This is a genomic window from Nostoc sp., assembly GCF_036917635.1.
Classification (GTDB): domain Bacteria; phylum Cyanobacteriota; class Cyanobacteriia; order Cyanobacteriales; family Nostocaceae; genus Nostoc.
Genome location: NZ_JBALCW010000094.1, coordinates 1 through 57,671 on the forward strand (window position 1 = coordinate 1; position 57,671 = coordinate 57,671).

Annotated in this window: 50 protein-coding genes and 1 other RNA gene (1 of these 51 running past the window's edge); 40 read left to right on the plus strand and 11 right to left on the minus strand. The window is 40.2% G+C overall.

All coding sequences use genetic code 11. The features are described from left to right. Together V7K32_RS21590 and V7K32_RS21595 are read left to right on the plus strand one after the other, a co-directional pair. On the plus strand, positions 1–2,658 hold a 2,658-nt coding region (locus V7K32_RS21590; protein WP_334995826.1), incomplete at its 5' end, for a pentapeptide repeat-containing protein. Positions 2,659–2,681: 23 nt separating this feature from the next. Beyond that, positions 2,682–2,873, plus strand: a complete 192-nt coding sequence (locus V7K32_RS21595) for a DUF2887 domain-containing protein (protein WP_334995827.1) — start codon at positions 2,682–2,684, stop codon at positions 2,871–2,873. Between the two features lie 62 nt (positions 2,874–2,935). Here V7K32_RS21595 and V7K32_RS21600 read toward each other — a convergent pair whose 3' ends face one another. Continuing rightward, positions 2,936–4,018 (minus strand): MraY family glycosyltransferase, encoded by a 1,083-nt coding sequence (locus V7K32_RS21600; protein ID WP_334995828.1) that lies wholly within the window; start codon positions 4,016–4,018, stop codon positions 2,936–2,938. 158 nt (positions 4,019–4,176) lie between these two features. Between V7K32_RS21600 and groL the strand changes: the two genes are divergently transcribed. From groL to rnpB, 4 genes are all read left to right on the plus strand, one after another. Next, positions 4,177–5,862, plus strand: a complete 1,686-nt coding sequence (gene groL / locus V7K32_RS21605; protein WP_334995829.1) for a chaperonin GroEL — start codon at positions 4,177–4,179, stop codon at positions 5,860–5,862. Positions 5,863–6,209: 347 nt separating this feature from the next. Next, positions 6,210–7,352 (plus strand): magnesium/cobalt transporter CorA, encoded by a 1,143-nt coding sequence (gene corA / locus V7K32_RS21610; RefSeq protein WP_334995830.1) that lies wholly within the window; start codon positions 6,210–6,212, stop codon positions 7,350–7,352. Between the two features lie 66 nt (positions 7,353–7,418). After that, complete coding sequence (locus V7K32_RS21615; protein ID WP_334995831.1) at positions 7,419–8,105, plus strand: hypothetical protein; 687 nt, start codon at positions 7,419–7,421, stop codon at positions 8,103–8,105. Positions 8,106–8,155: 50 nt separating this feature from the next. Then, positions 8,156–8,580: RNase P RNA component class A (gene rnpB, locus V7K32_RS21620), an RNA gene on the plus strand. A 102-nt stretch (positions 8,581–8,682) separates the two neighbouring features. Here rnpB and V7K32_RS21625 read toward each other — a convergent pair. Beyond that, positions 8,683–8,883, minus strand: coding sequence for a hypothetical protein (locus tag V7K32_RS21625; RefSeq protein WP_334995832.1), 201 nt, complete (start codon positions 8,881–8,883; stop codon positions 8,683–8,685). 274 nt (positions 8,884–9,157) lie between these two features. Here V7K32_RS21625 and rnc point away from each other — a divergent pair, with 274 nt between their 5' ends. Both rnc and V7K32_RS21635 read left to right on the plus strand, forming a co-directional pair. Beyond that, positions 9,158–9,877 carry a ribonuclease III gene (rnc, locus tag V7K32_RS21630; protein ID WP_334995833.1) on the plus strand — a complete coding sequence of 240 codons (720 nt, stop codon included), beginning with the start codon at positions 9,158–9,160 and terminating at the stop codon, positions 9,875–9,877. A gap of 96 nt (positions 9,878–9,973) precedes the next feature. Beyond that, complete coding sequence (locus V7K32_RS21635; protein WP_334995834.1) at positions 9,974–11,035, plus strand: Gfo/Idh/MocA family protein; 1,062 nt, start codon at positions 9,974–9,976, stop codon at positions 11,033–11,035. 275 nt (positions 11,036–11,310) lie between these two features. On the opposite strand, the gene V7K32_RS21640 is transcribed toward V7K32_RS21635, so the two are convergent. Then, positions 11,311–12,333, minus strand: coding sequence for a calcium-binding protein (locus tag V7K32_RS21640; protein WP_334995835.1), 1,023 nt, complete (start codon positions 12,331–12,333; stop codon positions 11,311–11,313). Positions 12,334–12,986: 653 nt separating this feature from the next. After that, positions 12,987–15,113: an ATP-binding protein gene (locus V7K32_RS21645; protein ID WP_334995836.1), complete on the minus strand. Its 2,127-nt coding sequence runs from the start codon at positions 15,111–15,113 to the stop codon at positions 12,987–12,989. 296 nt (positions 15,114–15,409) lie between these two features. On the opposite strand from V7K32_RS21645, the gene V7K32_RS21650 reads away from it, so the two are divergent. From V7K32_RS21650 to V7K32_RS21665, 4 genes are all read left to right on the plus strand, one after another. Next, positions 15,410–16,147 carry a RibD family protein gene (locus V7K32_RS21650; RefSeq protein ID WP_334995837.1) on the plus strand — a complete coding sequence of 246 codons (738 nt, stop codon included), beginning with the start codon at positions 15,410–15,412 and terminating at the stop codon, positions 16,145–16,147. Positions 16,148–16,243: 96 nt separating this feature from the next. Next, positions 16,244–17,422: a GNAT family N-acetyltransferase gene (locus V7K32_RS21655; RefSeq protein WP_334995838.1), complete on the plus strand. Its 1,179-nt coding sequence runs from the start codon at positions 16,244–16,246 to the stop codon at positions 17,420–17,422. A 600-nt stretch (positions 17,423–18,022) separates the two neighbouring features. Further along, entirely contained in the window at positions 18,023–18,433 is a 411-nt protein-coding gene (locus V7K32_RS21660) for a hypothetical protein (protein WP_334995839.1), read from the plus strand. Positions 18,434–18,822: 389 nt separating this feature from the next. Next, a complete protein-coding gene (locus V7K32_RS21665) occupies positions 18,823–19,206 on the plus strand; it encodes a DUF4346 domain-containing protein (protein WP_334995840.1) in 384 nt (127 codons plus the stop codon). 66 nt (positions 19,207–19,272) lie between these two features. Here the strand turns inward: V7K32_RS21665 and psb32 are convergent, their stop codons facing one another. Further along, entirely contained in the window at positions 19,273–20,010 is a 738-nt protein-coding gene (gene psb32 / locus V7K32_RS21670) for a photosystem II repair protein Psb32 (RefSeq protein ID WP_334995841.1), read from the minus strand. A 512-nt stretch (positions 20,011–20,522) separates the two neighbouring features. On the opposite strand from psb32, the gene surE reads away from it, so the two are divergent. From surE to V7K32_RS21720, 10 genes are all read left to right on the plus strand, one after another. Next, a complete protein-coding gene (gene surE, locus V7K32_RS21675) occupies positions 20,523–21,203 on the plus strand; it encodes a 5'/3'-nucleotidase SurE (RefSeq protein ID WP_334995842.1) in 681 nt (226 codons plus the stop codon). Between the two features lie 1,584 nt (positions 21,204–22,787). Continuing rightward, positions 22,788–23,630 carry a YaaW family protein gene (locus tag V7K32_RS21680; protein WP_334995843.1) on the plus strand — a complete coding sequence of 281 codons (843 nt, stop codon included), beginning with the start codon at positions 22,788–22,790 and terminating at the stop codon, positions 23,628–23,630. Then, positions 23,612–25,039: an O-antigen ligase family protein gene (locus V7K32_RS21685; RefSeq protein WP_334995844.1), complete on the plus strand. Its 1,428-nt coding sequence runs from the start codon at positions 23,612–23,614 to the stop codon at positions 25,037–25,039. Before V7K32_RS21680 ends, V7K32_RS21685 begins: the two co-directional genes overlap by 19 nt. Before the next feature lie 470 nt (positions 25,040–25,509). After that, positions 25,510–26,028, plus strand: a complete 519-nt coding sequence (locus V7K32_RS21690; RefSeq protein ID WP_334995845.1) for a hypothetical protein — start codon at positions 25,510–25,512, stop codon at positions 26,026–26,028. 415 nt (positions 26,029–26,443) lie between these two features. Next, positions 26,444–26,965 carry a Ycf51 family protein gene (locus V7K32_RS21695; protein ID WP_334995846.1) on the plus strand — a complete coding sequence of 174 codons (522 nt, stop codon included), beginning with the start codon at positions 26,444–26,446 and terminating at the stop codon, positions 26,963–26,965. Positions 26,966–27,360: 395 nt separating this feature from the next. Beyond that, complete coding sequence (locus V7K32_RS21700; RefSeq protein WP_334995847.1) at positions 27,361–27,558, plus strand: hypothetical protein; 198 nt, start codon at positions 27,361–27,363, stop codon at positions 27,556–27,558. Positions 27,559–27,594: 36 nt separating this feature from the next. Further along, a complete protein-coding gene (locus tag V7K32_RS21705; protein ID WP_334995848.1) occupies positions 27,595–28,788 on the plus strand; it encodes an iron-containing alcohol dehydrogenase family protein in 1,194 nt (397 codons plus the stop codon). Beyond that, complete coding sequence (locus tag V7K32_RS21710; protein ID WP_334995849.1) at positions 28,785–30,017, plus strand: aspartate aminotransferase; 1,233 nt, start codon at positions 28,785–28,787, stop codon at positions 30,015–30,017. The genes V7K32_RS21705 and V7K32_RS21710 overlap by 4 nt, the downstream gene beginning before the upstream one ends. A 361-nt stretch (positions 30,018–30,378) precedes the next feature. Continuing rightward, complete coding sequence (locus tag V7K32_RS21715; RefSeq protein WP_334995850.1) at positions 30,379–30,678, plus strand: hypothetical protein; 300 nt, start codon at positions 30,379–30,381, stop codon at positions 30,676–30,678. Beyond that, complete coding sequence (locus V7K32_RS21720; RefSeq protein ID WP_334995851.1) at positions 30,675–31,070, plus strand: type II toxin-antitoxin system VapC family toxin; 396 nt, start codon at positions 30,675–30,677, stop codon at positions 31,068–31,070. The genes V7K32_RS21715 and V7K32_RS21720 overlap by 4 nt, the downstream gene beginning before the upstream one ends. Before the next feature lie 46 nt (positions 31,071–31,116). On the opposite strand, the gene V7K32_RS21725 is transcribed toward V7K32_RS21720, so the two are convergent. From V7K32_RS21725 to V7K32_RS21735, 3 genes are all read right to left on the minus strand, one after another. After that, on the minus strand, positions 31,117–31,926 hold the full coding sequence (locus tag V7K32_RS21725) for a metallophosphoesterase family protein (RefSeq protein WP_334995852.1): 810 nt from the start codon (positions 31,924–31,926) through the stop codon (positions 31,117–31,119). A 154-nt stretch (positions 31,927–32,080) separates the two neighbouring features. Further along, positions 32,081–35,770 carry a PAS domain S-box protein gene (locus V7K32_RS21730; protein ID WP_334995853.1) on the minus strand — a complete coding sequence of 1,230 codons (3,690 nt, stop codon included), beginning with the start codon at positions 35,768–35,770 and terminating at the stop codon, positions 32,081–32,083. A gap of 1 nt (position 35,771) precedes the next feature. After that, positions 35,772–36,026 carry a helix-turn-helix domain-containing protein gene (locus V7K32_RS21735; RefSeq protein ID WP_334995854.1) on the minus strand — a complete coding sequence of 85 codons (255 nt, stop codon included), beginning with the start codon at positions 36,024–36,026 and terminating at the stop codon, positions 35,772–35,774. 755 nt (positions 36,027–36,781) lie between these two features. Between V7K32_RS21735 and V7K32_RS21740 the strand changes: the two genes are divergently transcribed. Continuing rightward, the gene (locus V7K32_RS21740) at positions 36,782–37,828 is read left to right on the plus strand and encodes a 1-acyl-sn-glycerol-3-phosphate acyltransferase (RefSeq protein WP_334995855.1); all 1,047 of its coding nucleotides are present in this window, start codon (positions 36,782–36,784) and stop codon (positions 37,826–37,828) included. A gap of 81 nt (positions 37,829–37,909) precedes the next feature. Here V7K32_RS21740 and V7K32_RS21745 read toward each other — a convergent pair whose 3' ends face one another. Next, positions 37,910–38,086, minus strand: coding sequence for a hypothetical protein (locus V7K32_RS21745; protein WP_442938788.1), 177 nt, complete (start codon positions 38,084–38,086; stop codon positions 37,910–37,912). Between the two features lie 128 nt (positions 38,087–38,214). Here V7K32_RS21745 and V7K32_RS21750 point away from each other — a divergent pair, with 128 nt between their 5' ends. From V7K32_RS21750 to V7K32_RS21820, 15 genes are all read left to right on the plus strand, one after another. Continuing rightward, a complete protein-coding gene (locus V7K32_RS21750) occupies positions 38,215–38,709 on the plus strand; it encodes a hypothetical protein (RefSeq protein ID WP_334995857.1) in 495 nt (164 codons plus the stop codon). A 223-nt stretch (positions 38,710–38,932) separates the two neighbouring features. Then, positions 38,933–39,259, plus strand: a complete 327-nt coding sequence (locus V7K32_RS21755) for a DUF6464 family protein (protein WP_334996240.1) — start codon at positions 38,933–38,935, stop codon at positions 39,257–39,259. A 701-nt stretch (positions 39,260–39,960) separates the two neighbouring features. Then, on the plus strand, positions 39,961–41,034 hold the full coding sequence (locus V7K32_RS21760) for a glycosyltransferase family 4 protein (RefSeq protein WP_334995858.1): 1,074 nt from the start codon (positions 39,961–39,963) through the stop codon (positions 41,032–41,034). A 13-nt stretch (positions 41,035–41,047) separates the two neighbouring features. Then, positions 41,048–41,857: a WecB/TagA/CpsF family glycosyltransferase gene (locus tag V7K32_RS21765; protein WP_334995859.1), complete on the plus strand. Its 810-nt coding sequence runs from the start codon at positions 41,048–41,050 to the stop codon at positions 41,855–41,857. A 771-nt stretch (positions 41,858–42,628) separates the two neighbouring features. After that, on the plus strand, positions 42,629–43,870 hold the full coding sequence (locus V7K32_RS21770) for an ABC transporter substrate-binding protein (RefSeq protein ID WP_334995860.1): 1,242 nt from the start codon (positions 42,629–42,631) through the stop codon (positions 43,868–43,870). Between the two features lie 7 nt (positions 43,871–43,877). Then, positions 43,878–44,828, plus strand: a complete 951-nt coding sequence (locus tag V7K32_RS21775) for a branched-chain amino acid ABC transporter permease (protein ID WP_334995861.1) — start codon at positions 43,878–43,880, stop codon at positions 44,826–44,828. A gap of 14 nt (positions 44,829–44,842) precedes the next feature. Next, on the plus strand, positions 44,843–44,992 hold the full coding sequence (locus tag V7K32_RS21780) for a hypothetical protein (RefSeq protein ID WP_334995862.1): 150 nt from the start codon (positions 44,843–44,845) through the stop codon (positions 44,990–44,992). A 49-nt stretch (positions 44,993–45,041) separates the two neighbouring features. Beyond that, positions 45,042–45,998: a branched-chain amino acid ABC transporter permease gene (locus tag V7K32_RS21785; RefSeq protein WP_334995863.1), complete on the plus strand. Its 957-nt coding sequence runs from the start codon at positions 45,042–45,044 to the stop codon at positions 45,996–45,998. Between the two features lie 54 nt (positions 45,999–46,052). Then, positions 46,053–46,844, plus strand: coding sequence for an ABC transporter ATP-binding protein (locus V7K32_RS21790; RefSeq protein WP_334995864.1), 792 nt, complete (start codon positions 46,053–46,055; stop codon positions 46,842–46,844). A 250-nt stretch (positions 46,845–47,094) separates the two neighbouring features. Beyond that, positions 47,095–47,826 carry an ABC transporter ATP-binding protein gene (locus V7K32_RS21795; protein WP_334995865.1) on the plus strand — a complete coding sequence of 244 codons (732 nt, stop codon included), beginning with the start codon at positions 47,095–47,097 and terminating at the stop codon, positions 47,824–47,826. A gap of 234 nt (positions 47,827–48,060) precedes the next feature. Beyond that, entirely contained in the window at positions 48,061–49,194 is a 1,134-nt protein-coding gene (locus V7K32_RS21800) for an endonuclease NucS domain-containing protein (RefSeq protein WP_334995866.1), read from the plus strand. 237 nt (positions 49,195–49,431) lie between these two features. Continuing rightward, the gene (locus V7K32_RS21805; RefSeq protein ID WP_334995867.1) at positions 49,432–50,079 is read left to right on the plus strand and encodes a histidine phosphatase family protein; all 648 of its coding nucleotides are present in this window, start codon (positions 49,432–49,434) and stop codon (positions 50,077–50,079) included. A gap of 85 nt (positions 50,080–50,164) precedes the next feature. Continuing rightward, positions 50,165–51,190 carry a glucokinase gene (locus tag V7K32_RS21810; RefSeq protein WP_334995868.1) on the plus strand — a complete coding sequence of 342 codons (1,026 nt, stop codon included), beginning with the start codon at positions 50,165–50,167 and terminating at the stop codon, positions 51,188–51,190. Between the two features lie 45 nt (positions 51,191–51,235). Then, complete coding sequence (locus tag V7K32_RS21815; protein ID WP_334995869.1) at positions 51,236–51,847, plus strand: hypothetical protein; 612 nt, start codon at positions 51,236–51,238, stop codon at positions 51,845–51,847. 643 nt (positions 51,848–52,490) lie between these two features. After that, complete coding sequence (locus tag V7K32_RS21820; RefSeq protein WP_334995870.1) at positions 52,491–52,739, plus strand: DUF1816 domain-containing protein; 249 nt, start codon at positions 52,491–52,493, stop codon at positions 52,737–52,739. Here the strand turns inward: V7K32_RS21820 and V7K32_RS21825 are convergent. Then, the gene (locus V7K32_RS21825; RefSeq protein WP_334995871.1) at positions 52,703–53,107 is read right to left on the minus strand and encodes a DUF3775 domain-containing protein; all 405 of its coding nucleotides are present in this window, start codon (positions 53,105–53,107) and stop codon (positions 52,703–52,705) included. The two genes, V7K32_RS21820 and V7K32_RS21825, sit on opposite strands and share 37 nt — an antisense overlap. Before the next feature lie 397 nt (positions 53,108–53,504). On the opposite strand from V7K32_RS21825, the gene V7K32_RS21830 reads away from it, so the two are divergent. Beyond that, positions 53,505–55,817, plus strand: coding sequence for an NACHT domain-containing protein (locus V7K32_RS21830; protein WP_334995872.1), 2,313 nt, complete (start codon positions 53,505–53,507; stop codon positions 55,815–55,817). Positions 55,818–56,562: 745 nt separating this feature from the next. Beyond that, positions 56,563–57,093: a response regulator gene (locus tag V7K32_RS21835; protein WP_334995873.1), complete on the plus strand. Its 531-nt coding sequence runs from the start codon at positions 56,563–56,565 to the stop codon at positions 57,091–57,093. Here V7K32_RS21835 and V7K32_RS21840 read toward each other — a convergent pair. Further along, a protein-coding gene (locus tag V7K32_RS21840; RefSeq protein WP_334995874.1) for an ABC transporter permease crosses the window boundary here: on the minus strand, positions 57,022–57,671 show its 3' portion. Its footprint extends 568 nt past the window's final position; the window shows 650 of its 1,218 coding nt (coding positions 569–1,218); its start codon lies beyond the right edge, outside the window; it ends in the stop codon at positions 57,022–57,024. The genes V7K32_RS21835 and V7K32_RS21840 overlap by 72 nt on opposite strands.

The following is a 57,671-nucleotide window of genomic DNA, read 5'->3' on the forward strand; positions in this document are numbered from 1 at the left end:
AACCTGAGTGGTGCTGATCTTACAAAAGCTAACCTGACAGGATCTAACCTCACTAATGCTAACCTGAGTGGTGCTGATCTTACAAAAGCTAACCTAAGTGATACTGACCTCACTAATGCTAAACTAATTAATAATAACCTAAGTGATGTTGACCTGACAGGAGCTAACCTTACTAATACTATTATAAACAGTGCCAGCAAGGCATTTGAAGAATTTCTGGAAGCTGATCAAAAAATAGTGCTGGCAACTTCAGAGCTTGATGGTTACGAAACTACCCTTGAGAATATATGTAAAAAAATTCAAGAAGAATTTAAATTTGACTTTATTAGTATATCGTTAGTTATGCCAGAACAAAATACTATTGAAGCTGTGTATGGAACTGGCATTGCTAAAAAATGGGTGGATCAAGTAAGGCATCATATTGACGAAGAAAAAAATTTAAGAGATATTCAGGCGGATATTGTTAAAACTTGTCAAACTGAAATTATTGTTGGATGGGATAAGCGATTTGATTTGGGTGTCTACGATAGATTTAAGCATGATAGTGTTAGCCGTATTTTTACTCCTATTTTCTTAGTTGATGACGAAAATAATAAGTTAATGGATGACTGGTTTAAAAAATATAATTGGGAGAATAACTTTATTCAAAAGCAAGAAGATGGACATAGAGTTTTTCATATGGATAAATTGCCTGATAATATTTCACTGGAAGTGATTGGTACGTTAGAAGCAGGGTATGAAAAAAAAGATAAATCAATTACAGATCAACAGGTAATCTTGCTAGCAAAACTACTTGCTGAGGAAGCGTTGAGTATACGTCGAATAAGGTTAAATTATGTTTTAGAAACTATTGCTGAGAGTGCTAGAAAACTTTTTCATGCTGATCTAACTACACTCCACTTTTTATGGAATCCGCAACAAGAAGGAGGAAAATATACATATGAAATTTTTTCGGGGAATCCAGGTCCCACACCAGTAAACAAATTTTATCCTCGCCAAAGGGGATTGGGATGGCAAGCTATTACTGAACAAAAAGTAAAAGTAATATATTCTTCTCAAGAAGATGGAACTTTAAATCCTGAGTTTAGTGAGAAAGCTAGGGAAAGAGGATCAAGAGCTTATACTGCTATTCCATTATTAATTAATAGCGAAGATAAAGTTATACTACGTAGTATATCCACTATTAATGAAAAAGATAACGCTCAAAAAAACGAACAATTAAAGCCTCTTTTAGTAGGAGTGTTGTACGTGCATTATTGGGAAGAATCCCAATTTTCTAAAGAGCTAGTAGAACAACTACGAAAGTATTTTATTAATAAAGCTGTTGTTGCTATAAGAAATGTTATAAAATATCAAAAATTGCGTGAAAAAACTCGTCAGCTATCAGCTTTGCAATCTATTACACAATCTTTTAATGAGATAGGTAGTAAATTAGTAAGTTATATTGCCTGGAATACATTGAATGCTTTGGCAGCAGATGTTGTTGTTATTTATGAATATATCCAAGCAGAAAACAAGTTTCCATTTGCACCAACTTTTGCAGGTAAGTTTCTGGAAAATAAAAATATGGATACAGAAACTATTGATGATAATGCAGTACCCTGGTCACTAATCAAGGGTGAAAAAGACATTTATGCTTCTAAAATTTCTGATGAACCTATTCTAGAAAACTCATCATTTGTTAATCGAGAAAAAATTAAATCTGCTGCTGGTATATTGTTGAAAGCAAATAATGACCTGCTCGGAGTCATGTTTATTAACTATCGACGAATTCACAACTTTGTGGATGAAGAAAAGGAAATTATTAACTCTTTAGCATCTTCCGCTGCTACTGCCATTCACAATCAACGATGGTCAGAAACACGAGATAGTATTGAGCTAGGAATCATAACAAATCAGGAGGACATAAAACTAATTGTACAAAAAGCCGTACAAATCACAGGAGCCGATGTAGGAGAAATTACTATTTTTGATAAGAATAATAAAAAAATTATTACACAAGAGAATTATGCTAGTGATAACCAATTTGAAGTTTCTTATAGACACGAAAAAATAACTGAGAATGATGCTGCTTGGGTAAAAATGTATGAAAAACCACGATGTATTAGTGATGTGAATGATGTTGAAACTAAACTAAAGTATCAAGCATATTTTAATAATATTAATTCAGAACTAGGTGTATCTGTTTGGGATCAAAATAAAAGTCAACGCGGTCTACTAATTGTTGCAAGTCATCAAAAAGAAAAGTTTAATGAATCAGACAGACGAAAACTGGAAGATATTTCTAGTTTAGCATATATTGCTGTTCACTATGCAGAAACAGACAAAACTATTAGGGAGCAGACAATAGCTACTGTTGGTGATTTATGCAGGAAGTTATTAAGTCGGATTAATAATGATAAAGATACAACAAAAGTAGTTTTAAGTATATTAAAAGAACTTATTAGTCAGTTACATGAAAATAATGTAGAAGAAGAAAATCTAACTAGTTTAGAACATATTTTATTATCAAAGGAGCCTCCTGTAAAACAAATCATTAATGATTTGAATGAATCTAATGTAGAAGATAGTAAACAAAGAGGAAATATTTCCTTAGAACTAATTAGTAAAGAAGTTGATAAAACTTCCATTATGTTTTCACAATTATCTAGCTACTAGGAAAATTTTTATTAGTAAATAATATGCGTTTGCCCTGTCTTACTATTACTGATACTAGCAGTCAAACGATTTATTTTGTGGAGATTCAATTTCAAAAAGATAACGGATTTTACGCTCGTTTATTTTCAGAAATATTTCTCTATTTACGACTTGACGCACCTACCAAAGAAGGAGATTTAGTTGCTTGGTTGCAAGATAATTTAACTCAAGCTTGAATTTTTGATGGAGTGAATAAAACATCGTAGGGTTAGCATCGCAATGCCCACCCTACAAACAACTAAGGATGTTGACGTATCCTTTGCCAGATAGTAAAGCCCAAAAGAATGATAATACTACTAGCGGTAGCTGTGATCACAGCCCAACTCATACCTTGTATTCTCATCGCCAGCAGGTTGAAAACTAAGGTAATTGACCAAAGTGTAAATGCAGCATTGCGCTGGGAGAGTCCCCAAGCAAGTAAGCGATGGTGCAAGTGGTCTTTCCCAGGAGTACTCAGAGGGTTATTACCTGCTAGTAGCCGCCGTACAAATACTTGAGTGGTGTCTAGCACTGGTAACAACAAAAATAAAACCGTAGGAATTAGCGCATAAAGTGTGTTTTGTTGCAGTTTTCCTAAAATACTAGTTGCTGCCAGCACATAGCCAAAAAAGTATGCTCCAGCATCACCCATAATAATCCGTGACGGATGGAAGTTATGACGCAAAAAGCCTAGTGCTGCACCCCCCAAAGCTGCGAGTACCAAAATTGCCGCCGCCCGATTGTTAAATTGGGCTGCAACGCCCAACAAACTCATGGCGGTAATAAAGCTGATCCCTCCTGCCAACCCATCCATCCCATCCATTAAGTTGATGGCGTTGGTAATCCCTACTACCCATATTACTGTTAGCAAGATCGACAGCAGCGAGTCGATGGGGGTGCCAAACAACACTTTGACGCTGATACCATTAGCTACTAGCAATAGGGCTGTGATGATTTGCGCCCACAATCGAACGGAGGGCGGTAAACCGAACTGATCGTCGATAAAGCCCACAAGGACTAATATCGAACCCCCCAACAGAATAGTAAGCACCTGAGCCAATACATTTTGCAGTTCAATCGGTCGTAAAAGGCTAGCTAATACCAGCGCGGCAATTACACCCGCGTAGATAGCCAGCCCCCCTGCATTGGGTAAAGGTTCTCGGTTGAGCCTCCGGGCATTGGGTTGGTCAGCCCAACCTACCCGCAAGGCGAATTTGCGTACTGTCGGAATTAAACGCCACGTTACAATGCAAGCCAAGAGGAATGTAAATACTACCGCCAACCAGCCGGTGCCGCTAGGGTCGGCAATACCAAGGGACTTAAGGGAGTTGTCTAGATTCATCTCCCAATTCAAGCATTAGTGCCTGTATCTAATATGAGCATCACCTGTATATTAATCAATTTTTTTTATTTCCATTTGTAATTTGAGCCAATTGGGAGATTAGCACTCTTGGCTTGTGAGTGCTAAATTGTCTAATGGAAGCGCTGGAGAAATAAAACATGGCGAAAATTATTGCATTTGACGAGGAATCTCGGCGAGCTCTAGAAAGGGGTGTTAACGCCCTTGCCGATGCCGTAAAAATCACCTTGGGGCCTAAAGGTCGCAATGTCCTTTTAGAGAAAAAATTTGGCGCACCTCAAATTGTCAACGATGGTATCACTGTTGCCAAAGAAATTGAATTAGAAGATCCTTTGGAAAATACTGGTGCAAGACTCATCCAAGAAGTAGCCTCAAAAACTAAAGATGTTGCTGGGGATGGGACAACCACTGCCACAGTTTTGGCACAAGCCTTGATTCGGGAAGGTTTGAAGAACGTGGCGGCGGGTAGTAATCCAGTTAGCTTAAGACGCGGGATCGACAAAACTATTGAGGCACTGGTACTAGAAATTGCCAAAATAGCCAAGCCAGTAGAAGGTAGTGCGATCGCTCAAGTTGCAACTGTGTCTGCTGGTAATGATGAAGAAGTTGGCAATATGCTAGCCGAAGCAATGGAAAAAGTCACCAAAGATGGTGTAATAACTGTTGAAGAATCTAAATCTCTAACCACTGAACTAGAAGTAGTTGAGGGGATGCAGGTTGATAGGGGTTATATTTCTCCCTACTTTGTCACCAACAATGAGCGACAAATCGTCGAATTTGAAAACGCCCGAATCTTGGTGACTGATAAAAAAATCAGCAGCATCCAAGATTTAGTGCCGATTTTGGAAAAAGTCGCCCGTTCTGGTCAGCCTTTGCTGATCATCGCTGAAGATGTTGAAGGTGATGCTTTGGCAACTCTGGTGGTGAACAAAGCGCGGGGTGTACTAGCTGTAGCTGCAATTAAAGCACCTGGATTTGGCGATCGCCGCAAAGCTTTGTTAGAAGATATTGCTATTCTCACCGATGGACAGTTGATTTCCGAAGAAATCGGCTTAAGTCTAGATACCGCTGCTCTAGAAGCGTTGGGAACTGCCCGCAAAATCACCATTGACAAAGAAAGCACTACAATTGTCGCTGGCAGTACCACTAAGCCAGAAGTACAAAAACGGATTGCTCAAATTCGCAGACAGTTGGAAGAAACTGATTCCGACTACGATCAAGAAAAACTCCAAGAACGCATCGCCAAGCTTGCTGGCGGTGTGGCAGTGATTAAAGTGGGTGCGGCAACCGAAACCGAACTCAAAGACCGGAAACTGCGAATTGAAGACGCCCTCAACGCTACTAAAGCTGCTGTGGAAGAAGGTATTGTTCCTGGTGGTGGAACGACCCTAATTCACTTAGCTAAGAACATTGAAGCGATTAAAAAGACCTTACAAAATGACGAAGAAAGAATTGGGGCTGATATTGTCCAACGAGCGCTAGAAGCCCCCTTGCGCCAAATAGCAGACAACGCTGGTGCTGAAGGTTCTGTAATCGTCTCGAAAGTCCGCGATAGCGACATCAACATTGGCTACAACGCCGCTACTGGCGAATTTGAAGACTTGATCGCTGCTGGGATTATTGACCCTGCCAAAGTCGTGCGTTCAGCTTTGCAAAATGCTGGTTCCATTGCTGGTTTGGTCTTAACTACTGAAGCGATCGTTGTTGAAAAACCAGAGAAGAAATCTGCTGCTGCTGCCCCTGATATGGGCGGCATGGGTGGCATGGGTGGCATGGGTGGCATGGGCGGCATGGGCGGCATGGGTGGCATGGGCGGCATGTTCTAACTTCTGCTAACCCAGATAAGTATTTTTTAAACAGTTTGTCTTGCCAAGGCAAACTGTTTTTTATATCGAGTTATGATTCCCACAGTCATTGCACCCCACACGCCAGCCGCTCCACTTGGGGAAACCCCATCGGCTTTGCCGTCTCCCCTTGGGAGAAGACCGCGCAGGCTCCCCTTAATCCCCTCCCCGCTTGCGGGGAGGGGAGACAAAGCGCAGCTTTGGCGGGGTGGGGTTCTTCGGGTTTAATGCGTTTTAAGATTAATTTTTGTAAAATAATGTATAAATTATCCTTATATCCTTTGTTATTTCCAAATGACAAATGACCAATGACTATTAGGTAGTATTACATGGCACGAAAACTGCGCCGCGTTCCCAAAATCGTCACTAGGCTATATGAAGATGAGTTCCATCACGAACCAGGGACTTTACCAGGAACTATTATTATTGATGCAGATGCTCCGCCACCGATAATTTTCTTGATTGACTATAACCAAACCAATTTTATCCGCGAAGAAATAGCAACTCCAGAGGAGTGTGTTCCATATCTGGAGATGGAATCGATTTCTTGGGTAGACGTCCAAGGTTTGGGCAGTCAAGATATATTACAACGATTGGGTAACGTTTTTAAATTACATGCTTTAGTTTTAGAAGATGTAGTTAATGTACCGGAGCGTCCCAAAACAGAGGATTACGAAGACCAATTGTTATTCATTTCCAGGATGGTAGTACCAAAGGAAAGAACATGTGGTTTTTATAGCGAACAAGTAAGTTTAATATTGGGGAAACATTACTTACTCACAGTCCAAGAAGAACCACAACATGATTGCTTTGAAGGCGTGCGATCGCGGATTGAAAAAAATAAAGGTATCATCCGTAAACAGGGAGCGGATTATTTAGCTTACACTCTGTTAGATGCAATTATTGATGGTTTTTTCCCAGTCCTAGAGCTTTATGGGGAGCGAATCGAAGAGTTGGAAGAGGAGGTAATAGGCAGACCTACCCCACAAACACTCCAAAACATTTATCAAATTCGGCGAGAATTACTCCAATTACGTCGTGCTATCTGGCCACAGAGGGATGCAATTAATTCTTTGATTCGTGATGGCAGTGATTTAATTAGTGAAGAAGTGCGAATCTATCTACGAGATTGTTATGACCATACGGTACAAGTGATGGATATGGTGGAAACTTATCGAGAATTAGCATCGGGATTAATGGATGTCTACCTTTCGGCAGTCAGCAACAAAATGAATGAAATCATGAAGGTACTAACTGTGGTTTCGACAATCTTTATCCCCCTAACTTTTGTGGCCGGAATATATGGAATGAATTTTAATCCTGACAAATCGCCATATAATATGCCTGAGTTGAATTGGTATTGGGGCTACCCAGCTTGCTTGGCTCTGATGGGGGCGATCGCATTTGGTTTGCTATTCTTTTTCTGGCGCCGAGGCTGGCTGCAAAATTCTGTAACAATCAAGCGAAATTAAAAATTATACATGGATCATAGACTCAAGTATACATTACATTAGCACCGGGAGTTAATATTTTAAGTTATGAGGAGTAGCGACCAGAATTTAGTAGTTTTAACGATTTATATTATCGGTGTTTCCTATGTTTTTAACCGGATGGTTGAATCCATCGACGATCAAATTAAGTTTGAGTTTAAAAAAGGAATCGTTGATGAGCAACTCAAAGAACACAATCTCGACGATAAAGTTGGCATTTCCTTTAAACTTAAATCCTCATACCCAATTGACGAGTTGAAAGATTTATCGATTAGCATTGAAAACAAATCTGATAATATTGCTGTATATGTTGACTGGGACAACAGTTCTTTAGTCGTTGAACATAGCAAGCAATCGCGCCGGGTAATTAGAAAATCACCAGACTTAACCCGCGACTTAGCAGTACCCCAAAGTCCAAGCCTGATTGCCCCGAATAAAACACTTTCGGAAACGGTGACAGCAGAAGATGTTTTCCAACGCGATCAAGTAGCTGGAACCTATTCAGCAAAAAAACCACTAATTGATATCAACGGGCTGCAAAAAAAATTGTACAACGACTTTATTAACAGAAGAAAGGAGTTGGACTTTTCTCTGCAACTGGTGTTAAGGATATCTGAGGTCCGTTTAGGTCTAGCTCCAGGTCGTGATTTTCCTCCCATTAGCATTATCAATTGTCCTTTCACAGTCAGGAAACTACCTTGGACTTACGCTCTACCTTGGAATAAAAAAAAGTAATGCCATGTCAACATACTACGTCAACCAAAGATTACACTGGATCTAAGGAGAGAGTAGGCGCAGGCAGTTGCAGATCAGTCATAGTTACTGGTTTGAGGAAAGTCCGGACTCCCGAAAGACCAAACTTGCTGGATAACGTCCAGTGCGAGCGATCGTGAGGATAGTGCCACAGAAAGATACCGCCAAAACAGTTAGGAGTTAGAAGTTAGGAGTTAGGAATTATTAACTTTTAACTCATCACTCATAACTCTTAACTCAATTTGGTAAGGGTGCAAAGGTGCGGTAAGAGCGCACCAGCAGTATCGAGAGGTGCTGGCTCGGTAAACCCCGGTTGGGAGCAAGGCGATAGGAACTACGGTTGGTTTTTTACCAGTTCCGCTCAATGAGAGCCGCTAGAGGCGTTTGGTAACAAGCGTCCCAGATAGATAACTGCCCTCGCAAGAGAACAGAACCCGGCTTATGTCCTGCTCTCTCCCCCCTTTTTTAGTGGTGAACCATTCGATTTTAGATTTTGGATTTTGGATTGAATCTAAAATCCAAAATCCAAAATTGGCAGAGTCAAAAGTTATTTCATCATTTAGAGCATTCCCAATATCTCTAATGCTGTATCCAGATGCCATTTAACCAGATATAGTCCAAACAACTTCTCTTGACTGTACCGTGCTGGGTATTCTAGCTTCCTTCCCTCCATCGTCACCTTCAGCAATGCTGACTGCTGTGGTGTCGGTGTTCCCATAGCTTCTAGCGTTGCTTCTGGCGCTTGTACTTGAGAGAACATAGGAGATTTTAATCCTTAAGGGTAAACCTGAAAACTTTGGAAATCAACCAAGTAAGGAATTAACCGAACAATTGAATTTTCGTGTCACCAAAATAATGAAGGAAGAAGTGAAAGCTAAAGACGATCCTCCTGAGTTTTGCCGTCAAGCTATTCAAGAGAAGCTAGATAGAGAGAAGTAGCGAAAAGTTGTTAGAGTAATAGTCCAAGAACTTTAGAGGTATAAGATAGATAGCTAGCTAGTTGCCTCCCCCTGCCCCTTTGCCCTTGTCATGTAATGCCCCTTGCTTATCCACGCCGTCAACGGCAACTCGAAAGTTTAGTCCAAAAATTAGGTTTGTCGCTAGAAGCACCGATAAAGTGGGAACTGCTGGATTTAGCCCTAACTCATCCCACTGTCTCTGATTCGGCAAATTATGAACAGCTAGAGTTTGTTGGCGATGCAGTGGTACGCCTGGTGTCGGCTGTTGTGTTATGGGAAAATTATCCCGATTGTCCAGTAGGGGATTTTGCGGCAATTCGTTCGGTGTTGGTGAGCGATCGCATTCTCGCCCAATTGGCTAGAGTTTATGGTTTAGAGTTATACTTACTAGTCGCTGGTAGTGCTACAGCTGATAAAGTTGGTCAAGAGTCACGATTGGCAGATGCTTTTGAAGCAGTTCTCGGTGCGCTTTATTTAAGTACTCAAAATCTGGAACTGATCCGCTCTTGGCTAGATCCCCACTTCCAAGAACTAACGACAGAAATTCGCCTCGATCCTGCCAGACTTAATTACAAAGCTGCTCTCCAAGAATGGACTCAGGCACAATTTAAAGTTTTACCAGAATATCGGGTTGTGGAAGTCACTCAACCGCACCGAAATCAAGAACGTTTCGTAGCCCAAGTGTGGCTACACGGAAATAAGCTAGGAGAAGGTAAAGGGCGATCAATCAAAACTGCTGAACAAGCCGCAGCTAAAGTAGCCTTTTTAGCAATTCCTCAACCAGAAATACCCTAAACCAAAAATAGTGCTGATAAACTGATAACTCAATTGGTTGTCAGTGGTCATTTATCCCTAGTCCCTTGCATACTAATGACAAATGACAAATGACAAATGACAAACCAAATTAAAATTGCTGTTATCGGAGTTGGGCGTTGGGGAGTCCATTTGCTACGGAATTTCTTAGCAAATCCCCAAGTAGATGTAGTTGCTGTAGTAGACCCCCATCCAGAAAGATTAGCGGCGGTAAAGCATCAGTTTAATTTAGATGAAGATGTAGTATTAACAACGCAGTGGGAAGATTTAAAGAAAGTGCCAGGGTTGACAGGGGTGGCGATCGCAACTCCAGCTACCACCCACTATGCTTTAATTAAAGACGCTCTCCAACAGGGATATCATGTTTTAGCTGAAAAACCCTTAACTCTCGACCCAGCAGAATGCCGGGAACTTTGCCAGTTAGCAGAGCAGCATCATTTAATACTCATGGTTGACCACACTTATTTATTTCACCCAGCAGTTGAGCAAGGAAAAACTGTAGTACAAGGGGGTAAATTAGGTGATTTACGCTATGGCTACGCGACGCGCACCCATTTGGGGCCTGTCCGGCAAGATGTTGATGCACTATGGGACTTAGCGATTCACGATATTGCTATCTTTAACGCTTGGCTAGGTAAGATTCCTGTGAAAGTACAGGCAACGGGTACGGTATGGCTACAGGGATGCGGAGAGCAGGGATTAGCTGATCTAGTATGGATAACACTGACATACCCAGATGGCTTTCAAGCTTATATTCACTTGTGCTGGCTGAATCCTGATAAGCAGCGACGGCTGGGGATTGTCGGTAGCCTTGGTAGTTTGATTTTTGATGAAATGTTGCAATTATCACCTCTAACGCTGCTACATGGAGAGTTTGAACAGGAGGGTAATCAATTTATTCCGGTAAATCAAAGGCAGGTAGTGCTGGAATTAGAGCCAGGGGAACCATTGGGGCGAGTTTGCTCCACGTTTGTTGTCTCTGTTCTCAGCAATACTCCTTCAGAGGTATCGTCTGGTTGGGTAGGCACACAGTTAGTAGAAATTCTTGCTGCACTAACAGTATCTCTTCAGCAAGGCGGCAAGCCTGTTTTTCTTGCAACCTATCCCTCTTCTGTCACTCTCCGGGAAGGCGATTGCTAGAAGCCTCATGAGGCAATCAATGCAAGCTATACTATTAGAAAAAAATGTGTCTTGTATTTGTTATTAGAAAAGAATCGCGCGTAGGCGTAGCCCGTCGTAGACATCGCTTGCTATACAAAAGCTCTAGAATTCAGAAATGGTAAATGTTTTCCGAAAGTGACAGAAGAGGGATAGTGGTCTATCGCATTGATTTTGAGGGGCTGCGAGATCCCCGACTTCTTTAAGAAGTCGGGGATCTGACCACCACCATCTATCAAAACTTTTGGGACAGACTACTAGTTTTGCAGTACAAAATCTGATGCTGTGAGAGTTGGCGCACCAACCAAAGTCGCAAATAGACCCCCACTGCCAAAACCTGCGGCGCTGCCATTTTGGTTGTAGAACAATTGTCCACTCACAGCGTTGTAGACAATTTTCGCTGTGCTGCCTTGGACTAAATTAGTGACTTGAAAATCACTGGTATTACTAAAACCTGTCCCTACAGCAGAACCGATGGCACTAAAGGTAGTTTTATCCAGTACAATCTTGTCACCTTGGAAACTCTTAAAGTCACTAATGGTATCACTACCAATGGCAGAACTGACAAAAACAGCATCAGTATTGTAAAGAAATCTGTCAGCACCCGCACCGCCGACGAGAATATCATTGCCAGCACCACCGATGAGAGTATCATTACCAGTGCCACCCCTTAGCAGGTCATTGCCACCCTTACCATCGATTTTGTCATTACCATTGCTACCTACTAGACTATCGCTACCAGAAGTACCGTTTAGCACTTGGCCTTTGTTGCCGTTTTTACTGAGTTTCACATTATCTAGAAGCAACCCAATATTATCGTTTCCAGCATGATCAAAAACAAGTTTTCCACTTCCTGGTGAACTAATGATAAAGCTACGAGTAAACTCAGTAAATGGCTGAGAACTATTTAGAGTAAAAGTTTCTGTAAAGATACTCCCTAGCGATACAGTAACTGAGTTAATATCTCCTCTTTGGGAGCCTGCTAAAGAAAACTTCAATGTAACTTTGTCGCCAGCATTAAAGTTAAACGTTGTTTTAGATTCTAGTTTACCCGCACTAAAAGTACTACCGTCTAAATCCAGATATAGACCATTACTTGGCAGAAAATCATAAGAACCATTCCCAAGTAAATCTACACTACCCCTAGCAACATTCCAATTAGCAAGATTGAAATAATTTAAAACTCCTACTCCATTGTTTTCCGTATTAAAATTATCACTCAGTAAGAGACTAGAATCATTATCCAAAATAGTTACAACAGCAGATTTAATGGGTGTCATGTGGGCTAACTTTCCTTTGCTAATTTAAACGGGGGAGTAGAAGGTAAAGACGATTGTTAAAAACTCAAACATCTAGAGAGCCAAGGTAGAGATACTTGATAGCGATCGCATACAGCACTTCCGGCAGCTATGAGGTACATCCTCAAATCTGAAAGCTTTGATAGGAGAGGGCAAGGAGAAAAACTGTATTGCATAATAGCCGGAAGCGCTGTATCTCTAGAGACAAAACACGCAAAATGCAGACCATACTAGGGAATGGTCATAATAAATGTATTTTTATTCGGTAAAATCTTTAAAGATTTGACAATCTGACAGTACCAGCAATTTCAAATTAAAGCTAGTAATTATATGTAAAAGTTTCTTAATCTTGAAAGATACAATTTATGTCTTTATAGAGTGTGCCAGTTACTTTTATGATGTATTATTTAAGTTATGTTTATTGCTTTATATTAGCTATTTGCATCGCTATAAAAGCGAATTAGTGGGCGTAAATCAACTGTAAAATTGCTTTATTTGGGGCAATATTAACTTTTATTCTTAATCGAAAATAAGAAACAATTACTTGTTAGAGACGTAGCAGTGCTACGTCTCTAGAGCGGTTCTGGGTAACGCATATTAAATTTCTGGAGATGTCTATTGGAGCGCAGCGACGATTACCTCTCAAAAGCCCCATTCGCATAAACTTTTGTTTTAGGAAGACTTATCAAGAGAGTTTGCTGCGGCGAAAGACTAATCTCGTAAGTCTCGTTCCCAAGTAACACCTGGAACTTCGAGGACTTCTCTTTGTCTACATCTGCTTTTACAGATTTGTTAAGACTCAAGGAAGGACTTCTCCCAGACTCTTGTAGGCTAGGGTAGTGACTTGCTTTTACCGCATCATTCACAGAGGAAAATCCAAGATCGCCAACATTTTCTTCTTTCTTGGCAACAGGTAACAGCGAGATATCAATCAAAGGTAAGGTAATTTTCAGCGTCGTACCTTGATGAAGTCCCGCACTCTCAATAGTAATGCTGCCTCCCATGAGTTCGATTAAGTTTCGTGAAATTGCTAATCCTAGTCCAGTACCTTCAAACTGGCGGCTGGTTGTGCCATTCACCATCACAAAGGGGCGAAATAGTTTGTGCTGTTGAGTGGGATCAATTCCTATACCTGTATCTTTAACTATTACCACCACTTGAGATTTACCATTACTATATTGAATTTCTGTAGCAATGGTGATGCTTCCTGCGTCGGTGAATTTAGTGGCGTTGCCGATAACATTAATCAGCACTTGCTTCAATTTTGCGGCATCTGCCTTAATTGGTATAGCTTGAGGATCTAACTCGCATTTCAATTGCAAGCCCTTTTGTTGAACATTAACTGATTGTAAATTAATTACCTCTAGCAATATTTGTCGGAGGTCAAGAGGTGTAGTGACTACAGAAAGCTTACCTGCTTCGATTTTAGAAATGTCGAGTAAATCATTAATAATATTTAGCAAATGAATCGTTGTTTCATCGGCACGTTTAAGAAACTCCATTTCTTCTTCTCGGCTATCACATAAGCCATCTTCAACCAGGCGAATACAGTTAATAATAGTATGTAATGGGTTTCTCAATTCATGAGAAGTCGTAGCCAAAAACTGGCTTTTAATCTGGTTAGCGCTTTTTGCTTCTTTCCAAGCTATTTCCAGTTCTTCTGAGCCAGCTTTGAGCCGTTCTACCATTTGGTCTAATGCTTGGGCTAGTTGATTGAATTCTCTGATTTGAAAATTGTGCGGAACTGGTTGGGCGGCGTGGTGAGAGTGAATATTTAGAGCGTAGTCTCGCAATTCTTCTACAGGACGTGCCAAGTAAGGAGCTAGATATAAAGATGCTACCAAACTTGCACCAATCAGACCAACTGTCAAAACGATGAGAATTAGTTTGATTTCCTCTAAACCAAAAAGCGCATTATCAACACTAGTAACAGCTAAGACTATCCATTTTTGCTGCTGCTGTTGGGTAAGTGGATTTGCAATAGCCGTATAACCAGCGACTAATTCGTTTCCCTGTGTAAAAGACAAATTTATCGAATTATTTTGCCCCGCAATTGCATTTTTAATTATGCTCTTGAGTTGGGAAGCATTTGGGTGCTGATTAATATTAGTTCCCACCCAGTCTGTGAATGGGTGTGCCAAAATTGTGCCATCTTCAGCAATCACTACCATAGCGCCTGTGAGCGATCCCGGTGCATTTCTGGTTTGTTGGGACAATGCAGACTGAATATTTAAGCTGTATAAATTTTTTCGCCTATCAGAGACTGGTGCAGATAACACTACTTGCAATTGATTTTGTGCGTTTCTTTTTCCAGTTATTCCTGACTTTGGGGGGAAGATTGCCTTGACATCAATTCCATCACTAGGTAAAGGTAATTTCAATTCTCCTATTGCTTGATCCCCACAGCTACTAGCAACTATTTTCTGGCTTAACAGATTCGTTAATTGGATGCACTCAATACTGGGTGGAAGTTGTTGCTTTAGCTGCGTGAGAATTTCTTGCTCTTGTATAGGCGAATTTGACGGAATCAGCGTTGTTTTACTTACACTCAGCAAAGTAGCTCTTAAGATAGCGATCGCATCTCCAATTCTCTCCCCTTTACTGATAGCACTTTCTGTTAAATTTTGACGGGCAGTTCCCAATATGCTAGAGCGTGCCTTATTCAAGGCAACAATCTCGCCTATAAGTAAAACTGGAACGAACAGAAGCAGTATTCTCGTTACTAAAATTCGACGAAAAGAAGACTGGCGGTAATTAGTCATCGAGTGTCTCACTTTGCATCTGCAAACCACAACAGCAAAGATATGTAATTAGATGAGCTAGATGAGACATTTTATTAAAGTATCAGAATTTTATTTTCAATGTTTAAAATTAACAAATTGCTATGATTTAAAAAGAAACGTGGTATACCAAAACTAATATATGCTAGATTGAAAAGCAGTTTGTATTGGATATAAATACAGTGGTGAAGTCGTAAAATAGTAGGTTGCAGGCATCGATTTTTTTTTGATAATCTACACACTAGCAAAAAAAATATTCAAACTATCAAATCAATTTAATGTTGCAACATCGTCCTCACACTACAGTTGTTTTAGCAATGAGTGCAGATGGTAAGATAGCAGATTTTAGGCGATCGCCTGCTCGGTTTGGCTCAAAGGTGGATAAAGCACACTTAGAAAAACAAATCGCTGCTTCTGATGCGGTTTTATTCGGTGCTGGTACTCTTTGGGCTTACGGAACAACACTTACTATATCAGATCCAACTCTAGTGCAACTTCGGGCGCAAGAAGGGAAACCTCCGCAGCCAGTTTATATAGTGACTACACACTCTGCAAATCTCAATCCGGAAATTAAATTTTTTAAGCAACCAGTTAGACGCTGGCTAATCACGACAACAGCAGGAGAACTTTCATGGAAAGGACGTTTAAGGACGCTTCCCTCAATAGGAACTAAAGCACAAGAATCTCCTCCAGAATTTGAGCAAATTCTGGTTTTTGAAACACCAACGCGAGAAATAGACATTTGTGCAGCTTTAAAGCATCTAGCCACTCTACATATAACACGCTTGGCGGTTTTGGGTGGAGGTGAATTAGTCGCTTCCTTGCTGGGACTAGATTTAATTGATGAATTATGGCTGACTATCTGTCCGTTGATTTTAGGTGGTAATACCGCACCCACACCCGTGGATGGGAAAGGATTTTTACCCGATTTAGCTCCTAAGCTGCAACTGCTAGAAGTTCATGCAGTTGAGCAGGAAGTCTTTTTGCACTATCGCCTGCAACAACCAGCAGATTAGATTACGCTAAATAAGGGATTGGGGACTGGGGATTGGGTATTCATCCTTATCCTCCTACTCCCTAGTCCCTAGTCCCTAGTCCCCAGTCCCTAAAAAGTGGAACAACTTAAGCCTCGCTATTCTGTCGTTTGGACGAACAAAATTGCTGAAGTACCCCAAAATGCCTGGAATGCTTTGGCAATGCCACTCAAAACACCGTTTTTAGAATGGGAGTGGCTGAACAATATCGAAACCTCCCATAGTGCTACGGCTAAAGCTGGTTGGTTGCCGAATCACTTGACATTGTGGCGAGATAGAACGCTGATTGCTGCTGCGCCACTTTATCTCAAAGGACATAGTTCTGGTGAATTTATTTTCGATCATCAATGGGCAGAGTTAGCCTCCCGCATCGGAGTTCAATATTACCCAAAATTGCTGGGAATGACGCCATTTACTCCTGCCGAAGGCTATCGCTTCTTAATTGCCCCAGGAGAAGATGAAGACGAAATCACAGCGATGATGGTGCATGAAATTGACACTTTTTGCGCTAAAAATCGAATTTCTGGGTGTCATTTTCTCTACGTCGATCCCCAATGGCGGCCGATGCTGGAACGGCATGGTTTTACAACTTGGCTACACCACAGCTACGTCTGGGAAAATGCTGGCTTTAAAACTTTTGATGACTACTTGAAAGTTTTCAACGCCAATCAGCGCCGCAATATCAAGCGGGAACGCAAAGCTGTGGAAAAAGCAGGTTTGCGATTGCAACCCCTGACTGGTGATGAAATTCCTCAGTCTTTATTTCCCTTGATGCACCAATTTTATGCTGACACCTGTGATAAGTTTGGCTGGTGGGGTAGCAAGTATCTCACACGGAGGTTTTTTGAGCAGTTACACACCGATTATCGCCATCGAGTCTTGTTTTTTGCTGCATATAGCGAGCAAGATAGCTCTCATCCTTTAGGAATGTCCTTTTGTTTATTTAAAGATGACAAACTCTATGGACGCTATTGGGGGAGTTTTGAAGAAATAGATTGCTTACATTTTGATGCTTGCTATTATGCGCCGATTGAGTGGGCGATCGCTAACAATATCCAACTTTTTGATCCTGGCGCGGGCGGGCGTCACAAAAAACGGCGCGGTTTCCCCGCTATGCCCAATCATAGTTTGCACCGCTTTTACAATAATCGTTTAGCACAAATTTTACGTCCTTATATTAAGGAAGTGAATCAACTCGAACAGCAGGAGATTGAGGCAATTAATGCAGAGTTGCCGTTTAGTGAGAAAAATGATTGAGGAAAATGAACTACTTTTATAGCAGAGTTTGCCAAATAATTCAGTTTTACTCGGCAAACAAATGTTTACTTTCCTTTGATATAGAAAAGCTTAATTTCCGGGTGAATTTCTGCAAAATTATAGCCGCTTAAAACTTAACCGATAAGTATTGTTAAGTCAAGTGTCCCGCTTTACCTTGGTAGCCTAAATAACGATATTATGAACGTGATACTGAGTTCCGCCGTAAGGCTGTTTTTGAAAGAAAAGCTATGATGCCACCATTGATTCGGTTGTTTGCAATAGCATTGCACGAACTAAGTAGATCGGCGTTAAAAAATCAAGCTATGTGACGAAATGTAAAATCAGCGAACATCTGAGAAATTGATCATTATACAGTTTTTACAAAACTAAACATAAATGGGTTTTATCTGCCGACTTCCTTACAGCAGAATTCAGAAGTAAAACAGCCTTTATGCCTGAGTTTGAGACTTAGGATGTGTACTTCACGAAGTTAAAATACGCTGTAGGTCTATAAATGGCATATTCATGGTTGAATTTTCAACAAACACACAAAGGAGTTTCAGAATGAACAAATTGATATTTAGGGATGTAAAAATTTAGATGAAAACTATACGCTTTGTATCTATTCTTCTAACTGGAGCAACAGTTCTTAGCTTTGCAACTCCTGCCTCTGCTGATTCAATGTGTGATTTAATTGGAAAAATTGAAGCAGCCAACAACTTCACAGTGACCTTCGATAAAGTAGGTGGCAAGTTTAACGATTCGGGTAGTACAGACCCGCTGGCGCTGGGGACATTAAAAGCTGGGGAGACTTACCAAGTTCAATATTTTGGTGGCCAGTATATAACTCGTGGCTTTAACAAGGGAACAAACACTGTGATTAGTTTTTCTTATAGCAACGCAAGCCCCAACGAAGGACTAATTTCACTATGGGGTCGTCTATTTGCCTTCGATACAAGGGGAAATGTTTATGATCCTCAATATGGCATTGTGGGAACTCTGCACTTCTAGACTGCTCTCTCTTCGGGGGTAAGATATTCTATTAACTTCTACAGGACTTACGCAAAATAATGAAAAAACGAACCGCAAAGGACGCAAAGGACGCAAAGGAATAAGAGTTTCAGAGAGTTATTGCGTAAGTCCTATTCTAGTAGGTAATCGCGTGCGAACAGCAATTCTAAATTTAAGAATTTATCAGAGGTTGAGTTTAACTCAACCTCTTTCGGTTTGTGAGACTTAACGCTAAAATTCAGGTACTGATTCCTTGAATGTTAGCTATTCACAAGGTGATAATCTGCTCTCTGGTGGCGATGGCAATGATTATCTCTTTGCTTCTTGCTCTTACTGTAAGCCCTCTGCTAAGAGCTTACTCACTTTATTTAAAGGTTACTCTAATGCTTATGGATTTAATAGTTGAAAATTTAGCCGCAATTGATGATAAACTTTCACAGCGTCATATTGATCTTGATCCCGGTGGATATTTCATTATTTACTTGGATCGAGATGCCGGGTTAATTTATACCAAGCATTTTACAAATGTGATTGACGATCGCGGTTTAGCTGTCGATCCCGAAACGGGAAAGGTAATTCCGGCCCGACAAAAGGTAGAACGAACCCACACAACCGTTTTTAGTGCGAGGACAGCGAAAGAACTTTGCGTGAAGATTTTTGAAGAAACTCAACCCCCTCCTGTAACTCAATTAGATCATGCAGCTTATTTGGGTCGAGAATTTGTCAGGGCTGAGGTAGCTTTAGTTACAGGGCAAGAGTATGTTCAAGATTAAAGTTAAAAGTGAGGAGTTAAGAGTTAAAAACTCCTAACTCCTAACTCCTAACTCCTAACTCTCCCATTACCCATTAGATGATGGCTGATTTATCTGATAGATGTAATAAGTCGCCATTGGGATAACAGTGGCGGCAATTAACAATCCTACTACCCAAGCAGTAGCGTTACCTTGGTCAGTTTCGCCTGCTTTCTTGAAGGTGCCTTCTACCTGTACATTTTCAGTGATTTTTGGTGGGCCTGGATCGGCTTTGCCAGAGAGGACAGCGACAAGGCGATCGCTGGCATCTAGAAATGCCTGATTGTATTTGTTACCATTGCGTAACGGCACACTTACTGTTTCAGTAGCTATACTATCGGCAATAGAGTCAGTAAGCATTGGCTTGACTTCATCCCCAGTAATAATGGCAGTACCATTAGTAACCGTATCAATAACCAATAAGGTTTCATTAGCTTGGGCTTGTTTTGTGGGAAACCATTTTTTAAACAGTTCTTTGGTGAAGCTTTCTGGTGTTTCACCGTAATCGAGGCGGCGAACAGTAACAATTCTAACTTCCTTACCTGTTTGCTTTGCCAAATCCTCGAAAGCGCTGTTAATCTTACCTTCATTCAGACGGCTGATAACCTCACCTTGATCTAAAACCCAGTTGTTATTCCCTGCTGTGAGGTTGGGTATTTGATTCACACCTGTAGCAAAAACAGGTGCGGCAAACAGCGAGGCTGCTAAAATAACCGTCACCAAAGGGAGAATTAGCCGGATGAGGTGTTTTTGACTGTTAAATACTTGTTTGAGAAGCTGTTTCATCGTGTGATCCCTAAGACAGACTTGCACCAAAAATACTACAGAATCACTGCAAAAATCACCTCGTTCCCGATTTTCTTCAGTATAAAGTTTCTGTTACTGCCAGCAGATATATATTTTAGGGACTTCCAAGAAATAAATTATTCCAATAAACGAACCACTCCAGACACAGAGAACGCAGAGAGAAGAAATAGAGAGAGTTTTTGCGTCAGTTTTGGAACATTTTTTTATTTGTCAGTCCCTTACGGAATTTTTTGATTGCACAAACTTGTTCTGAGGGCGGTTGCAAGCATTAAATTGACAAGAAATACCGCCCATTTTGGGGATTAATCCAAAAACTTAGGGCGGTATTTGCAAACCATCTAGAAAGGAAGGATATCGTATAATCAATATTTTTGGCAGAATTAAGCATATTTTTTCATATCTGCAAGTAGCTTTTCCTGGTATACCCATTGATGGGTGATATCTGCATTTTTCGGACATTTTAGCTAAATTTATATCAATATAATATATACATGACCATAATTTTAACTAACGACGACGGCATTGATGCCCCCGGTATCCGAGCGCTGGTGAAAGCTGTAAACGGAAAAAATGCTATTATCGCGGCTCCTTGCGATCATCAGTCTGGCTGTGGACATCAAGTTACCACCACTCGTGCCATCAACCTTCAGCGACGTTCTCAGACTGAGTATGCGATCGCAGGCACTCCCGCAGATTGTGTGAGAATTGCAATAACACAAATTAGCGCAGATGTCAAATTTGTGCTTTCAGGGATCAACGCTGGGGGCAACTTAGGAGTCGATGTCTACATTTCTGGCACAGTGGCTGCGGTGCGGGAAGCTGCAATGCACGGTATTCCTGGAATTGCCATTTCTCAATATCGCAAAGCCAAGCAGAATTTTGATTGGGATATGGCTGCTAAATTCACAGTTGAAGTTTTAGCGGAGTTACTCAAGCGTCCCCTAGAACCGGGAAGCTTTTGGAATGTGAACTTGCCGCATCTGCAACCAGGAGAACCAGATCCGAATATGGTATTTTGTCAACCCTGTAACAGACCAATGCCAGTAAATTATCGAATTGAAGGCGATAATTTTTATTATGTAGGCGAATATGGCAAACGCGATCGCACTCCTGGGAGCGATGTAGATGTATGTTTTTCCGGCAATATTGCGGTAACTCAGTTAAGAGTTTGATGATTGAATCCAAAATCCAAAATTGCTATTAGTCATCTAACGCTTCAATTAAGCATATATTTCAAAACTTTGAAATCTGGTAAAGTTTCAGTAGCACTGAACACGTCGGCTGGAGGAGTTGATATTTCACTTGCTTGACACAAACCTAAGTATTCAGAACTACTGACAGTATAACTCTGACAGTTTTCTTAATCGAGCCATAACTCCAAACCGAGTTTTTCTTGGTACAATTACTTACATAAATTTATATCAAGGGTATAATTGAAGGTAATTTGCGGGTCGATTTGCGGATGAATAGACATAAATAGATTTGAGTATATACTCTAACGACATCTAGCGATCGCATAAGTGAAAATTGATTGATGTTAGAAACCTGTTACTACTCCAGATGCACTTAATGCCTCTGGAGTTTTTTTGGAAAAAGCGATGTCTACGACGGGCTGTTCGGTGTCGCAATTTTCTAAATCATCCAGATATGCCAAAACACGGCTGAATAGGGATGCATACTGAATTATTTATATCTAAACATGGGGCATCAGTTATTGATGTACCCCTCCTGCCAAATAACTCTTGCAAAACAGCCTCAGACGAACTGAGGCTGTTTTGCGTTATCTTCCCACAGAAAAGTTATTATAAGTGACGCATTGACAAAAAATGCCATTTATGTAGATTGCAGAAGCACAGTGGTTTATCCTCATAGACTTTTATCTATATTTGAGTGTATACCCTGATGACGTAGGATTCTCTGACGGTGAAAATTTGGTATAGGTAAATGCGTATCTTTCCTGGCTCCAGATTTGTCACAAAAATTTCTGGAGTTTTTTCATTATTTGGAGTTTAAAATTACCCATCTAATCTAAACTCCAGTGGATATTTTACTTTTATAGCAAAACGCTTTCAATCTTTCCTACTACCGATTGCTGTGTTAAATTGACTACCGTTTTCATGAAGTTAACCTCTTCAGTAGGACTTACGCATCAGGTACGAAATGTAGGGGCAATTCATGAATTGCCCCTACGGTAAATCAAGGCTTTCACTGCCTTGAAAGCGTAAGTCCTGTTCAGGTAGCAACCCCCATGAAGCGGCGTGTAGCCAGCCTTCCCCCCAAACCACCGGATTCCACCACTAGCAGCAAATATCCAGCTTGACTTAACTGCTGGACGCAGACTAAGGGACTTCCAACTAAAAAAATATCCCATCGCTTTGGTAAGCAGGGGGAGCAGGGGGAGCAGGGGGAGCAGGGGGGGGAGCAGGGGGAGCAGGGGAGGAAGAATCTAATGATCATCTTTGCTCCAAAATTGAATAATTTAATTTCTGGAAGTCCCTAAACCGACTATTCCGGCACCAATGACTGCAATATCAGTCATGAGTCAATAGTCCGTAGTCATTGGCTATTAGTAATTGGTTACTTATATTGAGCGACTTGTGCCAAGCATCTCGAAAAAGCGGACATGGAACCGAAGGCGAGGTAAGCCGAAGTATTAGTTATTCGTTATTATCAAAGGACAAAATTACTACTAATGACTGCTGAAAGCTAATAGTAGAATAAGGTACACAAAGCTGCATAGAAGGGAGGAAGGGACATTGGATGAAATGAGGGCGGCGCTAGAGTTAGCGACCGAAGAAGAATTGCAAGATTTAACCGCAATTCTATTTAGTCGTAAGTTCAATCCCTTAGACTATGTACACACACCCGAACCCATCAAAGTACAAAGCCAAGACCGCAAAGCTTGGCTAGATGCACTAGAGGGTCGCTTTCGCTTTTTGGCGGCAGACGGGATGACAGTATTGCGGGGACGGACAAGCCAGGTTACTTACCGAGAAGCGTTAGTTCACGTATGTAAATACCTAAAAATTACCTATTCTAATCGGCTGGCAACCATTGATTTAGAAGCAGAAGTATTTTTACATTTGCTAGGACAGGTGTGGAAAAAATTACCTGAACAGGAAAAGCAAAAATTGACTCTACAAGTGCAGCGTCAGCTTGTCAAATCAGAACTAAAAGAACCCCTACCACTTTTATTGCAACGTGACCCCTTGGGGTTACTTTTCAAAGGTGGTAGTGCGATCGCTGTTAGTTCCATGCTCCAGCCATTTGTACTTAAGCAGATTGCCCGTCAATTTGCCATCCACTTTGCTACTTATGAAGTGGCCAAACAAGCGGCTATTACAGGCTCAGAAGCAGCTGGAACGCAATTTCAAAGCTATGTAGCCATGCAAATGGCGCAACGGGGTATGACTGTGAATGCAGCTCGTTATGGGGCAGCCCGCACTATGTTTGCTGTAATTGGGCCGATAATGTGGACTTGGTTTTTTGCAGATTTAGGGTGGAGAGCGATCGCCACTAACTATGGTCGGATTATCCCGACTATTTTCACCTTAGCTCAAATTCGCCTCACTCGTGAGGAATGTTGGGAGCCAGCTTGAACAAGGTTTTTGACTATTTTAAGTCTCGTTGGCAATCTGCTTGGAACTACTCTCTATGGGCTTTGTTAATCTTCCCATTGAGTCCTCTAGTGGGGGCTGTGACTATCGGTTTTGTATCATTAATAACTTGGTTGAAACAATCCCGCAAAATTAGTCGCCGCCCTCTCAACTGGGGATTTGCCCTTTTGAGTGTCTTGCTGCTGGTGAGTGCTGGATTTGCCGATGGCAAGACATTAGCTTTCCTCGGCTTATTTAATTTCTTACCCTTCTTTTTACTTTTCGTTGCCCATAGTACCCTGATTCAAACATTTACCCAATTGCGGCAAATGGCTTGGATTTTGGTGATCGGTTCTATGCCCCTGCTAATTATCGGCTTGGGGCAGTTATTTTTAGGCTGGAGTTTAAATTTAGAGATTTTATGGGTTGTGTTCAATTGGATAATCGTACCAGGAGGAAATCCACCAGGTCGCATAGCCTCACTCTTCTTGCACGCTAACACCTTCGCAGCTTATCTAGTGATAATTTTCATTCTTGGTTTAGGGTTGTGGCTAGAAAACTATCAGCAATTAAGAGTCAAAAATAAACAGTCATTCCCCCCTTATCCCCCCACTCCCCACTACTTCGGCAACTCTTCGAGACTCTACGCGAACGCTCAGTACAAGTCCCTACTCCTCCTCCTGTTCCTAACCGTGGCAATGATTACAAATTTCATTGCCTTGATTTTTACCAACTCGCGCAATGGGTGGGCGATCGCTATTTTTGCCTGTTTAGCTTATGCACTCTACCAAGGTTGGCGCATTCTTGTGGGGGGCGTCACTGCGATCGTTTCTAGTGTGCTTTTGGCAGCTTTTGCCCCCTCGCCCGTCGCTCAATTTTTTCGTCACTACGTTCCTGCCTTCTTTTGGGCAAGGTTAAATGATGACATGTATCCCGATAGACCAGTCGCTTTAATGCGAAAAACTCAGTGGCAGTTTGCCTGGTCTTTAGCTCAGGAACATCCTTGGACTGGCTGGGGGTTACATAGTTTTAGTACATTCTACAAAGCCCAGATGCATACTCGGTTGGGTCATCCCCATAATTTGTTTTTGATGTTATCTGCTGAAACTGGTTTTCCCAGTACTCTGTTATTTTTTGGCTTACTCGCTTGGATTCTGATTACAGGTGTCCAATTACTCCGAAAGTCCAAATATATAAATAAAGAAGACAGATTGATATTTTTCAGTTATCTTCTGGCTTTTGCTGCGTGGGTTCTATTGAACACAGTAGATGTAACCATATTCGATTTTCGTTTGAATGCCTTTTCATGGTTAATTTTGGCTGCTATTTGTGGAGTAATATATCGTTACAACCCACATGATAGGCTTGCATCTCATCCAAATCAGTCAGGAAATGACAAACAGCAACTTTAAATATCCATCATTTCTTTTTCAGTGTATGCACTGGGGACATTTATAGTTTCAAGTTAATAAGATTACTATATTCACGTCTGTGAGTGTAGCTAATACATAATTAGTTACTGTTGCTGATTGTTGGGAAGGTGTAGGGACAACCCTTTGGGGTTTTCCTGCATGACGGGCATCTCTTGTAGATGCCCTTTTGTATATTTATTATTTTTCTTGAGTTAAGCCCACATTCCGCACTTCAAAATGTATTATCTATCTTTTCAATAAAAATTCCTAATAATGTTCAAATTATTAAGTATTAATATTGAATACCATTGGCGATTTATGTTGTTGATTTAACCATTTTTTTCCACCTATGGGAAATCTACGCATATTACACGATGAAGTGCGGAAAGTCGGTTAAACACAAGTTTAAAAAATATTGAATTTGCCGAAATATCAAAAAAATTTTTATCTATCATAAAGGAATGTAAAACATGGTTACTGAAATTAAGCTAGGTCTTTGTAACCCGCCAGAACCTATATATTTGTATGTAAAAAAAGGAGAATTAAGCGGAGAGTCCTACCTATGGTATAATTACGATATTAATAATAAAATAACTATTCCTGTACAAAAAACAGGGCTAACTGGGTATATATCCGAACTTAAATTAACGACAAAAGAATTTAGAGAAAAGGACAACATTAAGTTAGACATCGTTGTTAGAGCCGATGAAATTTATATTGTTAGGACTGGAATAGAAACGAATTTTGCTAAAAGTTTTCTTTTAGCAGTATCCCTAGTCCACGACTTTTCCAAGCCTTTGATTATCGCTGCAACTGCTGGAGAAGAGAATGTAGTTTTTTGTAACCTCTACGACGCAGCGACTAAAACCCGCATTGACTCCAAATGGAACCGAGATGCTGATTGGGTAGCAATCATTGATAGTGTTCAAACTAAGTTGCAGACATCTCAAAATTCCCATATCGTCTCTGGTGAGCCAATACTATTCTAGAAAAATTGGGGAGGCTGGGGAAGTTGGTTAAGCAATTTCTTTCCCAGCTTTATTCGCTACAACTTAACAAAATCGAACAAGTAAGTGGGCGCAAATAATCATCACTGGCTCGTAGTTGCGCTAAAGCGCAAGAGGGCGCAACTACGAGCCAAATACAGAGTTATCTGTTCGCTCATCGAAGGTAACTTGCTAAACGTTTCAATTGTTCTGAGGTTGGCTCCATTTCACCGCTCAACTTAGGCTAAACCCAAGTTTAAACTTTGTTATGACTGCGATATCTGACGACAAGCCGAGGAAGCGTCTACGCACCCAATATTCTGATTGGCATTAAAGACTGCAATAACCAGTATGGTGTAAGCTCTCGGTAAAATGGGTGTGTCGGTAACGAAACAAAGACGCATCCATAACCAACCTTATGCTCACAACAGCTAACTTTTTTCAGTACACCCAATGGTCAGGTATCGCTACCTTGCTATTTGCTGCCTTAACATTTTTGGCTTTTATTCTCAAATGGGGCATCCGCTTTCGGCTGGTGGGTACGACTGGCTTTATGCTGGTGCTGACGGCTGGTTTCTTTGCACTCTCGATAGTCCCCTTGAGTCGGACTGTGATTCCAGGAGCAGCCCGGTACACTCTAGTTTATGACAATGGGTCAACACAAGCGGTGATTGCCACATCACCCAAAATTACACCCACACAATTAGATGCAACTTTACGTCAAGCAGTTAGTAATCTGTTTTCTTCTGGTCGCTCAGGTACACGCCAAGAGGACAAGTTGACAGTTCGCGCTCGTACCATTATCCACCCGGAATCAGGGACTTCTGTACCAGTTTACTTGGGTGAAGCCAAGCGATCGCTCGTCTCTCGAGAAAATTCTGCGATCGCAATCGAAATTTACACAGAAAAATTCGCCCAATTGTCAAAACCTACCGCTTAAGAGGCAGTTCTTCCTGGGGGCAGGGAGAATTTTTTTTACAAGTTTCTCCTTATCCCCTGTCTCATGCAAAAGGACAAAAATAATTTACCTGTTATCAGGATGACATAGTTTATTTTGTATTTACCGATACATTAATAGTTATTTTTATATTAAGATATTTACATTTTTATTGGTTACACTTTGGAAAAAGTTAATTAACGTACAGGTAATGGGTACTGACAGTTGTAATTTGTCAGCTTTTAGCCTAATTACCACTGTTGACATTTTTACAAGTCTTTGCAGCAAATGAATTAGCTGTCGGGGAATAGAGATAAATGTTCGCTCCTACGCACCTATCCATAGCTGGAATGACCATCGACAGATTATTCTCCTTTCTTGAGAATCTGAGAATGGTAATGTTAATTTATTATACAGTTATTCAAAACTTTGATAGTTCGGAATTTCAAGCTAATGGGCATTATAGATTCAAGCAACTTCGTGAAACTACTTTGTCTAGTTTATTGCTTGGCTCAGATCCAAATGAGTCGGGTGTAAGGTTGGAGCCATCCAAAAACCATTTTGGCAACAAGCATCCCTGGCTGCAAGTCTATTAGATTAAGAAATATCAAGGTTTTGGCAAACTAGATTATATGTCTAATCAAATTTCTACTCAACCTTCTTTGTCTACTCAAACCTCTAGTTCATTATTGACGCTCACAGTTGCCCCAGCAAAAGTAATCCGTGGTTCTGGGGTGTTGCAAGCAAAAGCAGCAGAGATCGCCTGTTTGGGAAGTCGTCCTTTAATTGTGGCAGGTGATTCTACTCTCGCCATCAGCCGAAAAAATTTGCTCCCAGTTTTAGAAACGCATTCCTTACATACTGCTCAAGCTTCATACAGTGCAGATTGCTGTGAAGCTAGCCTGAAATCTTTACAGAAGAAAGCAAAAGAACATAAAGCTGATGTAATTATCGGTGTTGGTGGTGGCAAAGCCTTAGATACAGCGAAATTAGTCGCGCATCAGTTACAGTTACCAGTGGTGACAATTCCGACATCAGCTTCTACTTGTGCAGCTTGGAGTGCCTTGTCGAATGTTTATTCGGAAAATGGGGCGTTTCTTTACGATGTGGGGTTGTCTCGTTGTCCCGATTTATTGATCCTTGATTATGACTTGATTAAAACTGCACCACAACGGACTTTAGTCGCTGGAATTGGTGATGCGATCGCTAAGTGGTATGAAGCCTCAGTTAGCAGTGGGCATTTGCAAGACACTTTAATTATTGCGGCGGTGCAACAAGCGCGAGTTTTGCGAGATATCTTGTTGCAAAAGTCAGCCGCCGCCCTGAAAGAACCAGGTAGTGAGGTTTGGCGAGAAGTCGTAGACGCAACTGTTTTATTAGCTGGGGTAGTTGGAGGACTTGGAGGAGCGCAATGTCGCACAGTTGCGGCCCATGCCGTGCATAATGGTTTAACGCACATTTCAGGACATGGTAGTATTCATGGCGAAAAAGTTGCTTTTGGAATTTTGGTACAACTGCGTTTAGAAGAAATGCTACAAGGCAATCAACTAGCAGCATCGGCACGGCAACAGTTGTTAAAGTTCTACACAGAAATTGGACTCCCCCAAAAATTAAGCGATTTGGGATTGGGCAATATTACATTAGGCGAGTTGCAAACAGCCGCCGAAATTGCCCTAGTTCTTAATTCTGACATCCATCGACTACCGTTTAAAGTCGCGCCAGAACAGTTGATGGCAGCAATGGTTTCTACTACTGCACCTATAGATAGTAAAGATACGATGAATCGAGTTTCGCCCAAGGGAATCAGTGACGAGGTTGAAGCATGAGTTTAAATTGGATTGTCCCAGCAGAACGGATACAAAAACTACCGCCCTATGTATTTGCCCGTTTAGATGAACTGAAAGCTAAAGCACGGGAACAAGGGTTAGATTTAATTGATTTGGGTATGGGAAACCCGGATGGTGCAACACCAGCACCAGTTGTAGAAGCTGCGATCGCTGCCTTGAAAGATCCCGCCAATCACGGTTATCCTCCGTTTGAGGGAACTGCTAGTTTCCGCCAAGCGATCACTAACTGGTATCATCGCCGTTATGGTGTGGTTCTCGATCCTGATAGTGAAGCTTTACCGCTACTTGGTTCTAAAGAAGGTTTAACCCATTTAGCACTTGCCTACGTTAACCCTGGTGATTTAGTTCTAGTTCCTTCCCCAGCTTATCCCGCCCATTTTCGGGGGCCTGCGATCGCAGGCGGAAAAATTCACAGCTTGATCCTCAAACCAGAAAATGACTGGTTAATTGATTTAGCTGCAATTCCTGATGAGGTTGCTAAACAAGCTAAAATTCTCTATTTCAACTATCCCAGTAATCCGACTGCTGCGACCGCCCCCCGCGAATTTTTTGAAGAAATCGTTGCCTTCGCCCGCAAATATGAAATTTTGCTGGTGCATGATTTGTGTTATGCCGAGTTAGCTTTTGATGGTTATCAACCCACTAGCTTGCTAGAAATTCCCGGCGCGAAAGAAATTGGTGTGGAATTTCACACCTTATCTAAAACCTATAATATGGCTGGTTGGCGCGTAGGGTTTGTGGTGGGTAATCGCCATGTAATTCAAGGTTTACGAACACTGAAAACTAACTTGGATTACGGTATTTTTGCCGCATTACAAACAGCAGCCGAAACTGCTTTACAACTGCCAGATGTGTATTTGCATGAAGTACAACAACGCTACCGTACCCGCCGTGATTTCCTCATTCAAGGGTTAGGAGAGTTGGGTTGGGATATCCCCAAAACCAAGGCGACTATGTATCTTTGGGTGAAGTGTCCTGTGGGTATGGGTTCCACGGATTTTGCTCTGAATGTGTTGCAGCAAACTGGCGTTGTTCTTACGCCAGGTAATGCCTTTGGAGTTGCAGGTGAGGGTTATGTCAGAATCAGTTTGATTGCCGATTGCGATCGCTTGGGTGAAGCTTTACATCGCTTTAAGCAAGCTGGCATCCGCTATCAACCTGAAAACGTAGTTTCTACTTCAGAAGCGATCGCCGATCTCGTCAGTTGATTAGAGGAAGGAATCCTAACATTACATGACTAAAATGATTGGCGATCGTGTTTGGTATAATGTAAAAAAATAGAAAAAGTAAAACTAAATGAACAAATTCTTCCCTAAATTTATTTAAAGTTTATCGGTTCCCTCAACTTTGCCTTGCAACCATGTTTCAATCACATCCCTTTGGGGTAGCTGCGGATATATTCAATATCGTGATGAGAACGCTTCTATCAACCTTGAAAATGCAGCTATAGATAAAGTACGGTTGGCTTGACCGAAACTAAACGCCCCTAGACAAGAAGATGCCGAGATCCTTGCTGGAAGGGGGAAGAAATCACTATTCAAAACTATTAAGTAAGTTTAGGTAAGTATTTTGGAGCAGTTAACAATGATTGGTACTAATATTTACATCAGTCAAGAAACTCAAGAATCTCTAATAAAAGCTGCGGCTTTAAAAAAAATGTCTGTTGAAGAACTAGCTTCTTCTATTTTGAATCAAAGTATCCAAGAAAATTTGGGACAAATCAGGTATTCTTTGGAAAATAAAAGCAAATTTGCCGTTAATCCTCTTGGAGAAATGCAACCCTATGCTTATTTGGCAGATCCTAATGAACCCGTTATTTCTGATGATGATTGGGAAATGAATCAAAATTATGAAGTGAACGATTTGTGATCATTCTTGATACTCATATTTGGGTTTGGTGGAATCACAATGATTCAAAGTTGACTCCTCCCCACCGTGAAGCAATAAATAGGGAAAGACCTCATGGTTTAGGTGTTTGCTCCATAAGTTTGTTAGAGATTAGCAGACTTGTTACCCAAAATAAGTTAATTCTTCCATGTTCGATTCAAGAATGGTTCGATATTGCTTTGGCACAAGAGGGAGTAATTATTCTATCAATCACTCCCCAAATTGCCATTGATTCATACTCCCTTCCAGGAAATTTTCATAAAGATCCAGCCGATAAAATTATCGTTTCAACAGCAAGAATGTATGATGTTCCTTTGGTGAGTGTAGATGAAAAAATACTTGCCTATTCTGATGTAAAAAAAATTCTGCCTTGATGTTAACTGCGATCGCCCAATTTTATATCTTAATAGGGACTTGATATTATTTCTTCGCCTGAAATACAATAATACGGCTATCTGCTTTAATGACTTGGATACCATTTTCTAAAGTAATCATCGGAATTTTCCAATAAGAATGGCCACAGATAACTAACAAATTATTAGTTAGATTGATTTTCTCTAACTCCTTGCGGATAGATTCTTTTCCAACCAAATTCCCTTGTGGGTAATCTGGGCCTTCATGTAAAATTAAAATATCTGGTGACTGCTTTATAAGTTCCCGAATTGTTCTAATAAATTCTTTCTCAGTCCGTCTGAAGGGTTTGATTTTTTTGCCAATAATACCAGAAATACCGGCAAGATTAAGCTCACCATTTCTTCTGATATCACCATCAAGATAGTAAATACTCCGATTTTGTTTAAAAATCTGAATTTCTTCTTGTGTATTACCCAAACTATCGTGATTTCCAGCAACACCAGCCACCCAACAAAATCGTCGGTTAAAAGCTTGCCAAATTTCTCGGATATCGCCCACTACTCCACTACGCCTATTGACCTCTGCATATAAATCACCTGCTAAAATAATGCCTGTATTTTTTAGTGAGGCAATTTTTCCGATCTCTGACAATTTTTCTAATTCTTCTATGACAAGATGACCGAGAAGTTGTTGATTTTTAGGGTCAATTCCTTGTAAATCACTAGTAACAGTAATTGCCTCTAAATTATTAGGTAAATAATCAACTTCTCCTAATAAAACTGGTAAATATTTCTCAATAACACCAATACCACCAGAAGCTGCTGTTAGATACTGTATCTGATGAATGGGTAAATTAGAGATTGATATAATGTGCATCTTAGTAAAAAATAGTCTTGTTCAACCGCGATCGCACCTAAGCTATAGTTTTTAGTTCACAATAGAGATAGTATATCCTTGTATGAATTGGTATCAAAATTTTGATAAAATTTGTGGTATACAGCTCCTCGACTTTGTAAAAGTTGTTGGGGATCTAACGCAGATTGTTAGAATTACAAATTACCTTAGCGATCGCTCGAACTAATTTACCTGGCTCCACAGGCTTAGTGATATGCTGCCCAAATCCGGCGGCGATCGCCTGTTGAGAATCAGCCTCAGATGCATAAGCTGTAAGGGCGATCGCTGGAATTGTCCCTCCTTGTTCTGCTGACATAGCTCTGATTTGACGCATCAGCATATAGCCGTCTAATTCTGGCATTCCAATGTCGCTTAACAGCAGATTTGGCTGAAACTCAGGCATAATTCGTAGTGCTTCCATAGCAGATGCGGCCTGAGTTACTACCGCGCCAGACTGCTCTAAAATGAAAGCAATTAACTCTCGCGTATCATGTTCATCATCAACAAGGAGAACTTTCACCCCATTTAGATCGGGGAAATCATCAAGTTGTTTATCAATTTGATGGCTATTGAGATGAGTCTTTATCAGAGGTAGCATGACTGTAAAAGTTGCTCCCTGTTCTTCGCCAAAACTTTCAGCTTTAACTGTGCCGCCATGTAGCTCTACAATGTGACGAACAATAGCTAATCCTAATCCCAATCCTCCGAATTTTCTGGTAGTTGCACCATCAGCTTGTCGGAAGTATTCAAATACAAATGGTAAAAAATCTGGGTTAATTCCCTTACCTGTATCACTGACTCGAAGTTGAGCCTGAGAACCAACAGACTGTAAACTGATTTCTACCTGTCCACCTTGGGGTGTAAACTTAATAGCATTGGAAAGTAGATTCCAGATAACTTGCTGCAAGCGACTTGAATCACCAGTTACTAGAAATTTTGGATTGAATCTTTCGGGTGCTGAAAGCGCAACTTGGATTTGGGGTTTTAGATTCTCAGGTTGGTTGTTAAAATCGATATCTAAATTTTTGTGAGAATTTTCTAATCCCAAATCTAAAATAGTAAATCGCAAATTGATAGATTTGGCTTGGGCGGCTAGACGAACAGTTTCTATTGCAGATGCGATCGCAGTTTCCAGATTTACAGAAGCAATATTCAGACTGAGCTTACCTTGCAAAATGCGAGATACATCCAACAAATCTTCAATTAGTTGCGTCTGAAGCTTGGCATTGCGCTCAATGGTTTCGAGAGCGCGAGTGGTGGTTGCTTCATCATACTTTTTAGTTTGCAATAACTTCGACCATCCCAAAATCGGGTTTAGCGGTGTGCGAAGTTCGTGGGAAAGAACCGCCAAAAATTCATCTTTGATTCGGTTAGCTTGGACTAATTGCTCTTTTTGCTGCTGTAACGAATCCATCAACTGAGCGCGTTCCAGAGCAACCGCCACCTGATCGGAGGTTGCTTGTAATAGGGCCATTTCCCCAGAAGTGAAGCGGGTACGGGTGCGACTGGCAAAGGAAAGGACACCAAGCACCTTTCCCTGAGCAATTAATGGTTGACCTGCATAAGCTGTGATTCCCAAATCTCTGAGAATGTCGGCATTTGGATGAGTAGAGTGCAGCACATCATTGACGACAATTTGATGGCGTTCTTGCAGCACTAGTCCGCACATTCCTTGATTAAATTCTAGGTATTCAATTGCTTGAAAGACTTCATCAGTAATGCCGTTCCAAGCCACTAACCGAAGTTTCTGCTTATTTTCGTGCGTCTCAATTAAATAGTGGAAGTAAAAATGCAAATCCATCTGCGCCGATAGTTTGCTAAACAAGCTATTCATTAGATCCAAGGGGCGCTCTGTTGAAAGCAAATCGCTGGTTGTTTCTGAAAGCAGTTTGAGTAGTTCACTGCGCTCTTGCAAGGCAACTTCAGCAAGCTGGCGTTCCCGAAGGGCGCGTTCGCGTTCGGTAATGTCAACTGCAACCCCTCCTACCAGGCGTTGCCCAGATGCATCGGCAATGGGAAACTTATATACCAAAAATTCCCCCAGAGTGCCATCTGTGCGTGGGGCAGACTCGATCGCTTCAAAAACTTGGTTCGTCTGGGCAACCATTCTAATGTTATCGAGGAAGGGTTGAGCGATTTCGGTTGGGTATAGGTCAAAAATGTTTTTATTAATCGCCTTATTTGTTCCGACATCAAATGTACTCAGATAAGTGGGGCTTAGATAAAGTACACGTCCGTCTGCATTCGTAATCCACGCTGCGGCGGGAATATTGTCCATAAAAGCTTGAAATTGCTCTTGACTCTGACTCAGCGCTTTTTTAACTTGCTGAAGATCGCTAATATCAAGAATGAATGCAACTGATTTTTGTTGAGATTTACCTAACAAAGAGTAACCAACTACAACCGGCACACTGGAACCATCCTTGCGAATGCATTCCTTCTCATAAGGAATACAGGTTCCCTTCGCTTTTGCCTCGGAAATAGCCAGTTCATCTAAATATTGGTACTCATGAGGCGTGATATCAGTCCAGCGTAATCTGCCTGACTGGATATCTGCTTGGGTATAGCCCACAATTCGCAAGAACTCGTCGTTGGCTTCAGTGATGCTACCATTCACATCACCAAAGAGAATACCAACTATATTCGCTTGAAAAAAACTCTTGAGGCGTTCTTCACTTGCTTGGACTGTCTTCTCTACTTGCTTGCGTTGGCTGATGTCGCGGAAGAAAATATCAAGACCATCTTCACAAGGGTAGGCGTGAATCTCCAGCCAGAAGTCATACTGCGACGGGAAGTAATAGTGATACTCAAAGTAGACGGGAATCTGTTCTGCGATCGCCTTTCTGTACTGTAGCTCTACATTAGTGCCTACTGATAAAGGCCATTCCTCCCAGTGCGACTTACCGATAACCTCTGTCCGGGGTTTGCCGTTAATTCTCCCTGCTTCGGCATTTTGGTAGATGATTCGCCAATCTCGGTCTAAAGTAATAAATGCATCACTCATGTTTTCTAGAGTGCGTGTGTTCCGCTCATTGGCTTGCTGTAATGCCGCTTCTGCTTGTTTGCGATCGCGTAGCGCAGCTTGCTGTTCGCTCAAATCAACAACGAAGCCAATCACCGTTTCTTGAGTATCTCCCACGACAACAGAACCGAGTAAAACGGGAATGCGATCGCCATTTTTGCGGATGTATTCTTTCTCAAAGGGTTTACATACTCCAGTTGTTCTAAGTTCTTCTACTGAATGCTCACTTAATAAAAAATACTCCTGTGGGGTAATCTCGTGCCAGTTCATTTGGTTAGCGGCAAAATCTTCTCGCGTATAGCCCAACATCTTCAGAAAAGCATCGTTGGCTTCCACGATCGAGCCGTTGCTCATATCAGTTATGAAAACTCCAATGATATTGGATTGTGCCAAGCGACTAAACCGCTTTTCGCTATTTTGCAACAATTTTAGGCTTGTCTCTGCTTTCCCTCTGGCAGTTCGCAACTCTGAAGATAGGGCAGTAATTAAGAAGGATACTAGTGAGAACGAGGTTAATCTTACCAAAACGTTTGGGCTGAGAAGATCGAATGAGTAGACTGGCTCTATCAAAAAATAGAGCGCAGTTGTAACAGAAAGAGCGATCGCAAGTACTCCAAGTCCCATACCGCCATACCAGGCACTGATTGCCACGGCAGCATAAAATAATGTAAATACGCTCGGATCAAAGACTGGCAACAACAGTCGCGTCAGCAGCAGCGCCGCTATGACTGCCAGAATCATCACACTATATGTTAGTAACCAAGAGCGCATCATCAAAATTTTTTTGAGTACTTTCAGTATCATCTTAAGAGTCCTCCCGTTGCTCCGCTTTTAGGAGATACTCGTTCAGCAGTCTTTTGCCTGGTTCGCCCATTTTATGTAACATTTCTTCAATTAGCTTTAGTGCCATCTGTGAAGGCACTGTAGATTTTTTCTCCCAGCGATTAACTGTTCGCAGGGAAACTCCCAACTTGGCTGCAAACTTTTCCTGAGAGAGATCGAGCTGCTGCCGAAGTTCACGGATTAAATCTGAAATTTTTAGTGAGTTTCCTAGTTCCATAATAGGAAGAGTAGGACACCTGTCTCGCCATTTGTCTCCCGCTTGAGGAAGAATTTAAACTATCATTAGTTATTGTCAATTTCATCTTTTGGCTAAATATCAATATTATTTATTAGTCTTAATTAATTCCTGTTGACTGATTTAAGTGTCTACCATACTTTTGATAACTGTTAACTGTTTTAATGTGGTGCTACAATAACTTTTTGAGACAAAATCACTCTATAAGGTAACTATAAAACAAACATTAACTTTTGTGGGTATTTAATATCAAATGGTATAATAAGTGCCTTGATAATTTTCAATCTTCAAGCATCGCCAAAAATCTATGGTTACTATATTACATAATTATCTTTCGTAACCTACTTAATATTATATATAGCAATTATAAATCATTGGTGAAAAGTTAGATACTGCGAATTTTGACAATTTAGATAGGATTGCTACAGATATGCTGGATACATAAGTTTTATCGAATACTTGGGATTTATAAGTGTTTCCAAATCATGTAAGTGGGTCAAATTAAATATAAAACCTCACCCTGCCTGCGGCTTCCCTCTCCTTATAAAACCTCACCCTGCCTGCGGCTTCCCTCTCTCTCCAAAGCATCGGAGAGGGATTGAGGGTGAGGTTTTATCTTATGTTTAATTACGCCTACCTACTTAGTCAATTTTAGTTCTAAGATAATATCCCAAAGGCAAAGCGATAAAGCTATAATAAGATTTAAATAAAATTTGTGTATAATTAATATCATTATTTTGATTAATCAACATTCCGAAAACCACCTAAACACTCAACTAGAAAATGTACCAGGTGAAGGCTATATATTTAGCTGGTTTGATTGGTTTTGTCTTTGGTATCCTCCAGGCTGGCTAATTATATTTAACCGTCATTGGCAGCATTATCATACCGATTCAGAGGGTTGGAATTGGCCAGAATATGGATTATTTTTAATTCCTGGCGGATTTTATCTGGCGTTGCTGAGTCGGTGGTTGCGTCTTGGTTTTCGTTCACCTCGAACAGAGGTTAGTGAATTTGATCCCAAATATCAACAAGCTTTTGGCAAAGAAGTTGTCGCACCCATCGTCAAATACTATTTTCGTGGAGAATTAGAACAAGTCGAAAACTTGCCGCAAACAGGGCCATTGATTATGGCAATGAACCACGCAGGGATGAGTTTTCCTTGGGATTTTTTGACCTTGGGTTATTTATTAAGTGAAGCTAGAGGATGGGTGGTACAACCATTAGCAAGTCCTGTATTGTTTGAACATCCTTGGATAATTTGGTGGCTACCACCTAAATGGTCGCAGGTTTTGGGTGGTGTGCGTGCCGAATCAGATGATTTTGAAGCAGCGATCGCTGCGCCCGCCGCAGGCATCGCCCAAGGTAAAATTCTCTTATATGCACCCGAAGGTATCCGTGGCCCTGGGAAAGGTTGGAGGAAACGCTATCAACTAGAAAAGTTTGATGTGAGTTTTATTAAGTTGAGCGATCGCTATCAAATTCCTATTCTCCCAGTAGTTTGCATCGGTAATGAATCTTTACATCCTTGGGCTGTTAATTTCAAAAAATTGCAACGACTAGTTAAATTACCATTTTTGCCTATCTCGCCTTTAATGCTTGCCTTAATTCTATTTCCTTCAATGGGAGTTTGGGCAATGAGAACTCGCCTGCATTACTTTATTCAGCCTTTGGAAGCAGCAGAATTGCACAACTATTCAAACAAAGGACATAAAGTAATTTATCGGCAGGCGCAACAATTACGAGAAAAACTGCAAATTAAAATTAATCAGTTATTGAAATAAATTTAAACTTATCCACTAGATTTAAGTCAATTTTTTAAAAAATAAATAATTTACTTGTTTGGATAAAAAAAATAGTAATTATTAAATTGATTTTTCCATAATAACATTTCTCAGTTTTTGCCCTCTACGTTCTACCTCTTGCTGTTTCACAACAATAAAATTTTGGCTTTCAAAAAAAGGTTTAGCTGTAATACTGGCTTCTGTAAATAATTTTGAAATTCCCAAAGACTTTGCTTTTGATTCAAGCTGTTCTAATATTTTCTTACCAAGTACCTCATTTGATTAGGAAAAGCTATATAAACCTCATATACACAATTTATATAGTACAAATATACTAACTAGCTGCTAAAATGCTTTAGAAGTCAGCTAGCCTTGCTTGAGGTGGTATGAAAAAAAACCAAGATACGGACAAAAAGCCCATTTTGCTGTTCCAGCCTACATCTGTAATTACTGCTATAGTGCCACTGCAACCCCAAGAAAAAAAAATCATCAGTGAACGGGAGCGTTTTATAACACAAGTCGAACGCATCAATCAGATGGCGCAAGAGTTAGAAGCAGCAATATTAGAGTTGAAAGCGATCGCTAACACACTGAATACTCAAAAACGTTACCCACTCAGTGTAAAAGAGCTATGCAAAAATATTTGTCACTATTTCGCAGTTAGCGTCCCTTGGGTGAAACGAAAGTCTGACAAATCATTTATTCTGAGAACGCGAAAAGTTGATTTATTGCGAGCCGAAAGGGAAGCCGCACTGCTAGCACAGCAACTTCGTCAGCAAACCAAAAAAAGATTAGCATCGCAACGACACAGAAAAAACAAGAATGGGGCTGAGGCTGACACAAAACGCTTCCTAAAAAAGGTATTAGTCAACAAATCTTAAAATTATTAATATTCAACGGCAGATCACCTCTGAGGTTGTAACAGTTATGCTGATTGAAATGGCAGAAGGAAATTCTGACTTAAAATTCCTTACCATATTGCTATTGTTAATTGCTACCAACTGTGGTATCAGTAGGCAAACCTGCCCTAATATTTGCACTTCCGTAAAACCAGAGTGCAACATCAGGGACAATCAATCAGCGCATAGAAGAGGTAAAAAGAAGGTGTTAAAGACACTTTTAGTGATTGCCGTTGGTTTTTTACCGTCCCTGATTTCCCTGTGGGCGATCCGCAAAACCCATGCGCGATCGCGCTTACGACTCAGACAAGCAGCCATGAATTTTCCAGCGATGCAGGGACGACAAAACGTCAGACCTGGAGAAGGCGATCGCTATTATTTAGAAGGTGTAGGTTATCTAATTGGCGATATCAGCTGCAAATTTAATGCCCGATCAGGTTACATGCGTTGTGCTGTCAATCCCGAAGGCCCCTGTAATGGTTGTCGTCACTACGAACCTAAAGAATTCGCTGGTAGTGAAAATAGGCTTTAACGCTCTTTTATTACTCTCATTAAAGAATATACCTCTTGCAAACAATTATTGTAGATTGAAAAAATCCCAAGTTAATTAGCTCTCCATTTAATAAATTTTTCAGCGTTTATATCGCAGATATCAATTGAATCAAGCTAAAAAGGCTCTACTTAAGTACCTGGACAGAATTAATGACATATTGTTATTTACCAATTCTTTGCCAGTCAAGGATTTCAGCCCAGATTTTTGTGTAATTAATCTTGTCCGATTACTTACCATAAAATAATTCTGGAGGAGGTTTATAGTATTTTAAACCTTGTTTCTCCGTGCTTGGCTCCAGACAAGATTTGTTGAGCTTTGTCGATCAAGCAAGGCTTTGAAAAGTATTCCAGGTCAGCATCTTATTTTTCTTTACTCAGAGACAGAAAAGAGGATTATACAGACATTACTAGCAAATTTACATAGACAAAATATAAAGTGTGTATGCTAATTGAGTAAAAGCTTGTAAAGATTTAGAAAAAAGAGTAGAATCCTTTAGGTCTTACAGCCGCTATATTGAGTTATTGAAGGGACTACAAGCCTATGTCATCAGTCAGGTTCCATAATTTACTTGTTTCAACAGGCTATTCAAGACATTATTAGCGATTTTCAACAAGCTACATGTTTGAATTCTTTTACTTTAGACCTGAATTATTACCTAAGAATTACATAGGTTGATGTGAATGAACCAAATGCAGATATTGATGTTAGGGGCTAGTCTAGAACAAAATGGAGGAATAGCATCAGTTGAAAAACTGATAATTAAGCATATTATTCATGATATTGTAATTCAGCACATAACCACTCATGATGAAGGTTCGGTATACCACAGAATAAGTATTTTTGCTCAAGCTTTAGTAAAATTTTTATGGCTAATGTTTACTCAAAAAATAGATGCTGTACACATTCATCTTTCCGAAGGTGGTAGTGTTCTCCGAAAAGCTATTTTTTGTGTTCTTTCCTTAATATTTAATAAGCCCTTCTTGATCCACGCTCATGGTGCAGAATTTCAAGTAACCTATGCTAAACTACCTCAACTAGCACAAAAAGTTTTAAGTTCACTATTTCAGCGTTGCCAAGGGTTTATTGTTCTTTCAAAAACTTGGCATGATTACTATATCTTAAATCTTAGTTTAAATCCGAAGCAAGTTATTATCTTGCCTAACCCCTGCGAATTACCTATACAGGTTCCTGACCGCCAAAATCGGACTAAAATTATTTTGGTGTTTTGTGGGCGAATCGGTCAACGGAAAGGCGCATTTGATTTAATTCAGGCATTTGCTGTCCTACCAGATGATCAAAAAAAATCTGTCGAGTTAATTCTGGCAGGAGATGGTGAAATCGAAAAAGCGCAGGAATTAGCTGCTAGTCTCAACCTTATAAATAATGTCACTTTTTTGGGCTGGATTAATTCTACAAAACGGGATGAAGTGTTGTCAAAAGCAGATATTTTTATTTTGCCTTCTTACAATGAAGGTTTGCCTATGGCGATTCTAGAAGCTCTTGGTTGGGGATTACCCGTGATTTCAACCCCCGTAGGAGGTATTCCTGAATTAGTGATTTCAAATCAAAATGGTCTGCTAGTTACAGCAGGAAACATTCAACAATTGTCAGAAGCTATACAATTGTTGATTGAAAATCAAGCTTTACGCCTCTGTCTGGGGAGTGCTGCAAGAAAAAGTGTTGAACCATTTGATATTAAAAACTATTCGATTGGTTTAGCCAATATCTATCGTTCCTTATCAAAATTGAATTAAGCTGGAAGTACTAATGAGAATCAACATTTGCAGAGTCGAAATTGATGACTACAATTTTGATGAAGTTGTAGATAAGATTGTTAAACATATACTCTCTAAGGGTCAGCCAGAATATGTAGTTACTCCTAATGCTATGCATATTTTGGCATTGCAGAAGGATGCCAAATTTCGAGAAATTTATCGCCAGGCTTTTTTAGTAGTACCAGACGGGGTGTCGCTGCTGTGGACAGCGAAGTTCTTAGAAACTCCCCTTAACGGTAGAGTTAATGGTACAGATTTGTTCGAGAGACTATGCGCCATTGCTGCTCAAAAAGGATTGAAGGTCTTTTTATTAGGAGGTCGCCCTGGTGCTGCCGAAAAAGCTCAAGAAATTCTTGTTTCCAGACATCCAGGCTTGCAGATTGTAGGTACTTACTGTCCTCCTTACGGGTTTGAATCTCAGCCAACAATATTAACTTCAATCAACTCAAAAATTATAGCGACATCTGCCGATATCTTATTTGTTGGTTTGGGAGCACCTAAACAAGAAAAATGGATTGCTGCCAATTATTTACATTTAGGTGTACCGATTTCTGTCGGTATTGGTGTCAGCTTTGAACTAGTTAGCAACATGGTGAGAAGATCACCAGTTTGGATGCAAAAAGTAGGACTGGAGTGGTTATTTCGGCTTATCACAGAGCCTCGACGCTTGTGGAAGCGTTATATCCTTGGTAATCCTGCTTTGATTTACTTGGTAATCAAACAGCGTCTAGGATTATTTAATAGCCCATACGGAAACCTTGACTATATGAACCATAATGAAATTACAGACCAAGTGAAGTAGTGCTAAGACGGTGTTTGAAAAGTTGCAAAGTATAATATAGACGTCTCTCCAACCCGAATTTATCAGCAGGGAGAGACTTTGAAACCCCCATTCAGCAACAAAATTTTTTTCCTAACCCTCTTTTAAAACAAGAGGGTTAGGGAGAACTAATAAATGCTTAATTCAGGGGTTAAGTTTCCAAAGTTGCTGTTACCAGCACTAATTTTGCAATATTCTCTAAGTGATTCTCTAGTTATTTTTTCCATCAAACATCTAATTTCTAAGAGGTTGTTTTAAAAAAAATTTACTGTGACTTTAAGTACTTTTGATCCTCTCTAATCCTCTTTTAAAGGAACCGGAGTTAAAGTGGGGGATTTAGCAACAATAGGAATTTTCAAACATACTCTTAGAGATAATTTTTAAAGTAAATCTTAAATTGTCGGGTACGTTATCGCTAGTACATCATGGCGGAAATAAACCTATTACCTGAAATGGGTAAAAAGTTTGCAGTATAAGTATTCTTTGTTTTGACTTTTTGTACTAATTTTTACCCTCTTAAACCTCAAATCTTTACATAGCTGTAACATACCCTTCCCTTCTAGCTGTGAATGGTTAAATTATTATTAATTATAATAACTTGATTGATAAACATTGGGAATATTTTTATTTGCATAATCAAATAAAAATGATTTAATAAAATAAAATTATTGCAAAAGTATAAATCTGCCTAATTTAGTTTGCAGAGCTTATTCACTTTTGCCGAATATCTCATAACTACATGATTATTTAACGATGAATAACGCGATCGCTCAGACAACAGCATTATTATCAACTTGCGCTTTGCTACTAACAGGCTGTGGCGGTGGCTCTGTGACAAATACTCCAAATAGTGCCACAAATAACACTACAACTAACACCGCCCAGACAACGACTACATCAGGTGCAATTCCCATCGGTATTGCCTTAGCACAAACCAGCAACGTAGCATTACTCGGTCAAGAAGGATTCGTGGGAGCCAGAATTGCCGAAAAGTATTTCAATAGTAAAGGTGGTATTAATGGCACTCCGATTAAATTGGTAAACCAAGATACTAGCGGTGATGAAGCTGGAGCAATTAACGCTTTTCAAACTTTAATTAATAAAGATAAAGTTGTCGGTATTGTTGGCCCTACTTTGTCACAGCAAGCTTTTAGTGCTGACCCTATCGCCGAACGTGCTAAAGTCCCAGTTATTGGTGCATCAAATACCGCAAAAGGAATTCCAGAAATCGGTGATTATGTAGCTCGTGTATCTGCTCCCGTCTCTATAGTTGCTCCTAATTCGCTCAAAGCTGCACTCAAGCAGAATCCTCAAATTAAAAAAGTGGCAGTTTTTTACGCCCAAAATGATGCCTTTAACAAATCAGAAACGGAGATTTTTCAAACAGCAGTAAAACAGCAAGGGCTAGAATTAGTAACAGTTCAAAAGTTCCAAACTACTGATACAGACTTTCAAGCCCAAGCTACCAATGCAATTAACTTAAAACCAGATTTGGTAATTATTTCGGGACTAGCAGCTGATGGTGGTAACTTAGTGCGACAACTGCGAGAACTGGGTTATAAAGGCATAATTATTGGTGGTAATGGTCTGAATACACCAAATGTTTTATCAGTGTGTAAAGCACTTTGCGATGGTGTGCTGATTGCTCAAGCTTACAGTCCTGAATATCCGGGTGAGATTAATAAGGTGTTTCGCCAAACCTATATTGAGCAATATAAGAAAGAACCAGCCCAATTCAGTGGTCAATCTTTTGCTGCGGTACAGGTGTATGTTGAAGCTCTGAGAGCGTTGGATAAGAAAAACAAAATCAGCACATTACCTCTTGATAAACTGCGGACAGAATTGAACAAGGAAATACTAGCTGGAAAGTATGATACTCCTTTAGGTGAGATTGCTTTTACACCAGTCGGTGATGTGATTCAAAAGGAATTTTACGTTGCCCAAATCAAGATGGATAAAGATGGTAATACTGGAAAATTCGTATTTCTAAAATAGTTGCAATATGAATATAACTGTATTTTTGCAACTATTTTTAAACGGATTATCTATCGGTAGTATCTATGCAATTTTTGCCTTGGGATATACCTTAGTTTATTCTATTTTGGGCATCATTAATTTAGCTCATGGCGCGATTTTTACCTTGGGTGCATATTTCACTTATGCCCTCATAGGTGGTAACTTTGGATTTAACGGTTTGCTAGCTAACGCAGGCTTGCCGATAAAATTACCATTTGTTATAGCCTTAATTTTAGGGAGTACCTTGGCGGGATTGGTAGGGGTAGTGATGGAACGGGTTGCTTTTCAACCTTTGCGCCGTCAAGGATCTGATCCCTTGCTAACTGTTGTTTCCAGCTTGGGGGTAGGAGTCGTAATTGTAAATTTAATCCAGTATTTAGTAGGGGCAGAAAGTTACACATACCCTGCAAATACTTACGGTAATTTGCCACCTGCAATTAATTTTGGTACTCCAGATAATCCAATTCCGATTCGCAGCGTTCAGGTAGTAATTTTTGCTGTATCAGTGGTGATTGTGGCAATTCTTACCTATTTTATCAATCGGACTAAATATGGTAAGGCAATGCAAGCGATCGCAGAAGATCCAACTACAGCTAGTTTGTTAGGAATTAATAGCGATCGCTTTATCATCTTAACATTTTTCATCAGCAGTTTTTTAGCAGGATTAGCGGGAACTTTAGTCGCTTCTAGTGTTAGTATAGCTGGTCCATATTTCGGCATTACTTTTGGTTTGCGGGGTTTAGCGGTAATTGTCTTAGGTGGTTTAGGTAGTATTCCTGGTGCAGTGGTGGGAGGCTTAGTAATTGGATTAGTCGAGGCGTTTGTTCCTTCGGAATTATCTGGATATAAAGACGCAGTAGCCTTCGGAATTTTGTTTATCATGCTATTAGTTAGACCTCAAGGTTTGCTAGGGCGGCGGTTTGTTCAAAAAGTTTAAATAGACGTAGCACTATGAAAACATACACCAGACAAAAACTAACTTTTGAGCAATTTTTAGAGCAGTGTCTAGAAGAAGGGACACTGTTTAGAGGTTCAAAACGGATTGTGTCACGAACTTTTCCTGAACTGGCGCTGACAGCAGAGCAAATATTAACAGTTTAGTAGTTGATAAAAGTGATAGTTTGATTAAACTTAATCAAAAAACTTTAATATGACTGATTTTTTTGCTACTTATGGTTCTCTAATTGTCTCTATGGTATTGGGGGCGCTAATAGGGTTATCGCTTTACTTACCGCTAATGACAGGGCAATTGTCTTTAGCTAGTCCAGGATTTTATGCTTTAGGTGGATATATTGCAGCAATTTTATCCACAAAAGTTTTTACATCTAGCAGTAGTTTATTTCCCATTCCATTGTTGTTATTGGAGATGTTAATGGCTGGGATAATTTGTGGTTTATTGGGTATAATAGTGGGAATTCCAGCGTTGAGATTGCGAGGAATTTATTTAGCGATCGCTACTATCGCTTTTGTAGAAGTTCTACGCGTCATCTCCCTCAATTTGGATATTACGGGCGGTGCTGTGGGAATTTTTGGCATTCCTCAACCTTTCCAAACACCAATTGAATATTTATGGATTGCTTTGCCCTTACTATTAATTAGTATGGTGCTGCTTTATCGTTTAGAACGCATCCGTGTAGGAAGGGCTTTTATTGCTATCCGCGAAGATGAATTAGCTGCGGGTGCAATGGGAATTGATCCCACTTATTACAAAGTTTTGGCGTTTACACTAGGGGCTATACTTGCAGGGCTTGTAGGTGCAATTAGCGCCCACTTCCTTAATACCTGGAATGCTCGTCAAGGTACTTTTGATAGCAGTATTATATATTTAACTTTTGTTTTGATTGGTGGTTCGAGAACTTTTTTAGGTCCCGTAGTCGGAGGTATGGTGTTTACAGCTTTACCAGAGATTCTACGAAGTCTCGCTGATACTGGTGGTTTACCTAATTGGTTAGCACAATTTTTGCGCGATGGAAGATTGATTATTTTTGGTTTTTTAATAGTAATAGGTACAATCTTTTTCCCTCAAGGGTTAATTACTCCAGATATTTTCCAAAGACGTAAAATCATGGAAAAACGAACGGCGAAGGGCGCAAAGGGCGCGAAGTAAGAAAAGTTTTAGAGAGTTCTTGCGTAAGTTTTATATTCATAATAATATGCAAAAATGTCACATAGTATTCTAGATAATAACAGCAGTATTGTTTTAGAAGCAAGAGCATTGACTCGCCGCTTTGGTGGTTTAGTGGCGGTAAATAATGTATCTTTTAGTGTAAATAAATATGAGATTTTTGGACTGATTGGCCCTAATGGTGCTGGCAAAACAACATTGTTTAATTTGATTACTGCTTTTATTCCCCCTTCTAGCGGGAAATTAATTTATCAAGGTGCAGAACTTTCTCAACTGCGTCCTCATCAAATTGCTGCTTTAGGTATCGCCCGTACTTTCCAAAATATCCGCTTGTTTGGGGAATTATCGGCGTTAGAAAATGTGATAATTGCTCGACATTTACACACTAAAAGTAATATAATTACAGGAGTTTTGGGATTACCACCAGCGCCTAGCGAAGAACTTCAAACTAAGCAGGAAGCTTTAGATTTATTGGATTTGGTGGGATTAAGCGATCGCGCTGACGAAAAAGCCAAAAACTTTGCCTATGGCGATCAGCGTCGCTTAGAAATTGCCCGTGCTTTAGCATTAAAACCGCAAATTTTACTTCTCGATGAACCTGCGGCGGGGATGAACCCCAACGAAAAGCAGCAATTGAGTGAATTTATCCGTAGTTTGCGCGATCGCTTCGATTTAACGATTATCCTGATAGAACATCATGTACCATTGGTTATGGGTTTGTGCGATCGCATTGCGGTGTTAGATTTTGGGCAATTGATTGCATTGGGTAAACCAGCAGTTGTCAGAAATGATCCGGCTGTAATTGAAGCTTATTTAGGAAATGAATGAATGTTATATAAACAAAATACTCACAAATTCGTCTAAAGAATTCACTGCGATACCTCCGGTAAGCTCCGCTAATGCACTATCCATTAAGCTTTCTAATTTTTCGACACTCTCACCCTCAAACCTTACTTCCACTTCATGAGGAATTTTGCCAAATGGTATCTCTTGGACTAATGACTAATGACTAATGACTCCGCGAAGCGGTTTGATGTATCTTAGGTTTTGAATCAACATTTCTGGATGTAAACCGCCGATGAAAGCCGATAGTAAGCCAAACTATACAATTTTAGAAGTTAAAGAGCTTGATGTTAATTATGGCGGTATTCAAGCTCTAAAAAAGATTAATTTAATTATTCAAAAAGGCGAGGTAGTTACTCTTATTGGTGCTAATGGTGCTGGTAAAACTACCACACTCCGCGCTATATCTAAAATAGTTAATCCTAAGAGTGGCGTAATTATTTATAATGGACATAATATTAACCGCCGCCAAACTCACGAAGTTGTACAACTTGGTATCGCTCACTGTCCTGAAGGACGCAGAGTATTAGCGCGACAAACAGTATTTGATAATTTACTTTTGGGTGCTTATATTCGCACCAATCAAGCTGAGATAAAAGCAGATATTGGGCGACAATTTGACTTATTTCCACGTTTGTCACAAAGGCGCAATCAACTAGCAGGAACTCTCAGCGGTGGCGAACAACAAATGTTAGCGATCGCACGGGCTGTAATGAGTAAACCACAACTCTTACTTTTAGACGAGCCTAGCTTAGGTTTAGCACCTGCCTTCGTCCGGGAAATCTTCTCAATTATTGAAAATCTCCGGGCTACAGGTGTGACCATTTTGTTAGTTGAACAAAACGCTAATCTGGCGCTGCAAATTGCCGATCGCGGTTATGTTTTAGAAGCTGGTTCTATTACTTTATCAGGTGCAGCATCAGAATTAATTAGTAATGAGCGAGTTAAAAAGGCTTATTTAGGATAATTAATTATAGCGGTTCTCGAATGGAAGCAATATAGTCTGACCTCTCTCCAAACCTCTCTCCTAAAAGGAGAGAGGCTTTGAATCTTACTCCCCTTCCCTTGTAGGGAAGGGGCTGGGGGTTAGGTCTGTATTGCACTCAACTAAGAACCGCTATATAAGCATAGAAATTCCTGTCTAGCTTTGGGAATACTAAAGGTAGTAATTTACCAAAGTCAGAGCCAGACAATGGATTTCGTGAATTTAATAAAAACGGGTAATAGTTGGAAATTTGCGACTGAAGCTGATTTAGAAGATTTTGTCTGGGCGAATTTAAAAGAACTTTTCGGGTTAATTCCGCTAAAGCGGCAATATTATGTTAATGGTCAAATTTGCGATATTTTAGCATTGAGAGAAAATAAACAGTTAGTGGTGTTGGAATTGAAAAATGCTGAAGATAGATATATTGTTCAGCAGCTAACTCGATATTATGACGCTTTACAGGAAGTAAAACCTTTAGAAGACGAAATAGACTATCAACAACCTATTAGCTTAATAGCAATTCAGCCTAATTTTCATAGAGATAATTTTATAGATAAAAAATATCATCATTTATCTATTGATTTTTTTGAATTTGCCATTTTAACAGATGAGTTTAACTATTATTTACAGATAAAAAATTTAGATAATGGTAAAGTTTCAAAAATAGAAGTTCCTCATCAGGACAGAGAAAGTAATGAAGATATACCCCCACATTCTAGAGGGCTGATGAACCGTCTAGCCAAATGCTCTTCTGAACAACAAGAGGGAATATTGAAAATTCGTCAAAAGGTTCTTAGCTTTGACAAACGGATGGAAGAAATGTCTTCTGCTATTAGTTTTAGATATGGAAATGGTAATAAAAAAACAAGTAAATTCTGCGCTGAATTTTATTTTGATAGTAAAGGAACACCAATTATATTTTTATGGCTAGGGTTAAAAAATAATAGTAGCGATCGCATAAGTAGAGCAAGGATTTGGACAGATTGGCAAGGAAATGCTTTGTTAGAAGGATATGTACCAAGTGGAATTGGTGTAAAGATGAATTCATCCAAAAAGACACTTTCAAATAGAGTAAAAATAATGAATGAATTAGCATACAACGAAAATTCTAAGTATCGACGAGAATATAAATATATTTATCAACATTTTAAAGATAGAAACAGAATAGCTAGAAAACTTAATAACTCTGAACCTTTAACATATGAAGAAAGAAAATTATTAGAGATTGATGTAAATAATTTTCCTGTTAATTACGGTGGTGAAAGACCTAATACATATAAATTTGATCACTATGATTCTCTAAATGGATTAGTTGATGTAGCTTTAGAAAAATGGCGAAAAAGGCTATAAGCAAAGTATGACTATTGCAATCTTAAAGATTTCAGCAGATTAATATAGTCGATATTGCTTAGAGACTTGGCTAAAAAGGCTTTAAAACTACACTGACGCGACTGATAAGTTTTCCAAATCATTTATATTATTACAAAATATTACGATTTTTGTCATATATTAATATTTGCAGCCCTCCTTGCAGATATCTATATATTTGTTTAGCGGCGAATTCTATTCACCGGAATAATTAAACTCATGAGTCAAATAGTCTGGATAGCAAGACACGCTAACCGCCTCGACTTCGTAAACCCTGATTGGTTTCTCACCGCCGAACGACGCTACGATCCACCGTTGTCTGATGATGGTATGGTGCAGGCACAACAGTTAGCTAAACGATTAAAAAGAGAAAATATTACCCATATTTTCGCTTCTCCTTTCTTGCGAACCGTACAAACGGCAAACGCAGTTGCAGAAATGCTCAACTTACCAATCAAACTCGAAACAGGCTTGAGTGAATGGCTAAACCCAGTTTGGATGACAGAAGAACCCGAAAGACTCTCAACTCCAGCCTTAGCAGAGTTATTCCCCAGAATTGACACCAGCTATACTCCGCGCATCGCCGCTAAATATCCTGAAACTCGCGAAAAAGTGCGAGAACGTTCTGGACAAACTGCGAGATGTTTAGCTACTGAGTTCCTCCCAGAACATATCCTGCTAGTAGCACATGGTGCATCTGTATTGGGCGGAGCAATGGGGTTAGTGGGGGAAATTGCCAAAACAGAAGTCAAGGCTTCTTTGTGTTCTCTAGTAAAAGTGGTACGCGAAGATCCAGAATGGTTATTAGAACTAAAGGGAGATACTTCCCATTTAACCCACATAGAAGAAGTTATTCGATTTGCTTAAACCTCTGATAGAGATTTGTGTTCATGACTTCTGCTAGGTTGGGTATATCTTACAAAAAAAGTAATTTAATTCACTAATAAATTCTATGACTTTGTTACTAGCAGGAGACATCGGCGGTACAAAAACTATTCTGCAATTGGTTGAAAAATCAGACTCACCAGCAATACATACTATTTATCAGGAAAGTTACCACAGTGCCGATTTTCCTGATTTGGTACCGATAGTGCAGAAGTTTTTGGTGAAGGCTAACACACCCACACCAGAAAAGGCTTGTTTTGCGATCGCAGGCCCCATTGTCAAAAATACTGCCAAACTGACCAATTTAGCCTGGTTCCTAGATACGGAACGTTTAGAAGAAGAATTGGGTATCCCACATATTTCTTTGATTAACGACTTCGCCGCCGTTGGCTATGGCATTTCAGGTTTACAAAAACAAGACTTGCACACGTTGCAAGTTGGCAAACCTCAACCCGAAACCCCCATTGGAATTATTGGTGCTGGTACTGGCTTAGGGCAAGGATTTTTAATTAAACAGGGGAACCACTATCAAGTCTTTCCTTCAGAAGGTGGACACGCTGACTTTGCGCCTCGCAACGAGATCGAGTTTCAACTGTTGAGATACCTGTTGGGTAAACATGATATCCAGCGCGTTTCTGTAGAACGTGTGGTTTCTGGAATGGGAATTGTGGCAATTTACCAATTTTTGCGCGATCGCAAATTTGCCGTCGAATCACCAGATATTGCCCAAATCGTCAGAACTTGGGAACAAGAAGCCGGACAAGAAGAGAAAAGCGTCGATCCTGGTGCTGTTATTGGTACAGCCGCACTAGAAGGACGCGATCGCCTCTGTGAACAAACTTTGCAATTATTTGTAGAGGCTTACGGTGCAGAAGCGGGCAATCTTGCCCTTAAACTCCTACCTTATGGTGGTTTATACATTGCTGGTGGAATTGCGCCCAAAATCCTGCCCTTAATTGAAAACAACGGTTTCTTATTAAACTTCACCCAAAAAGGTAGGATGCGCCGCCTCCTCGAAGAGATCCCCGTGTATGTTATCCTCAACCCACAAGTGGGGCTAATAGGTGCTGCTTTATGTGCTGCTAGGTTATAACAGCTAGCATCATCAGTGAGATCGGTATCTCAAAAGGCAAAAAATATGACAATTAAAAGTCTGTTGCCATTAATCGCCACCACACTTGTCTGTGGTGGTTCTGTTTTTGTGGAAGCGCGTCAACCTAAACTTACCACGGCTGTTGAGAAACCAAAGGTTTCTCAACCTGTGCAGCCAAAATGGAAGTTATACACTGCTCCAGATGGGCGTTTTAGTATTTTAATGCCGGGAAACCCCAACAGAAATACCCAATCCCAAAAAACTTACATGGGGGAAATTACCTTAGAAATATTTGTCGCTGAACCACCAAAACAGGAAGTAGCATACATAGTTGCTTACAATGATTTTCCTTATAGTTATGGTGAAATAACAGACCCCCAAGCTGTACTTAATAATGCACGGGATATGGCTTTAAAGACTACGAAAAGTAATTTAATTAGTCAACGGAATATTCATAGTTCTAATAATCATCCTGGCAAAGAAATTGAGTATATCAATTCTGGAGGTAAAATCACTAGAAGTAGAATGTATCTTGCCGAAGGAAGATTATATCAAGTAATGGCAATAACTACAAAAAAGCAGCAGAAGACATTAGCTAAAACCATTACAGGATATTTAAATTCTTTCCATGTAGTTTTGAAAAAACCAAATAACTAAAACCTCTACATATTAGCCTTGCAATCAATTGCGTGGCTTATATAGCGCTTTTTATTAAATCTCGCACTGCCTTTCTATCCCGCCTCGGAATGAATTCCGAGTCTCATAGCTGAAGTCCACGCTTTGTGGACTAAATAGACATCTCCGAAAAAGAATGTAGAGACGTAGCAGGGGAGCATCGCAATGAGTGCTTAAATCTTTTCCCTCACCCCCAGCCCCTCTCCCATCTTTGGGAGAGGGGAGACATAATTCTAGTTCCCCTTCTCCCATCTTTGGGAGAAGGGGTTAGGGGATGAGGGCTATCAAGGTTTTTGCACCTGACGGGATGCTCCCCGTAGCAGTGCTACGTCTCTACAAGGTTTTGGATAGTACAAAATTAGCTAAATTAATTTAACAATTTAGCTCTGAACATGAAACATTCATTAAGAAGTGAAAATAATTTGATTAATGATTACAGCCAAAATCATATATCTACAAAAATCAATCAATTTATGAATGGCAAACATGCTTGTATTTACTGTTCAAATACTTTACTCCGTCACGTCAATTACCGAAGAGTTTACTGGCGTTGTAGCAAGTGCCATCAGGAAATGCCAGAAAGCGATCTTTACAGAATTAAGTTCAATTAATCATTAGTATCCTCATGAATTTATTTCAATTTAATCAACCAGAGTTTGGGTGGTGGGTAGAAGTTAACACTCTTGTTCCGCGCTGTACTTATTACTTTGGCCCTTTTGATAGTCAAAAAGAAGCACAACTTTCTAGAAGTGGCTATGTGGAAGATTTATATGAAGAAGAAGCTAGAGACATTGTTGCAATGGTCAAGCAATGTCAGCCTGATGTCTTGACGATTTTTCAGGATGAAGCAGAACTCCAAATATCTAGTTTTTGAAGTCCGTCTCGCAGATATTTTGCTAAAAGGGGTTTTTCGATAATATAACTGGTTGCATAATTTCGAGGTATTAGCTCTACTACTTGTTTAATCAAATTGGTAAAGTCTTCTGGGACTTGACCTGATGGAATTCGACCAAGCCATATCAAAGCTATTACCTCTGCTTTTTCTTCCTGGGATAGTTCGTCAATATATTTATGTAGGACGTTTACTGAACATCTTCCTGTGATATTGAAATCTTCTAAATAATAAGATAATTTATCTATAAATGTTTCTGATTTATTTATTCTCTCAGATCCTATTTTTCCATAAATTAATTCAGCCATTTCAATAATTTTATATATTTTGTTAATTGATAATAAACTCATACTTTTTATTTAAGTTGGAGTTAATAAACAAAAATCTAAGTATTAAGAAAATTTAGCAATTTATGTTAAGAAAATTTTTTAGATATATACTTAAGTAATATGTATATAATGCAACTATAATTTTTGAGTCAAGCAAGTAAGTGCTAAATAGCCCTTTAACTCATAATTGAGCATTACAGATCAGTGTTTGAATTCAGGTTTCATCAAAAGGTTGAAATGTATAAGATAAATGTATAGCGTTTGATTTCGATACAAAAAGTTAAAAAAATGAAAGGTATACTCTGGGATTTTGTATCACTTTAAATGAGTAGAATATCTGCATCAGGGAAAAACCTATAAAATTGCAGATATTAATAAAAATTAAAGTTCATGATTTGAGGAGCAAGGTTATTGTCCTATGGTCAAGCGATCGCTCCAAGCATCACTCACTGGGATTGAACAAGCTAGAAGAGTATTTGCTCTCAAGGGATGGACACAAGACAATCTAGCAGCCGAAGTCAATCTCAAGACTAGACAACCGGTTTGGCGGTTTTTCAGTGGTCGTCCGGTTGAGCGTCATACATTTATTGAAATTTGTTTGGTGTTGGAACTGAATTGGCGGGATATTGCTACTAATCCGCCGGCTGAATTTATGGAACTAGAAGAATATAGCCGCCCCCCTGTGCTGGATATTGAGAATTTAGTGGAAAAAGTGCGATCGCAACGCTTCGACAAAATTCAAGACCAGTGTGGTATTTTGCAGTTATTGGATATCAATCGTCCCGTTGCGATCGATGACATATATATAGATGTGAATATTTTGGAGGAAATTGTCAGTCAACAGTGGTTAGAAATTCCTGACATCCAAAGCCTTGAACGAGAAGAATTTGATCGCTTTGGCTTAGGTGAAGTATCCGTGGAACAAATAGCAGGGATGCGAGCAGTTGAAAAATACTCCAAGCTCAGGGTGCTAGGCAGACCAGGCGTAGGTAAAACTACCTTTTTGCAACATCTCGCCATTCAGTGTAACAAAGGTGTATTTAAAGCCAATCAGGTTCCTATTTTCATTACACTGAGAAATTTTGCTGAAGTATCTAAACTCACCAACGAGTTTAGCCTATTAAATTACATCCACCAAGAATTTCTCACATCTGGAATTTCAGATCACTCAGTCATAGAAACCTTGCTGAGTGCAGGTAGAGTGTTACTGTTGCTTGATGGCATGGATGAAATTCTTAATCAACAGAGCAATGCTGTCTTAGGCGAAATTCGCAGGTTTTCAGAAAAGTATCACAAAAATCAGTTTGTGGCGGCCTGTCGAACAGCATCTCAAAAGCTCAGACTCCGAGGCTTTACCGATGTTGAGATTGCGCCATTTACCTTAGAACAAATCCGAGCCTTCGCTGAAAAATGGTTTGTGACATTCAGCAAGACCAACATTCAAGATGGTCAGGCGCAGTCGGTTCAGTTTCTTCAGAAGTTGGACTTAGATGAAAACTGGCAATTTCGCCAACTCGTAGTCACGCCCCTATTTCTGCATCTTGCCTGCTGGGTGTTCCACAGACAGGAAAAATTTCCGACTAAGCGGACTGACTTTTATAAGCAAGGTCTAGACCTTCTATTGGGCAAATGGGATGAAGCCAGAGGCATTGAACGGGATGATGTTTATCGAGGGTTTTTGTTACCACAAAAGCTCAAGTTATTGAGTCAGATTGCGGCAGCGACATTTGAAAAAGGTCAGTACTTTTTTGAGCAACGCATGGTTGAGCAATACATTTCTGACTATATTCAGAATCTGACCAACGTGCCAATGGATGCAGAGGAACTGGAAATAGAAAGCGAAGCAGCGCTAAGGGCAATCGAGGCTCAACATGGGCTACTGGCAGAACGGGCGCGGGGAATTTTCTCTTTCTCCTATCTGGCATTTCAAGAATACTTCACGGCGAGAAAAATTGTTGCCAGCTACAACCTAGACGCATTTGAGCAAGCTCTGGAAGGATTAGTTAGTCACATTACCGACCCGCATTGGCACGAAATTTTTTTGTTAACAGCTACCATGCTGCGAAGTGCAGACTCTCTAGTACAGTTGATGAAGCAACAAATTGATGCACTCGTTAGCCAAGACCCATATTTACAAGAATTTTTGACCTGGGCCAGCCAAAAATCTCGCAGTATTCCAAACAAATCAAAAGATGCGACAACTCGAGCATTTTACCTTGCCTTGAGTCGAACTCCTCACATAGCTCCTCACTTTGCCCTAGCCAGCAGCCTCGACCAGGGAATGTTTCTGGATGCAGCTTTAGATGACCTGCTGTTAGAGTGTGCAATTGATGGGAGCCAGGACTTTGCCCACATCCACGCCTGTGGAGATGCTCTCTCGAATATTCTGGGCATAGTTCTAGATATGGGACTCCATAAATCCCTGGAACAACTCTCTGACCAATTGCCAAATTCTCGCCAAAGTCAAGAACGGCTAAGGTTATGGTGGCAGACAAACTATTCAGCCTGGACTGAACAGCTAAAGAAGACGGTGATTAATTATCGCAACATTAATCACCTGTGGCAGTTTAGCCCTGAACAAGAGCAAGTACTGCAACGCTACTACGATGCCAATCAGTTACTACTCGATTGTCTACGTAGCAATTGTGAAGTGACGCCTGCTATCAGGGAGGAAATTGAAGCTACCTTATTGTTGCCGATAAAGGAACTTGAGGAGAGGGAATGGCAATAATTATTTTGGTTAATTGCTCAAAAAAGTTTGTAAGGAATAAGAATTAAATAACATACATCACCCTCAATCCCTCTCCAATATATTGGAGAGGGATTGAGGGTGAGGATGACGCTAAAGGCTAATATCGTGTTTGGTTAAAGACTTAGGGACTTCCAAATAAAAAAATACTCAACTACTTATTGTGGGGTGCGCGTCTCACCCGCCCTTGTATATGGGCGCTCATGTTGCCCACCCTACAAGATTGGGTAATTTATTTGTTGGAAGTCCCTTATCATTAAGACTGCAAGGGGGCAGTTCTTGCTGGGGGAAAGAGGGTTTTCTAATTTTTGCACAGATTTGGTAACTGTAACTAATTAGCCGGACATGATATAACGAACCATACCAAAACTGCGCGGGTTAGAAAAAGCTTGATTTTCTGTTATCCCACGTGGGCTACCCTATGTAAGCCTGTCTGCATCTATGTTTGTATCGCCGTGAATTCTATTCGCCCTAGCTCCAAGTTGACACTAATGGTCATTGTTCTGCCCTTATTTGAAAAGTTTTACTACGTTTTGTGTCGTAGTTAATCAACTCATTTAGGAAATAAAACAACACCTGCTCATAGTACAAAAACAGAATCTAGTAATCTTAACCATTAAATGGTTCTCTGCTACTTTTTATTTGACCTATCCGCTTGTCTCGTCTCTTTAAGAGTAGGGATTTTTCCAATCGCTTTGATCTTAAAATCCTAATTGCAGGTCTTGTTATGAATTTAATCAATGGCTTTTGCTTGACAAATGGGATACTCAAAGGTGTACAAGTACTCGTTGTAGACAACGATCGCGATAGTAGAGATTTGTACGCATTTTTACTCAAAGACTTGAGAGCAAACGTGATTACCGTCGGTTCGGTAAAAGAAGCTTTAGAAATCTTGAGTTGGTTCACACCCAACATTATTGTCAGTGAAATTAGGTTTTTAGGTGAAAGTATTTATACATTACTCAATAAATTGACTGCGATGGAAGCAGATAATGGAAATCATATCCCAATCATTGTGACTTCAACATCTACCACAGGTACTCATGACCAAATTCCAGATGTAGAGTTTGAAGAATATTTACTCAAACCATTCGACCTTGACAAATTTGTTTCGATAATTATAAATCAAGTACAAGAAGATGTGACGGAAAAATTTTACCCATACGTATTAGTTTACACTAATATACTAAGCACTTCTCAAGGCCACAATCGGGTCGAGTTTAGCGGCGCGACGTGCAGGAACAACACCAAAGAATAAACCAATACCACCAGAGACCCCAACTGCCATAGTAATCGCTGTTGGAGAAAGTGAGGCTTCTAAGGGAGTCAAGGCTCCCACTAATAGAATGCCACTGACACCAACCGCAGTCCCAACTAAACCGCCAGCTGCGGAAACTATTACTGCCTCAATGATGAACTGTAGCAAAATATCTTGCTCAGTTGCGCCGATCGCTTTCCTCAATCCGATTTCTTGAGTGCGTTCGGTGACGGAAACAAGCATAATATTCATGATACCAATGCCGCCGACAAACAAAGATATGCCAGCGATCGCAGCTAGCATAATTGTCAATGCACCTGTAATTTGACCAACAGTTTGCAAAGCATCCTTTTGAGAGCGAAGAGTAAAGTCATCTTCACCATTAATTTTGTGCCGTAGACGCAGTAAATTAGTGATTTGAAACTCTGCTGCATCCACACTCTCTGAATCACGAGCCGCAGCCACAAAATAATCTAAGGCGATACCATAAGGAGAATTCTTTCCCACAAGTCGGTTTGCTGAAGTCGTGATTGGTATTAAAGCAGCATTATCATAATCTGCTCCCACGCTGGAACCTT

Coding starts and splice junctions, on each gene's coding strand:
- V7K32_RS21595 (WP_334995827.1), top strand. CDS start 2,682: ATGCGTTTGCCCTGTCTTACTATTACTGATACTAGCAGTCAAACGATT.
- V7K32_RS21600 (WP_334995828.1), bottom strand. CDS start 4,018: ATGAATCTAGACAACTCCCTTAAGTCCCTTGGTATTGCCGACCCTAGC.
- groL (WP_334995829.1), top strand. CDS start 4,177: ATGGCGAAAATTATTGCATTTGACGAGGAATCTCGGCGAGCTCTAGAA.
- corA (WP_334995830.1), top strand. CDS start 6,210: ATGGCACGAAAACTGCGCCGCGTTCCCAAAATCGTCACTAGGCTATAT.
- V7K32_RS21615 (WP_334995831.1), top strand. CDS start 7,419: ATGAGGAGTAGCGACCAGAATTTAGTAGTTTTAACGATTTATATTATC.
- V7K32_RS21625 (WP_334995832.1), bottom strand. CDS start 8,883: ATGTTCTCTCAAGTACAAGCGCCAGAAGCAACGCTAGAAGCTATGGGA.
- rnc (WP_334995833.1), top strand. CDS start 9,158: ATGCCCCTTGCTTATCCACGCCGTCAACGGCAACTCGAAAGTTTAGTC.
- V7K32_RS21635 (WP_334995834.1), top strand. CDS start 9,974: ATGACAAACCAAATTAAAATTGCTGTTATCGGAGTTGGGCGTTGGGGA.
- V7K32_RS21640 (WP_334995835.1), bottom strand. CDS start 12,333: ATGACACCCATTAAATCTGCTGTTGTAACTATTTTGGATAATGATTCT.
- V7K32_RS21645 (WP_334995836.1), bottom strand. CDS start 15,113: ATGACTAATTACCGCCAGTCTTCTTTTCGTCGAATTTTAGTAACGAGA.
- V7K32_RS21650 (WP_334995837.1), top strand. CDS start 15,410: ATGTTGCAACATCGTCCTCACACTACAGTTGTTTTAGCAATGAGTGCA.
- V7K32_RS21660 (WP_334995839.1), top strand. CDS start 18,023: ATGAAAACTATACGCTTTGTATCTATTCTTCTAACTGGAGCAACAGTT.
- V7K32_RS21665 (WP_334995840.1), top strand. CDS start 18,823: ATGGATTTAATAGTTGAAAATTTAGCCGCAATTGATGATAAACTTTCA.
- psb32 (WP_334995841.1), bottom strand. CDS start 20,010: ATGAAACAGCTTCTCAAACAAGTATTTAACAGTCAAAAACACCTCATC.
- surE (WP_334995842.1), top strand. CDS start 20,523: ATGACCATAATTTTAACTAACGACGACGGCATTGATGCCCCCGGTATC.
- V7K32_RS21685 (WP_334995844.1), top strand. CDS start 23,612: ATGTTGGGAGCCAGCTTGAACAAGGTTTTTGACTATTTTAAGTCTCGT.
- V7K32_RS21690 (WP_334995845.1), top strand. CDS start 25,510: ATGGTTACTGAAATTAAGCTAGGTCTTTGTAACCCGCCAGAACCTATA.
- V7K32_RS21695 (WP_334995846.1), top strand. CDS start 26,444: ATGCTCACAACAGCTAACTTTTTTCAGTACACCCAATGGTCAGGTATC.
- V7K32_RS21700 (WP_334995847.1), top strand. CDS start 27,361: ATGTTAATTTATTATACAGTTATTCAAAACTTTGATAGTTCGGAATTT.
- V7K32_RS21705 (WP_334995848.1), top strand. CDS start 27,595: ATGTCTAATCAAATTTCTACTCAACCTTCTTTGTCTACTCAAACCTCT.
- V7K32_RS21710 (WP_334995849.1), top strand. CDS start 28,785: ATGAGTTTAAATTGGATTGTCCCAGCAGAACGGATACAAAAACTACCG.
- V7K32_RS21725 (WP_334995852.1), bottom strand. CDS start 31,926: ATGCACATTATATCAATCTCTAATTTACCCATTCATCAGATACAGTAT.
- V7K32_RS21730 (WP_334995853.1), bottom strand. CDS start 35,770: ATGATACTGAAAGTACTCAAAAAAATTTTGATGATGCGCTCTTGGTTA.
- V7K32_RS21735 (WP_334995854.1), bottom strand. CDS start 36,026: ATGGAACTAGGAAACTCACTAAAAATTTCAGATTTAATCCGTGAACTT.
- V7K32_RS21750 (WP_334995857.1), top strand. CDS start 38,215: ATGAAAAAAAACCAAGATACGGACAAAAAGCCCATTTTGCTGTTCCAG.
- V7K32_RS21760 (WP_334995858.1), top strand. CDS start 39,961: ATGAACCAAATGCAGATATTGATGTTAGGGGCTAGTCTAGAACAAAAT.
- V7K32_RS21765 (WP_334995859.1), top strand. CDS start 41,048: ATGAGAATCAACATTTGCAGAGTCGAAATTGATGACTACAATTTTGAT.
- V7K32_RS21770 (WP_334995860.1), top strand. CDS start 42,629: ATGAATAACGCGATCGCTCAGACAACAGCATTATTATCAACTTGCGCT.
- V7K32_RS21775 (WP_334995861.1), top strand. CDS start 43,878: ATGAATATAACTGTATTTTTGCAACTATTTTTAAACGGATTATCTATC.
- V7K32_RS21780 (WP_334995862.1), top strand. CDS start 44,843: ATGAAAACATACACCAGACAAAAACTAACTTTTGAGCAATTTTTAGAG.
- V7K32_RS21785 (WP_334995863.1), top strand. CDS start 45,042: ATGACTGATTTTTTTGCTACTTATGGTTCTCTAATTGTCTCTATGGTA.
- V7K32_RS21790 (WP_334995864.1), top strand. CDS start 46,053: ATGTCACATAGTATTCTAGATAATAACAGCAGTATTGTTTTAGAAGCA.
- V7K32_RS21795 (WP_334995865.1), top strand. CDS start 47,095: ATGAAAGCCGATAGTAAGCCAAACTATACAATTTTAGAAGTTAAAGAG.
- V7K32_RS21805 (WP_334995867.1), top strand. CDS start 49,432: ATGAGTCAAATAGTCTGGATAGCAAGACACGCTAACCGCCTCGACTTC.
- V7K32_RS21810 (WP_334995868.1), top strand. CDS start 50,165: ATGACTTTGTTACTAGCAGGAGACATCGGCGGTACAAAAACTATTCTG.
- V7K32_RS21815 (WP_334995869.1), top strand. CDS start 51,236: ATGACAATTAAAAGTCTGTTGCCATTAATCGCCACCACACTTGTCTGT.
- V7K32_RS21820 (WP_334995870.1), top strand. CDS start 52,491: ATGAATTTATTTCAATTTAATCAACCAGAGTTTGGGTGGTGGGTAGAA.
- V7K32_RS21825 (WP_334995871.1), bottom strand. CDS start 53,107: ATGAGTTTATTATCAATTAACAAAATATATAAAATTATTGAAATGGCT.
- V7K32_RS21830 (WP_334995872.1), top strand. CDS start 53,505: ATGGTCAAGCGATCGCTCCAAGCATCACTCACTGGGATTGAACAAGCT.
- V7K32_RS21835 (WP_334995873.1), top strand. CDS start 56,563: ATGAATTTAATCAATGGCTTTTGCTTGACAAATGGGATACTCAAAGGT.